Genomic DNA, 56,951 nt, shown 5'->3' on the forward strand with positions numbered 1-56,951 from the left:
GCTGCGCCGTCGTCTACCTGTCCGTCGGCCTCGCCGCCCGCGCCGTCCTCGGCACCCGTCCGGCGGCGGCCCGCGCGGTCGTGCGCACGTCGGGGGCGGCGATGCTCGGGATCGGCGCGTTCCTCCTGGTCCAGCGGCTGGCGGTGCTCTAGCCGGACGGATCGTGCGCGCCCTCGGGCGGGATGTTCCGGCCTCAACGACCCGGGACACGGGAGAGGTTGCCGCCGCAGCACCCGGACGGGGGGAAGACCGGGGCGGGCGGCCGTCGTTGTGCTCGGTGGAAACCGACCGACCGTACGCGCGGCACGACCGCCCCGTACGTCCGCGACGCCCGAGCCGCAGGAGGAACCCGCAATGGCCCTGACCCGCGAAGAGCGCGAACAGTTCCTGGCCGAACCCCACGTCGCCGCGCTCGCGGTCGACGCGGGACCGGGACGCGCCCCGCTCACCGTGCCGATCTGGTACCAGTACGCGCCCGGCGGCGACGTGTGGATCATGACCGGCCTCGACTCCCGCAAGAACAAGCTGATCGGCGCGGCCGGGCGGTTCTCGCTCATGGTCGACCGGACCGAGCCCACCATCCGGTACGTGTCGGTGGAGGGACCGGTCCTGGAGACCGTCCCCGCCACGATCGAGCTGCTCCGGGAGATCTCCGCCCGCTACCTCCCGGCCGACAAGGTCGAGGGGTACGTCGACTTCGCGTGGAAGAACCACGGCGAGCAGGTCGTCGTCCGCATGCGGCCCGAGCACTGGGTGTCGTCCGACCTCGGGTCGGTGTGAGCCCGGCCGTCCCGCGCACGAGAATCGGGACATGGGAACCGATCTCCACGAGCTGCTGAGGTCACTTCGGGTCTGGGACCCGGAGGTCACCGAACTGCCGGCGCTGGATCCGGCCGCCGCGCCCGCCGAGCCGCTGCCGCTGTTCACGCGGTGGCTGGCCGAGGTCGCGGCGGCCGGGCAGCGCGAGCCGCACACCATGTCCCTGGCCACGGCGGACGCGGACGGGCTGCCGGACGTACGGATCGTGATGCTGCACGGCGCGGACGCCGACGGCTGGTCCTTCGCGACCCACGCGCACAGCCGCAAGGGCGGCCACCTCGCCGTCCGCCCGTATGCCGCGCTGGCCTTCCACTGGCCGGCGCTGGGCCGCCAGGTGCGCCTGCGCGGGCCCGTCGCCACCGCTCCGGCCGAGGAGGCGCAGGCCGATCTGCACGCCCGCTCCACCGGGGCGCTGGCCGCCGCGCTGACCGGCCGGCAGAGCGATCTCCTCGGCTCGGTGGAGGAGCTGGCCCGGGCCTCGGACGAGGCCTGGGAGCGGGCGCGGCGGGAGCCGGACGCCCCGGCGCCGTCCTGGACCCTGTACCGGCTCCGGCCGGACGAGGTGGAGTTCTTCCAGGGCGACGCCCGGCGCCGGCACGTACGGCTGCGCTACCGGCGGACCGGGGAGGGGTGGGCCCGGGAGCTGCTCTGGCCGTGACGCGGAGTGCCGCCGGGGCCCGCGGCGTGCCCCCGCGTCACACCGGTGGGACCGGCGCGGGCGGCTCCGGGTCCGTCGCGAGGCGGGCGTGCAGGTGGGCGTCGCGGAAGGCGTCGTGGCGGCCGGCCTCGAAGATCGCCCCGCGCATGATCCCCTCGTACGCGAACCCGCACCGCTCGGCGACCCGGCAGGACGCCCCGTGACCCAGCGCGTGGCTCAGCTCCAGCCGGTGCAGGCCCCGTTCGCTCAGCGCCCAGCGCGCGACGAGCAGCAGCGCCCGGGTGGCCACCCCCCGGCCGCGCGCCTCCGGGAGCACCCAGTAGCCGACCCGGCCCAGGCGCATCACCGGGTGGATGTCGTTGACGCCGAGGTGCCCCAGCGCCGCGCCGCTGCCGGCGTCGGCTATCCGGAAGGACGCCCCCGTGCCCTCCAGGTCGTGCCGGGTGCCCCGGCGCAGCGACTCCCGGGCGGTGGCCAGGTCCGTGATCGGCCGGAGCGGGGTGTTCCAGCGCTGGAACTCCGGGTCCGTGATGCCGCGCAGCCACGTCTCCACGTCGTCCCGGGACGACGGGTCCCAGGGGCGCAGGTGCAGGCCGAGGCCGTGGAGTTCGGGAAGGGGCCGGGTGCGTCTGCGGGGGTGGGCCATGGGGACATTCAAACCCGCGGGGCCGCCCGGGACACGGGGATTCCCCCATCGGTCCACCGCCGCGCGAACGGGCGGACCTCGCCCCGCCCGCGCCCGCGCCCCGCCAGGTGTGATCAATCCGCAACCAATTCCGGTCTTGACCGAGACCCATCAAGCAGGTGCGTGATTACGCTCGCGCTCATGACCGACTCCACCACGTCCGCGCGCCCCACCGCGCCCCACCCGGCGGACCGCCCCGTCTACGTCGTCGGCGGCGGCCCGGGCGGGCTCTCCGTCGCGTACGCGTTACGCGCCCGGGGGATACGGGCCGTCGTCCTGGAACGGTCCGACCGGGTGGGCGCGTCCTGGCGGCGCCACTACGACCGGCTGCGGCTGCACACCACCCGGCGGCTGTCCGCCCTGCCCGGCCTGCCGATGCCGCGCCGGTTCGGGCGGTGGGTGTCCCGGGACGACGTGGTCCGGTACCTGGAGAAGTACGCCGAACACCACCGCCTGGAGATCGTCACCGGTGTCGAGGTGTCGCGCGTGGAGCGCACCGCCGACGGCACCGGCTGGCTGCTGCACGCCACCGGCGGCCGTGAACTGACCGGCGCCGCGGTCGTCGTGGCCACCGGGTACAACCACACGCCCCGCGTCCCCGACTGGCCCGGCCTGGACACGTACACCGGCGAGTTCCTGCACGCCTGCGCGTACCGCAACGCGCGGCCGTTCGCCGGGCGGGACGTGCTCGTCGTGGGGGTCGGCAACACGGGGGCCGAGATCGCCGTCGACCTGGTGGAGGGCGGGGCCTCCCGGGTGCGGCTGGCGGTGCGCACCCCTCCGCACATCGTGCGCCGCTCGACCGCGGGTTGGCCCGCGCAGTACTCGGGCGTCCTGATGCGCCGGCTGCCGGTCGGCCTCGTCGACCGGCTGTCCCGGGTCCAGGCGAAGGTGGCCCTGCCCGACCTGTCGGACCGGGGCCTCCCCCGCCCCGGCCCCGGCCTGTACAGCCGGGTGCTGGAGGGCGCCATCCCCGTGCAGGACGTCGGCCTGGTCGACGCCGTGCGCACGGGGGCGGTGGAGGTCGTGGGCGCCGTGGAGCGGTTCGAGGACGGCGAGGTCGTGCTCGCCGGCGGGGACCGGATCGCCCCGGAGGCGGTCGTCGCGGCCACGGGGTACGTCCGCGCGCTGGAGGGCCTGGTCGGCCACCTCGGCGTCCTCGACCACCGCGGCAGACCGGTCGTCCACGGCGCCCGCACCCCGGACGGCGCTCCCGGCCTGCACTTCACCGGCTTCACCAACCCCATCAGCGGCACCCTGCGCGAACTGGCCCTCGACGCACGGCGGATCGCCGGTGCGGTGGCCCGCGACGGAGCGCCGGGCGTCTCCCGCCTCCCCCGCTGAGACCCCGCCGCCCACCGGTCCGGGACGGTCGTCTACACCGCCGCCGCCGGCCCCGGGGCGGCCGGCCGCCGCCGGATCACCAGGGCCATCAGCGCCGCCGCCGCGCACAGCGCCCCCGAGGCGTACCAGACCACGTCGTAGGAGCCGAACGCGTCCCGCGCGACGCCGCCGAGGAAGGCGACGAGGGCGGCGCCGACCTGGTGGGAGGCGAGCACCCAGCCGAAGACGATCGGGCTGTCGTCGCCGTAGTGCTCGCGGCACAGGGCGAGGGTGGGCGGGACGGTGGCGACCCAGTCGAGGCCGTAGAAGACGATGAACAGGACCATCGGGGGGTGCACGCCGGGGGCCAGGAGGAGCGGCAGGAAGAGCAGGGAGACACCGCGCAGGGCGTAGTAGACGGCGAGCAGGCGGCGCGCGTCGAAGCGGTCGGTGAACCAGCCGGAGGCCACCGTGCCGACGACGTCGAACACCCCGATGACGGCCAGCAGCGAGGCGGCGGCCGTGATCGGCATGCCGTGGTCGTGGGCCGCGGGCACGAAGTGGGTCTGGATCAGGCCGTTGGTCGAGGCGCCGCAGATCGCGAAGGTGCCGGCGAGCAGCCAGAACGGCCCGGTGCGCACCGCCGAGAACAGCACCGTGAGCGCGCGCCGGGCGGCGCCGGGCACGGGCGCGGGCTTCGGCACGAACTCCTTCGCCCCGTACGGCTCGACCCCCACGTCGGCCGGGTGGTCGTGCAGCAGCAGCCAGACGAACGGGACGACCGCGAGGGCGGCCAGGGACACGGTGACGGCGGCCGGACGCCAGTGGTGCGTGGCGACGATCCAGGACAGCAGCGGCAGGAAGATCAGCTGCCCGGAGGCGGACGCGGCGGTGAGGACGCCGCTGACCAGCCCGCGCCGCTCGGTGAACCAGCGGTTGGTGACGGTGGCGGCGAAGGCGAGCGCCATGGAGCCGGAGCCCAGGCCCACCAGCAGGCCCCAGCACAGCAGGAGCTGCCAGGCCGCCGTCATCCACACCGTCAGGCCCGAGCCGAGCGCGATCACGGTCAGGGCGAGAGCGACGACCCGCCGGATGCCGTAGCGGTCCATCAGCGCCGCCGCGAAGGGGGCGGTGAGGCCGTACAGGGCGAGGTTCACGGAGACCGCGGCCCCGACGGTGCCCCGCGACCAGCCGAATTCCTGGTGCAGCGGGTCGATGAACAGACCCGGTACGGAGCGGAAGGCGGCCGCGCCGATGATCGTCACGAAGGTGACGGCGGCGACGAACCAGGCGCGGTGCACACGGGTGCGCTTCTGCCGGCGGCCGCTCGCGGGCGGCTCCACGGCGGTGGCTGTCTCGGTTGTTCGGGTCACGCCGTAGATCGTGTGGGCTGCCGGACCTCCTCATCGAGTGGCCCGGCGGACAGCCTTCGCTAGGATCGGGCCATGGATCCGGCCTCCCGCACGTCCCGTGCCGGCACGTTCCGGCCCCACCGCGTCGTCGTCCTCGCCCTCGACGGGCTGCTCCCCTTCGAGCTGGGCATTCCGCACCGCATCTTCGGCCGCCCCAGGGACGGGCACGGGCGGCGGCTGTACGAGGTCGTCACCTGCTCGGTCCGGCCGCCCGGACCGGTCGAGACGGACGCCGACTTCGCCGTCCACGTCGGCAACGGCCCGGAGGCGCTCGCCACCGCCGACACGGTGATCGTCCCCGCCTTCTACGAACGGGGCCCGGTGTACGAGCGGGGCGAGCTGACCGACGAGCTGGCCGCCGCCCTCGCGCACATCCGGCCCGGCACCCGGCTCGCCTCCATCTGCACCGGCGTGTACGTCCTCGCCGCCGCCGGCCGCCTCGACGGCCGGCCCGCCACCACCCACTGGGCCGACGCCGAGCGCTTCCAGCGGCTCTTCCCCCGGATCGAGGTCGACCCGGACGTGCTGTTCGTCGACGACGGCGACGTCCTGACCTCCGCGGGCGTCGCGGCCGGCATCGACCTGTGCCTGCACCTGGTCCGGCGCGACCACGGCACCGCCGTCGCCAACGACGTGGCCCGCCGCACGGTCGTGCCGCCGCACCGCGACGGCGGCCAGGCGCAGTACATCCGGCGGCCGGTGCCCGATCCGCAGCAGGCGTCCACGACCGGCGCCCGCGCGTGGGCGCTGGGCCGGCTGCACGAGCCGATCCAGCTGCGCGACATGGCCGCGCGGGAGTCGATGTCGGTCCGCACCTTCACGCGCCGCTTCCGCGAGGAGGTGGGCGTCAGTCCGGGGCAGTGGCTGGCCCGGCAGCGGGTGGAGCGGGCCCGGCACCTGCTGGAGTCCACCGACCTGTCCGTGGACCGGGTGGCCCGCGACGCGGGGTTCGGTTCGGCCCAGTCGATGCGGCAGCACCTCCAGGCGGCGCTGGGGGTGACGCCGACGGCGTACCGGCGGACCTTCCGGGCCGGCGGGGGCGGGCACGGCGCGCCCGTGTCCGCCGGGGCCTGAGCACCGCGCGGGGCCGTGTCCGGGACCCTCGAAAAGTTGTCCACAGCCTGTGGAGGGGCGGGCCGTCGCGCGTCTTCCGCGGAGGCGGCGCGGCGCCGTCCGCCCCGAGCACGGCGGCGCCGCACCGCCTTCCGACTCCGGCGCTCCCGCCCCGGGCTCCCCCGCCCCCCGGGGGGAACCGACGCCGAGTCACGACCCGCACTCGCCGAGGGCCCCCGTCGTCGGAGCCCTCGCCGTCCCCTCGCGACGGACCGCTGACGACCAGGGTGATCAATCGGTCACCGCGCGTCAACGCCGGTTCGGGTGACTATGGGGCGATTCCGGCATATGACCGGTTCATCTGCACCGCGCACGGGAGCACACCCGGCGCACCGATTGACGTCCCGGTCCGCACGGCCGACCGGCCGTGCACCCGTGCACCGCCGCCGACGACGTCCCGGCCCGGCCTCACACCGCTTCGTAGGCCAGACCGCCGTACGCCGACGTGCCGCCGCAGGGTGCCGCGGCCTCGCGCGCCTGTGCGCAGCGGTCCAGTTCGCACCAGATGCGCTTGCCGGCCCCCTCGGCGCTCCAGCCCCAGCGGTCGGCCAGGCCGTCCACCAGGGCGAGCCCGCGCCCGCCGGTGGCCTCCCCGTCCACACAGCGCGGCACCGGCGCCCGGCCGCTGCGGTCGGCCACCTCCAGGCGGACGGTGGCCTCCCCGTCCTCCGCGCCCGGCAGGGACAGCCGCAGCACGGCCGGACGGCCGGTGTGCACCACGGCGTTGGTGACGAGCTCCGAGACGAGCAGGATCAGCGTCTCGGCGAGCGGTTCGTCGGCCCTTATGCCGGACCCGGCCAGACGCGAGCGGGCCCACCGCCGGGCCCGTCCCACCTCAGCGGGGTCGGGCCGGATCTCCAGCTGCACTTGAAGCACCTGCACCGCTCACACCATCCGAACCGGCGGACACTTGGACTCGCGCCTCACGAGGGCCACGATCGTAGCCATTTTCTGCATGACCAGAACAACGGCCGAAAAAGGGATCACGGAACGTGAATCCCTTATAGGCCAGCATGGTTGACGTACAGTCACGCCAACAAGCGCTTCGGGCATATTCCAGCGCGAAGGAGTAGGCGTGCGGCATACTGTGCGACGCCCGCCCCGAGAAGTCGAACAGGCGGCGCCGCGGGGCCGAACCCCCGGGCGAGCAGCGGCAGGCACCGGTGGATCCGGGGTCGCCTCGGGGGCGACTCCGGCGCGGTGCGTGCTCACGACCACTCGCATCCCACACAAGGTACCGGAGCGGACCTCCGACTCCGGGTCGTGACGGGTCGCACACCGGGCACAACCCGGCAACAACGCTCCGTGACCACCGGCGTGCCACATTCCGTGACATTCGCGCGGGGGCGGCCCGTGGCGTCGCGGACGGCGACCGCCCGGGGAGCGGATCGGCGGCGCACGCTCCTCACCCTCCGCGCACGGGTGCGCACGGCGCGTCCCCGCCCGTGCGCAGGCGGGCTCCGGGTCCCGGACAGGGCCGGGTCCGCCCGGGAGGGCCCCGGCCGGGCTCGCGAACCGGGCGCGGGGCCGGGCGTGTTGCCCGCCCGGTCGCGCACGCGCGGGGCCCCGCCCGGCCGTACGGACCGGGGCGGGGCCCCGCGAAGGCGGTGCGCGGTGAGCGGGCCGGGCGCGGAGCGCTACTCGGGGACGGTGAAGTGGCGCGCGAAGGCCTGCACGACCTCCTCCTCGCCGATCCTGCCGTCGCCGTCCGCGTCCAGCGCGGCGGCCGCCGTACGGGCCGGCTCCTCGGGAACGCCGAGCATCCGGAGGGCGCGTGCCACGCCCTCGACGGCGGCCGTGCCGTCGTCGTCGGTGCCGGCGACGGCGAGGGCCGCGTGCAGGAAGGGACGGGCGATCTCCGCGAACCGGTCCGGGTTGTCCCGCAGCCGCTTGACCGCGCCGTTCACGAACTCCTCGCGCGTGATGCGCTGGTCGCCGTCCCGGTCCGCGATCCCCGCCATGCCCTGCCAGAACGCCTCGGCGCCGCCGTACAGGGCCTGGCCCCGGTCGGAACGGGCCGCGACGCCGAACTCGGTGAGCAGCGCCTTGGCCGCCGCGTTGAAGTCCTCTCGGTCGATGTAGCCGTTGCCGTCCTGGTCGAAGGTGGCGAACCGGGCCGCGATCCTGCGCTCGTACTCGCTGGTGACCATGTCTTTCTCAGGCCGCCTTAGGTCGGTGGGGTCGTCTCGCTGGGAGCGTACGACGTGCGGGGCCGTCCGGGAGACCGAAAGCGGCTCCTGTGCCAAGTCCGGGGGAATTCCGGGACAACCGTGTGGCACGGGCGGGTGACCTCGCACGGCCCCGCGGCCGGGGGCGGATGCGCCGGCGCGGTTGCCGCCGGACCGGCGCCGGACGGGCTTCCGCGGCCGGGCGGCGGGCCGCCGACGGGGGCGCGGCTCACGCCGACAGGGGGCGCGGGTCCTCGCCGACCGCGGACCGGACGTCCGGGTGGACGTCGAAGAGACGGCGGACGCCGAGGGCGCCGAGCACCTTGTTGACGTGGCTGCCGTCGGCGGCCCCCCGGTCGGGCAGGATCAGCCGCAGCGTGCCCTGGCACGAACGCAGCAGCCGCCGTGCGGCTATGAGCACGCCGACTCCGCTGGAGTCGCAGAACCACACGTCGGAGAGGTCCAGGACGAGGCTGTGCCTGCCGTCGGCCACCGCGTCGTGCACCCGCTGGCGCAGCACCGGGGAGGTCAGCAGGTCCAGTTCGCCCGACACCCGGAGCACGGCCCATCCGCCCTGCTCCCCGTCGGTCACTTTGAAGGTCACCACCACGCCCTTCGCTCTCCAAACGGAAGCAGCGCCTACGCTTCCTCGCAGCGCAGCTGCCCACCGGCCGTTCCCGGAAACGCGGCCCGAGAAACGGTTACCGAAAAGAAAGGTCCTGTTCCAATCGGCTTCTATCCGATTCGATCGTTTCCGATCAGGGCGACCCTGGGTACACACGCCCCCGAGGGCATCCGGCGTGCACGGTTCGGCCCCTTACCACCTGCGGCTCCACCGGGGGCGCACATTGCCACAAAGGGGCGTGCGTTGCGGGGCGTGCCGACTACATTTCGTGGAGACGGTGGGCGCACGCTGGACCCGGGAACCGACCGGCCCGGGACGTCGGGGGAGGACAGGGGGTGAGGGCCCGCATGACCAAAAGGGACGTACCGCCCCGCTGGGACCGCAAGATGCAGCAACGGCTCGCGCGCGGGGAGGCGGCCGCGCTCGGCGAGCTCTACGACCGGTTCGCCTCCCTCGTGCACGGCCTGGCCCATCGCGTCCTGGGCGAGGAGCGCGCCGCCGACGCGGTCACCCGGGACGTCTTCGCCCACGTCTGGCAGCACCCGGACACCTACGACCCCGGGCAGGGCCCGCTGCGCACCTGGCTCGCCGCGCTGACCAACCGGCTGGCCGTGCAGCGGCTGCGCACCACCGGGACCGCGGCACTCGCCCGCGGCGGCCCCGGCACCACGGAGGACCTGGAGCGCACGGTGCACCACGCCTCGGTGGCCGCCCGCGCCGACTACATCGTCCAGTCCATGCCGGCACCGCTGCGGGCGGCGCTGGAGCTGGCCTACTTCCAGCGCCGCGACTACCACCAGACCGCCGTCGACCTGGGCGTCACCGACGACGAGGCCCGCCGCCGCCTCCGCCTGGGACTGCAACTGCTGTCCACCGCCCACGACACCGAGGCCCCGGACTCCCCGCCGGGGATCGGGGGTGCCGCGTGAGCGAGGTGCGTTCCGAGCCGTACGACGCTCGGGCGGGGGAAGCGGGAGAAACAGGAGAAGGGGGAGGAGCAGGAGGAGCGGGCGAAGCGGGAGAAGCCGGAGAAGCCGCAGAAAGGGGACATCCCGGGAACGGGGCGGGCGGGCCGGACGGGCCGCTCGTGCTGGAGCACCGCGTGCTGAAGTCGCTGCTCGGCGCCTGGGCGCTGGCCGCCTGCTCGCCGGCGGAGGCGGAGGCCGTCGAGGAGCACCTCGGCGGCTGCGGGCCCTGCGCGGACGAGGCGCTGCGGCTGCGCGAGGCGGTCGGCCTGCTCCAGCGCCCCGAGAGCCTCGACCTGGACCCGGGTCTGCGCACCCGTGTCCTGGAGTCCTGCCTGGAGCGTCGGCCGCCGCGCATCCCCGTGCCGGAGTGGGCCGCCGCCTACGACGCCGAGACCGCGCGCCTGGACGCGCTGCTCCAGGACTTCGGGGACGCCGAGTGGCACGCGCCGGTGCGGCTGCGCTGGTACGAGGCCGACGAGGCGAGCACGCGCCGCACCACCGTCGCCGGGGTCATCGCCCACCTGCTGACGGTGGACGGGCTGGTCGCGGTCGCCCTCGGCCTGGAGGACCCGCTCGGGGACGTCCGGGCCGAGCGCCCCACCCCGGCGGCCCGCACCGAGGCCTACTGGCGTGCCGCCCACTTCCCGCCCACCCGCTCCGTACGGGCGCCCTGGCGGGAGCAGAGCCACCACCTCGTGCGGACCGCGTCCTTCACCGGCGGCGCCGGGCGGATGACGGTGTCGTACGGCGACTTCGAACTGCCCCTGCACGACGCGATGCTGGACCGGGCCTTCGAGTGCTGGGTGCACGCGGAGGACATCGCCGAGGCGGTGGACTACCCCTACGACCCGCCCTCCGGACGGCACCTGCACGGCATGGTCGACCTGGCCGCGCGGATGCTCCCGGTGGTGCTGGAGGCGCGTCGCCGGTCCGGGCTGGCCTCCCCCGTCGAGCGGCGCCTGGTCGCCGCCGGCGAACCGGGGCGCAGCCTGCGGCTGGAGATCGAGGGGTCCGGCGGCGGTGAGTGGCTGATCCCGCTGGACTCCCCCGCCGCCAAGGGCTCCGTCGAGCACGAGGTGGCCCATGTGGCGCTGGACGGGGCGGAGTTCTGCCGCCTGGCCGCGGGCCACGTGCCCCCGCAGGAGGCGGCCGTCGGTCAGGAGGGCGACCGCGAGGCGATCAGGGACGTCCTGCTCGCGGCGGCCTCCCTGAGCCGGATGTAGCGGGCCGGGGCCCCGGAGGGCGGGGTCCGCCGTTACGCGAACACCACCGTGCGCCGGCCGTTCAGCAGGATGCGGTGTTCCGCGTGCCACTTCACCGCGCGGGCGAGCGCCTGGCACTCCACGTCCCGGCCGACGGCGACGAGCTGGTCGGGGGTGGCGTCGTGGCCCACCCGCTCGACCTCCTGCTCGATGATCGGGCCCTCGTCGAGGTCGGCGGTGACGTAGTGCGCGGTGGCGCCGATGAGCTTCACGCCCCGGGCGTGCGCCTGGTGGTACGGCTTCGCGCCCTTGAAGCTCGGCAGGAAGGAGTGGTGGATGTTGATGATCCGCCCGGAGAGCTGCTTGCACAGGTCGTCCGAGAGGACCTGCATGTAGCGGGCGAGGACGACGAGTTCCACCTGCTCCTCGCGCACGATCTCCAGCAGCCGCGCCTCGGCCTCCGGCTTGGTCTCCTTCGTCACCGGGATGTGGTGGAAGGGGATGTCGTACGAGGAGACCAGCTCGGCGAAGTCGGTGTGGTTGGACACCACTGCGGCGATCTCCACGGGCAGCGCGCCGGTCCGCGCGCGGAACAGCAGGTCGTTCAGGCAGTGCCCGAACCTGCTGACCATCAGCAGGATGCGCATCTTCTGGTCGCCCCGGTCGATCCGCCAGTCCATCTGGAAGGAGTCGCCGATCGCCGCGAAGCTGGCCCGCAGCTTCTCCACGGTCACCGGGGCGTCCGCCGAGAAGTGGACGCGCATGAAGAACAGTCCCGTGTCGTGGTCGCCGAACTGCTGGCTGTCCTCGATGTTGCAACCGGTCATGAACAGGTAGCTGGACACGGCGTGCACGATGCCCTGCTTGTCGGGGCAGGACAGGGTGAGGACGTACTGGTCGGCCGGGGCCGCGGTTGGGATGGACTGCTCGCTCATGCAGGAAAGGGTCCCACACGGGGGGAAGCGCCCGACCGGCCGTTCCGCTACGCGGACCGCGTCAGGATCCGCAGCACCTCGAGGGTGCGCGGCGGGGCGTCGGGGTCCTCGCCGTCGCTCGCCGCCATCCGCACGTGCGCGTCCCGCGCGGCCCGTACCGCCTCCGGCCACCCGTGGTGCTCGAGGTAGGCGGTGACCGGCGCGTCCGGCCCGACCTGGTGCATGATCCGCAGCACCCGCAGCACCGCGGTGTCCACGAGCGCCGCCTCCTGGGAGTCGCGGAAGATCGTGCCGACGTACTTCTCGGCGGACCAGTTGTCCAGCCAGGTGTCCTCCACCAGCCGGTAGACCGCGTCGGTGACGTCACCGTAGCCGTCCACCCCGGCCAGCCATACGTCCCGCTGGAACACGGGGTCGGAGAGCATGTGCAGCGCGGAGCGCACATTGCTGCGCCAGCGCCACCACGGCATGTCGTTGAGTGGCATGCCGCCCATGGTGGAGGAGCGACGGCCGCGACGGGAAGAGTTCTCCGAACCTTGCACGGTGCTCGATCGTACGTTTCCGCGCGGCGCGGGTCGTACCGGGCCCCGTAATTCACCTCCGCGTCACCGCCCCTTGACCAAGAGTCACTCCGGGGTTGGCCGTGTGACGGAATGGTGCGCATCATGACCGGCAGGCGACGCACCCAGGGCACGCTCCTCTCCCGTCTCCTTCCCCGACGGACCCGACGGACCAGAGCCGGCGCCCCGACCGCGGTCGCGGTGGCGGCGTGCGCGACGCTCGTCGTCGGCTGCGGGATCGTCCCCGGCACCGCGGAGGGCTCCGGGGACGGCCCGATCACCGTGATGACCTGGGCGCCCGAGGGAACCAACTCCACCAACAAGGCCGGAATGCCCGCGTTCGCCCAGGCCTATGCCCGTTGGGTCAACGCCCAGGGCGGCATCAACGGCCGCCGGCTGTCCGTCCTGACCTGCAACGAGAAGAACGACACCGTGGGCGTCGCCCGGTGCGCCCGGCGCGCGGTCGAGGAGGACGCCGTCGCGGTCGTCGGCTCCTACAGCGTGCACGCCGACTCCTTCCTGCCCACCCTCGAGGGCGCCGGCATCCCGTACATCGGCGGCTACGGCATCACCAACGACGAGTTCACCAGCCCCCTGTCCTACCCCGTCAACGGCGGTCAGCCGGTGCTGCTGGCGGGCCTCGGCCGCACCCTCGCCGACACCTGCGGCCCGGTCGCCCTGGTCCGGCCCGACACCATCGCGGGCGACCAGTTGCCCCCGCTGCTCGACTCGGGCCTCGCGGCGGGCGGGCACGCGCCGACCGGGGACCTGCGGGCACCGGAGGACGCCACCGCGTACGGCGGCGAGGCGCGGCAGGCGCTGCAGCGCACCGCCACCGGCGCGGCGGAGCCCGGCTGCGTCGTGCCCGCGCTCGGCGACCGCACGAGCACCTTCATGGACTCCTTCCGGCGGGCCCGCAGCGACTTCCCCGAGGTGCGCACCGCGACCGTGCTGGGCAGCGTCGACCAGTCGGTGCTCGACACGTCCGGCGGGGCGTCGGGGCCGTACGAGGGGGCGTACGTCACCGGCTGGTACCCGGCGGCGGGCGACGCCCGCTGGAAGCCGATGAAGAAGGTGATCGAGGAGGAGGCGTTCGGCGACAACCGGATCGACGCCGCGGACGCCGGGGTGCAGACCACCTGGATCGCCTACACCGTCTTCCGGCAGGTCGTCGAATCGCTCGGCGACGGCGAGGTGACCGCCGACACCGTGAGCGGGGCCCTGGACGGCGGGCTGAAGGTCACCACGGGCGGGCTCACCCCCACCCTGCGGTGGAAGTTCCAGGACAGGCTCGCCGCCGTCGGCTTCCCCCGCCTGGTCAACGCCAACGCCACCCTGCAGGTGGTCCGGGACGGCCGGCTGGTGTCGGCCCGCGACGGCTTCACCGACGTCACCGGGACCCTGCTCGAGGCGGACCTGGCGTAACACGACCTGGCGCAACGCCTCGAGCGGGCGCGGCGCAGAGCGCCGTCCGTCAGGGGCCCGTCACAGCTGGGTCGGGTCCGTCACAGCTGGGTCGGCTGGCGCTGGGGCAGGCCGTGCTGCTGGGCGATGGTGTTCCACAGCTTGGACGCCTTGGTCTTCTCGGCGGTCGCGGTGCCGCTGGCCTGGTTGCCGGCCCGGGTCCGGCCGGTCGTGCGGGCCTCGCCCTTCTTGCAGCCCTTCTTGCCGGCGACCTGGTCGGCCCAGGCGGCGTAGTGGTCGTCGGCCGCCGCCGACGCCTGCCACGCCTTGGTGAGCGCGGTGGTCAGCGCCTCGTGTTCGGGCAGCTTGTCCACGGAGAGGCGGGAGAGGTCGGTGACCAGCTGGTTGCGCTGCCGGGCCGCGTCCCGCAGGTTCGCGGCCGCCTGGTCGAGGTTCCGGCAGGCCTTCACGTCGGCCACCGCGTTGATCACGGCGGTCCGGCTGTCGCCGCTGTGGGCCAGCAGCTTGTCCAGCTCGACGGCCTGCTGGCGGACCGGGTCGACGGACGGCGAGGCGGAGGGCGGGGCGGAGGGCTGCTCGCTCGTGGGGGCGGTGGCGGAGACCGTCTGCTTCTTGCCGTCCTCGTCGCCCCCGCTGTTGCCGAGCAGCGCGCCCGCGCCGATGCCGACGACCGCGATGCCGACGCCGACCGCCGCGAGCAGCGGTGCCCGCGAGCCGGTGCGGCCGCGGCCGGTACCCCGTCCGCCGCCCCGCCCGCCGTCGTGGGCGGCCCGCCGGCCGCCGGACGGGGGCGGGGGCGGAGGGGCCTGTGCGGGCGCGCCGTACTCGACGCGCGGGAGCTGCTGGGTGGAGCCGGCCCGGTCGTCGCCGTCGGCGCGGAAGAGGTTGTCGAACTCGGCGGGCGGCTGCCGGTCGCCGTCGCCGGGCGGGGCGCCGTGGGCCGGGCCGGCCGCCTGGTCGGTCACGGGGGCGATGTACTGGGTGGCCTCGGTGTCGGGGTGGCCCGGGAACCGGTTCGCCGCGGGGCCGTGTCCGGCGGGCACCTCGGGCGGCAGCGCGCCCGGGTCCACCGGGGGTATGTACTGCGTCGCCGCCTCGTCGCCGCCGGCGGGCACCGGCGGCAGGAACTGGGTGGCCCCCTCCGACCCGTCGGGCGCCGCGCCCGGGACGGGCGGCAGGTACTGGGTGGCGCCCTCGGGCGACACCGGCGGCAGCGGGGCGCCGTACGCGTCCGCGGCGGGGGCGCCGTAGGCGGCGCCGTTCTGCGGCGGCAGCGGGGCTCCCGGGCCGCCGTAGAGGCCGGCGCCGTGCCCGCCGGGGTGGCCGCCGTACCCGGCGTCCGGCTGCGGCGCCGGCGCGCCGCCGTACGGGGCGGGGCCGCCGTTCGCCGGGGGCGGGGCGCCCTCGGGCGGCAGCGGGCCGGGGCCCTGTCCGGCCCAGGCGGCCTGCTGCGCCCGGGCGTCCCACTGCGGGTCGGGCGGGGACGGCCAGCCCTGGCCGGGCGGCGGGGCGGGCGACTGCGGCTCGGAACCCCACGCCCCGCCCCAGCCCTGGCCGCCGGAGGGAGCCGAGGAGGAGTCGGCGGGGTGCCGGCCGTCCGCGCCGCCGGGGCCGACCGGTCCGGCCGTCATGCCCGGCAGCAGGGGTTCACCGCCGTCGGAGGGCAGCACGATGCCTTCGCGCGCGGGGCGCGCCGAGGGCTCCTCGCCCTGTCCACTCTGCGTCACCGGGACTCCTACCAATGGGGGACCTTGTGAATCGTCGGCTCACGCTACCGGGTCCTCCGAGGCCGGTGCCACGCAGCACCTAACCCGACCTCCTTCCCTGTGAGCGCGGTAACAAAACCGGCTCGCCGTACGCTGATGACGTCACCCGCTCCGCTCCGGCCGCGCGTTCCCCGCGCGTTCACCCCCCGGGCTCCCCGGTGTTCACGCGGCCACCGGGCCACCGCGCCGCGCGGCGGCCCGTGTTCACGCGGCCGCCCGGAACTCCATGCGCGCCCCGAACTCCCGGACCGCCGACTCCTCCCGGTACGGCTCCAGGCGCTGCTGGAGGTCCTCCAGGTAGACGGCGCCCCGGTCGGACCTCAGCCCGTCGAGCAGTTCCACCGCCTTCAGGCCCGTACCGCAGGCCTGTTCGACCTCCCGCTGCTGGACCTGGGCGGTGGCCAGCAGCACGTAGCCGATCGCCCGCCGCCGTGCCCGCGACTCGGGGTGGCCGGCCAGGGCCTCCCGGGCGTACCGGGCGGCGGCCTCGGCCTGTCCGAGGTCGCGGTGGCAGTGTGCCAACTCGTCGGCCAGGTAGGCCTCGTCGAAGTGCGCGATCCACGCCGGGTCGTCCCCCGAGGCCGCGTCGGCCGCCTCCATGGCACTCACCGCGCGCCCGACCGCCTCGTACGCGGCGTGCACGTCGCCCATCAGCGCGTGCCCGCGCGCCTCCGCCGCGTGGAACATCGCCTCCGCGCGGGGGGTCACGCGCCCCCGCGCGCCCTCCTGCGCCGCCCGCGCCAACTGGGCGATCTCACGCGGGTTCCCGAGCTGTGCGGCCAGGTGGCTCATGGAGGCGGCGAGCACGTACCCGCCGTACCCGCGGTCCCCGGCCGCCTGCGCCAGCCGCAGCGCCTGGATGTAGTAGCGCTGGGCCAGGCCCGGTTGCCCGGTGTCGACGGCCATGTACCCGGCGAGCTCGGTCAACCGCGCGACGGCGGCGAACAGTTCGCGCCCGACGGCCTCCCGGTACGACCCCGCCAGCAGGCCCGAGACCACGCTGTTGAGGTAGTGCACGACGACCGGGCGCACGTGCCCGCTGCCGTACTGGTGGTCCAGGTCCACCAGCGCCTGCGTCATGGACCGCACGGCCGCCACGTCGGACCGGCCCACGCGCGGCCCGGCCGAGCGCGCCACCTGCGCGTCGGGCGTGGAGATCAGCCAGTCACGGCTCGGCTCCACCAGCGCGGAGGCGGCGACGGAGGAGCCGGACAGGAAGTCCCGCCGGCCCACGTCGCTGCGCCACAGCTCGCAGACCTGCTCGATGGCCCCCAGTACCGTCGGCGAGAACTGGAGGCCGACGCCCGCCGCGAGGTTCTTGCCGTTGGCCATGCCGATCTCGTCGATCGTGACCGTACGGCCCAGTTTGCGGCCCAGCGCCTCCGCGATGATCGCCGGCGCCCGGCCCCTCGGCTGCTGTCCGCGCAGCCACCGGGCCACCGACGTCTTGTCGTAGCGCAGGTCGAGGCCGTGCTCGGCGCCGCACATGTTGACCCTGCGGGCCAGTCCGGCGTTGGAGCAGCCGGCTTCCTGGATGAGCGCCTGCAGCCGTTCGTTCGGCTGCCGCGCGACGAGAGGCCTTGCGGCCATGGCGTACCCCCTGAGGCTGCGGTGCCTGCTCACGCACCGAGTTGACGTGTCTTCCGCGGCCGTGTCTCCCGCGTCCCGGCGGGAAGTCCGGCCGTGAAGATCGATGCCCCGCCGATGTGCCGGTAATGCGAGGTGTGCGAAGATTGCCGGGGTAACGGCTGATCCCGGCCCTCCTCGTGGTTACCCACCCGCCGACGCCGATCCTCACGCGCGCCCCCGCACATGCACCCATGCGCCCCGGCCCCGGGGCCGGTGCCCCTCCCCCGCGCACGCCCGGGGGCGTAACCCCCGGTGACGGCCGTAGTTGTGTTCATCGTGGAAGAGACGATCCCGGGCACCGAGGCCGCACAGATCCCGACGCAGCGCGGGGCATCGCTGCTGGACACCGCAGTTCGCTGCACCGAGGAGCGGCACTGGGACGTGTTCCCGGGCACCTGGCTGGAGACCGTCGGCGGGGCGCACCGCTGCTCGTGCGGTGACGCCGTGTGCCCCGCGCCCGGCGCACATCCGGCCGGGCCCGACTGGGCGGCCCGGGCGACCGGCAGCGCCACCGTCGCCCGCCGCCTGTGGCAGGAGCAGCCGACCGCCTCGGTGCTGCTGCCCACGGGCCGTGCGTTCGACGCGGTCTCGGTGCCCGAGACGGCCGGGTTCCTGGCGCTGGCCCGGATGCAGCGGATGGGGCTGCCGCTCGGGCCGGTGACCCTGACGCCCCGGCGGCGCATGGAGTTCTTCGTGCTGCCGGGCGCGGCGGCGAAGGTGCCGGGCCTGGTGCGGGGGCTGGGCTGGGCGCCGTCCTCACTCGATCTGGCGGTGCTGGGCGAGGGGGCGTACGTCGCCGCACCGCCCACGCGGTTCGGGTCCCGGGGGGCCGTGCAGTGGGTCTGCCGGCCGACACCGGCGAACCGGTGGCTGCCGGACGCGGAGGAGCTGATCCCGCCCCTGGCCTACGCGTGCGGGAGGGACCGGTAGGGCGCCGCCCGGGCGCACCGCGCCCCTCCGGGGCACCGCGTCCCCCTTTAGGGTTCGGGGTGACGGAGGGAGACGTGGTGGGTGCTGACACGGTGGGCGCCGGCGCGGCGGGTACGGCCGCCGTACGGGTGCGGGGGCTCTGGAAGCGGTTCGGGCAGCAGGTCGCGGTGGCCGGGATCGATCTGGAGCTGCCCGCGGGCAGGTTCATCGGGCTCGTCGGGCCGAACGGGGCCGGGAAGACCACCACGCTGTCGATGGTGACCGGGCTGCTGCGGCCCGACCAGGGCACCGTCGAGGTGGTCGGGCACGACGTGTGGCGCGACCCGGTCGAGGTCAAGGCCCGGATCGGGGTACTGCCGGAGGGGCTGCGGCTGTTCGAGCGGCTGTCGGGACGTGAACTGCTCGCCTACTCGGGCCGGTTGCGCGGGATGCCCGGCGCCGAGGTCGACAAGCGCGCCACCCAGCTCCTCGACGTCCTCGACCTGGCCGGGGCCCAGCACAAGCTCGTCGTCGACTACTCGACCGGCATGCGCAAGAAGATCGGCCTCGCCGCCGCCCTGCTGCACAACCCCGAAGTGCTCTTCCTGGACGAGCCGTTCGAGGGCGTCGACCCGGTCTCCGCGCAGACCATCCGCGGCGTCCTGGAGCGGTACACGGCGTCCGGCGCCACGGTCGTGTTCTCCTCCCACGTCATGGAGCTGGTGGAGTCGCTGTGCGACTGGGTGGCGGTGATGGCCGCGGGCCGGATCCGCGCCCACGGCCCGCTCGCCGAGGTGCGCGGCGAGGCGCCCTCGCTGCAGCGGGCGTTCCTGGAACTCGTCGGCGCGGACGGCCGCGACGCCGGCCTCGACCTCGACTGGCTGGGCGGGGGCGCCCGGTGAGCGCCCCCGCGATCACCCCCGTCGTCGTCCGGCTGAAGCTGTCCCTGCTGCGCAACGGCCTGCGGCAGTCGGGCGGACGCAGGGCGGCGTACATCGCCTCCGCCGTGATCGCCCTGCTGTTCGCCGCGCTCCAGCTCCTCGGCCTGATCGCGCTGCGGGGTTTCGACCACGCCGAGTCGCTGGTGGTGCTCCTGGTGGCGGTGCTGGGGCTGGGCTGGGCGGTGATGCCGCTGTTCTTCCCCGGCGGCGACGAGACCCTGGACCCGACCCGGCTGGTGATGCTGCCGCTGCGGCCCCGTCCGCTGGTGCGGGCCCTGCTCGTGGCCTCGCTGGTGGGCATCGGGCCGCTGTTCACGCTCTGCCTGCTCGTCGGTTCGGTGATCGCCGTCGCGCACGGCGGTGCCGCCTTCGCCGCCGGTGTCCTCGCCGTACCGCTGGCGCTGCTGGTGTGCGTGGCGCTCGCGCGGGCCGTCGCCGCCGCCAACGTGCGGCTGCTGACCAGCCGCAGGGGCCGGGACCTCGCGGTGCTCAGCGGACTGGTGATCGCGGTCGGGGCCCAGCTGGTCAACTTCGGGGCGCAGCGGCTGGGTTCCTCCGGTCTCGAACAGCTCGGCCCGGCGGCGGACGTGGTGCGGTGGATCCCCCCGGCGTCGGCGGTCGGCGCGGTGCACTCGGCGGGCGAGGGCGCGTACGGTGCCGCCGCCGTCCAACTGCTGCTGAGCGCGGCGGCCCTGGCGGGGCTGCTGGTGCTCTGGGCGCGGTCCCTGACCCGGCTGATGACCGCGCCCGACGGCTCCACCCTCCAGACCTCCCGGGCGGCCGCCCGCGACCGCACGTCGACCGGGCTCGCCCGGCTGCTGCCCCCGGGCCGCACCGGTACGGTCATGGAACGCAGCCTGCGCTACGTCTGGCGCGACCCCAAGACCAAGGCCGCGTGGGTGACCTCGCTGGCGATCGGCCTGATCGTGCCGGTGTTCAACGCCTGGCAGGGCACCGGCTCGGTGTACCTCGCCTGCTTCGCCGCCGGGATGCTCGGCATCCAGATGTACAACCAGTTCGGGCAGGACACCTCCGCGTTCTGGATGGTCGCGATGACCGTCTCCTCCACCCGGGACGCCTACGTCGAACTGCGCGCCCGCGCGCTGGCCCTGCTGCTGATCACCCTGCCGTACGCCACGCTCGTCACCGTCCTGACGGCCGCGATGCTCGGCGACTGGCCGCTGCTGCCGGAGGCGCTGGGCCTGTCCTTCGCCCTGCTCGGGGCGATGCTGGCGACGGGCGCGTGGACCTCGGCGCGCTTCCCCTACTCCATTCCGCAGGAGGGGTACAAGAACGTCGCCCCCGGGCAGGTCGGGCTCGCCTGGGTCTCCATCGTCGGCGGCATGGTCGCGGCGGCCGTGCTGTGCGCACCGGTCATCGCCCTCACCGTCTGGCTGCACGCCGGCGCGGACGGCGACGCCGGGCGGTGGCTGCTGCTGCCGGTGGGCACGCTGTACGGAGCGGCCCTGACGCTGCTGGGTCTGCGCCTCGCCGCCCCGCAGGCGGCCCGCCGCCTGCCGGAGATCCTCGCGGCGGTCAGCAAGGGGTGACCCGGGCGCCGGGAGGGCGCGCCGGGTCCCGCCGGGAACGGCCGGGAGCAGGGGAACGGCCGGGAGTGGCCGGGAAGGGACCCGGACGCCGCCCCGCTCCGGCGCGTCAGGGCCGGCTGAGCGCGTCCAGGAACGGCTCGATCGCCGCCCGCCAGGCCTCCGGCTGGTCGTAGTGGACCAGGTGGCCCGCGTCGGCCACCTCCGCGTACCGGCCGTGCGGCAGGACCCGCACCATCTCCTGCGCCTCCGCACGGCCCAGCTCGCCGTCGAGGCCGCGGACCACCAGGGCGGGGCAGCGGACCTGGGCCAGCTCGTCCCAGTGGGCGTCGGACACCCAGGTCTCGCGGGAGCGGAGCATCTGCTCCGGGTCGAACACCGGACGCCAGCCGTCCGGGGACTCGGCCATCACCTCGGCGTAGAACTCGCCGCGGGCCGGGTTGGGCCGCTCCACCCACGGGTCGTCCTCGCCGAACCACTTGCGCACGTCGGCGAGCGTGGCGAACGGGACCGGCCAGGCCTTGAACCACTCGGCCCACTCGTGCTGCGAGGCACCGCCGAGGGCGGAGGCCCGCATGTCGCAGATGATCAGCCCGCGGACCAGGTCGGGCCGCTTGGCGGCCAGCTGCCACGCCGTCAGCGCGCCCATGGCGTGGCCGATGAGGACGGCCGGACCGAGACCGAGCTGTTCGAGGGCGGCCTCGGCATCGTCGACGTAGGCGTCGCGGGTGAAGGCGGCCTGGGAGGGCTTGTCGCTGCGGCCGTGGCCGCGCTGGTCGAGGGCGACGGCGCGGTGGCGCTCGGAGAGCCAGCGGGCGGTGGGCGCCCAGTGCGAGGCGCGGCCCATCAGTCCGTGCAGTAACAGCACGCCCGGGGCGCCCTGCGCGGCGCCCTCCGCCGGGTCGGTGCCGGTCTTGGCCGGATCGCCGAACTCCCAGGCGGCGAGTCGTACGCCGTCCGCCCCGGTCACGTCGATGCGTCGCGCCATGGTCGTGGCACCCCCAAGCTCCCTGACTGCCCGCTGCCTGCCGTGCTCGTCCTGCCCGTTGCGACTGTGCCCGCAGATTATCGAATGTGCATTCGAAAACGCCGTTCCGGCCGTCAACACCCCTCGTTCGAGTGACACCCTCCAAGGATTGATCGCCGCGACCCAGGGGAGATCTTCAACGGGGGGCGGACCGCTCGGGGAAACCGGTCCGCGGGAAATGACCCTGGGAGCTCGGGGCTCCGGGTCAGCACAGGGGAGGACAGGCCCCGGCGCCGTACGGCGCCGGGGCTCCTCACGTGGTCACGGCACATCCTCCCGCCCCTCCCCGGCCGGGGTGACATCGCTGTCGGGCCCGGCCAAGAACCCCTCAGGTCATATGCCTCGCGCAACAGCCTCGCACGCGAACCCGGTGAGCGCTGCCCTTCGGCGTACCGGATCGCGGATTCGACGCGATCACGTCGGCGCGCCGTCCGCTCCCCGGACCGGCACCGCAGCCGCTCCCCGGATCCACGCGGCAGCCACCCCGCGGACCGACGCGGCAGGCACGCCGCCTGCCGCGTCGGCGCGGTCGCGCACCGGGCGCGCGGTTCCGGTCAGGGCTTGGCGACGAACACGTGGGAGGCGACGTCCGACTGCAGCTCGGCCGCCTCGCCGCCGCTGCCGACCAGCACCCCGCCCGCCGACTCCGTCACGCTCACCACCGAACCGGGCTGCACACCCGCCCGGCGCAGCGTGTACATCAGCTGCGCGTCCGTCTGGATCGGCTCGCCGATCCGGCGCACCACGACCGTCTTGCCCTCGGAGCCCGGGTCGAGGTCGGCCAGCGAGACCATGCCCTCGTGCAGGAACGGGTCGGCGCCGTCCTTCTCACCGAGCTCCTCCAGCCCCGGGATCGGGTTGCCGTAGGGCGACTCGGTCGGGTGCCGCAGCAGCTCCAGCACGCGGCGCTCCACGGCCTCGCTCATCACGTGCTCCCAGCGGCAGGCCTCGGCGTGCACCTGCTCCCACTCCAGACCGATCACATCGACGAGCAGGCACTCGGCGAGACGGTGCTTGCGCATCACGCGCGTGGCCAGCCGGCGACCCTCCTCCGTGAGCTCCAGATGGCGGTCGCTGGCGACGGACACCAGGCCGTCGCGCTCCATCCGCGCCACCGTCTGGCTGACCGTCGGCCCGCTCTGGTCGAGCCGCTCGGCGATCCGGGCGCGCATGGGGACCACACCTTCCTCCTCCAGCTCGAGGATGGTGCGGAGATACATCTCCGTGGTGTCGATCAGTCCGGACATACGTGCCCCTCACGAGATCTGCGATTAGCCCTGCCGGAGGCTGGACGGCTCACCGGCGCGTGCGCTGGCCCAGGAATCAATTCTGACGCATACGGCTGACAAGCGTGCCGCGCCGTGGAGACGGGGGCTCCCCGGGGTGCCGCGGCTCCGGCGGACGACCGCACCGGCCCCGGGGCCCGCGCCCCGTCCGCCGTATTGACACGGCACTGGTCCGGACCGCACGGTGATCCGCAGCAGAGCCACCCGAAGGGATGCCGCATGAGCGACCGCACGCCGGCCGACCGGTTCCTCGACGCCGCGATCGACCTGCTGCAGCGGGTGCGCGACGAGGAGGCCGACTCCCTCGCGGCCGCGGGCACGCTGCTCGCCGACACCGTCGCGGACGGCGGCCGGCTCTTCGCCTTCGGCGCCGGCCACTCCTCCCTCGCCGCACAGGACCTCGTCTACCGCGCGGGCGGCCTGGCCCTGATGAACCTGCTCGCCGTCCCGGGCGTCGTCGGCGTCGACGTGATGCCGGCCACGCTGGGCTCCGCCCTGGAGCGGGTCGACGGGCTCGCGGGCGCGGTGCTCGACTCCTCGCCGGTCCGCGCGGGCGACGCCCTGGTGATCGTCTCCCTGTCCGGCCGCAACGCCCTCCCCGTGGAGATGGCCATGAACGCCCGCGCCCTGGGCGCGCGGGTCATCGGCGTGACCTCGGTGGCGTACGCGGACCGGACGACGTCCCGGCACTCCTCCGGGACGTTCCTGAAGGACCACTGCGATCTCGTCCTGGACTCCAAGATCGAGGTGGGCGACGCGGAGCTCACCCACGACGACGTCCCGGCCCCCTTCGCCCCCGCGTCCACGGTCGTCACCACGGCCCTCCTGCAGGCCGTCGTGGCCACCGCCGCCGCCACCCTGGCCGACCGCGGCATCGAGCCCCCGCTCCTGCGCTCCGGCAACGTGGACGGCGGCCACGAGTGGAACAACCGCGTCCTGGAGCAGTACGGGGACCGGATCTTCTACCGGCGCTGAACCCGGCGTCCGACGCCGGCGGACCGCCGCCGCGCGTCCCCCCGCCCGCGTCGTCCGCGTTCACCCGTGCCATGTGCAGCCGCAGCGTGTACGGGCTGCGGCGCAGCAGGAGGGTCGTGTTGCCGTCCATGACGGGTCCGGTGGTGTCGCGGTACCAGCGCAGTTGGTCGATGAGGTCCTGCCGGCCCGACGCGACGCCCGCGACGATGTGGCCGTGTCCGCTGAGGTACTTGGTCGCGCTGAACAGGACCAGGTCCACGCCCCACTGGAGGGCGTGGAAGTTCGGGGGCGGCGCGGGCGGTCACGGCCCGTCCGAGCCCGCCCCGGCCTCCCCGGTCAGCTCCGCCAGGTCCAGGGCCGCGGCGATGTGCACCGCCACGTCCTCCGCGTACACCGCGTCGGAGCGCTCGAACGCGTTCCGGCCCGCGCCGCGCAGAAACGTCACGGCACCCAGGGTCCGGCCCCGGCTGCGCAGCACCGTGCACAGGGCGTGCACCGCGTCCGCCGGCCACTGCCGCGCCAGCGCCCACGCCCGCGCCTCCTCGGCGGTCACGGACCCCGCGGCGGCCCGCACCGACCCGATCCGCGCCACGCACTGCACCGCCGGGTGCTCCTCGCCGTAGCGCACCGGAAGGCCCGCCCGGCCGACGAGCCTGCTCGGGCCCGGCGCCCGGGACGGCGTGGCCGCGATCCGCACCAGCCGGACCCGCCCGGCGGCCTCCGCGTCGTCCGCCCTGCCGTCGGCGACCCGGTCGATCAGCGCGTGGTCGGCGAAGCCGGCGAGCGCGAAGTCGAGGTGGACCGTCGCCGCCTCCGCCGGGTCCTCGCACTCCGCGGCGGCCCGCGCCGCCCGGTGCAGCTGCTGCGCGCGGAACCGCAGCAGCGAGGCCTCCTGCTCCCCCTGCCGGGCCTCGGTCACGTCCTGGAACATCCAGCCGACACCGAGCGGAACCGGTTCCTCCGACAGCGGTGACGCCAGCCGCACGAACCCGCTCCGCCAGCACCGCCGCCGCTCGCCCTCCGGCGTCCGCACGCTCACCCACATCTCGGCGGGCGCGGGCGGCGCACCCTCCGCCAGCACATGGGTGAGCGCGCTCTCCAGCTCCTCCACCCCCTGCGACAGCAGCTCACCGAGCGGCCGCCCCAGCACGGACGTCCGCCCCGCGCCCAGCGCCCGCGCCGCGTGCGCGTTCACCACCGCGGGGCGCAGATCGGCGTCGACCAGCACCACGCCCCAGCTCGCGTCCTCCAGCAGCGCCTCGCTCAGGGCGATCGAGCGCTCCAGGTCGATCTGCGCGTGCACCTCGCTGAACGCGCAGTACACCCCCGCCGGCTTCCCGTCCGGCCCGCGCACCGCCGCGGACTGCGTCCGCACCAGCACCCGGCCGCCGTCCTTGGTCAGCAGCGCGAACTCGTGCACCTGCCGGCCCGGGGCGTCCATGGCCGACATCAGCCGTGCCTCGACCTCCGCGGCGTCCGCGCTGCGCACGGCCCACCCGGCGAACCCGCGCCGACCCACCGCCTCGGCCGCGGTCCACCCGAGGATCCGCTCCGCCTCGCGGTTCCAGTGCGTCACGACCCCGTCCGCGGCGAAGGCGCACAGGGCGGCGTCCATGCCGTCCAGCAGCGCGGCGAGCAGATCGGACCCGTCCGAACCCTCCCGCCCGGGCTCGGGCTCGTCCGGCCCCAGCTCGTCGGTGGCCCCACTACGCCGGGAAGCACTCACCTGGACCCCCTGCAGGCTGCGTCCGCACGCACGGCACGCCGGTTCGCTCACTTGCAATCATTGAACTTGAACGTGATGCAGCGCACATTCGGTTCCCACAAGATTGAGGGAATCGTTGCACAGTACCGCCCTGATCCGGCCCCCGGCGGTCCCCCGGAACGATCTCCGGGAGGCCGGGCCCGCCGCCCGGCCGGCGGGAACGGCGGCACCGCGCGGTGCGGTGCCGCGGGCTCGGCGGCACCGACGCCCGGCCGACGGGGCCCGGCGTCCGGAGCACGACCGCCCGGCCGCGGATCGACCCGTGCGGCGGGGCGGCACGCTCACGTCGTGGCCGTGCCGCCCCGCTCCGGCACGGCCTCGCCGTCCGCGGTCCCACCGTCCGCGGCCTCGACGCGGAGAACGGCCGCCGGCCGGTCCGCCGCCTTCCGGCCGGGGGCCCCGGCCCCGCTGCCCCGCCGCGCGTCCACCTCGATCTCGATCCTCATCCGGGGGTCCGCGAGACCGCACTCCAGCATCGTCGCGGCCGGGCGCACCTCACCGAAGTACCGCTTCAGCACCGGCCAGCACGGCTCGAAGTCCTCCCGCGCGGGCAGCAGGTACCGCACCCGCACGACGTCGGCGAAGCCGCACCCGGCCTCCTCCAGCGCGGCCCCGATGTTCCGCAGGCACTGCTCGGCCTGCTCCACGACGTCGTCGGAGATCGTCATCGTCGCGTAGTCGAACCCGGTCGTCCCCGACACGTACACGCGGTCACCGTCGACGACGGCCCGTGCGTACCCGATCCGCTCCTCGAACACCGACCCGCTGAGAACCGCCCGCCGCATCCCGTTCATGCGCGGCACGCTAGGTGATCACCGCGCGGCCGTCACCGGAATCTCGGAAAAAGAGGTTGATGCCGGGCCCGGTGGTTTCCTAGGGTTTCAGGTACATGAGAAGGGAGGTGGTTCGGCAGATGTATGAATACCGGACGCATGAGGTGGCTGCGGGCTAGCGGCCCGTCACCACGTTCCGTGCGGTGCCGGACCAGCGTGTGAGGAACACGCAGCCGGCCAATCCCACGCAGTCACCCGACCCGCGAGTCGCCGGTACGTCCGGCCGGCTCCTCCAGCCGGAGGAACCAGACTCGCGGGTCGTCTGCGTGTCCGGGGGCTTTCCCGGCGGTCAGCGGGGCCCGCGGGATCAGCGGGCGAGGTCCGCGTAGCCCTTGACCTCGCGCGGGTCACGGGTGCCCGGGCCGATGTAGCGGGCCGAGGGGCGGACCAGGCGGCCGGTGCGCTTCTGCTCGAGGATGTGGGCCGACCAGCCCGCCGTGCGGGCGCAGGTGAACATCGAGGTGAACATGTGGGCCGGGACCTCGGCGAAGTCCAGGACGATGGCGGCCCAGAACTCGACGTTGGTGGCGAGGACCCGGTCGGGGCGGCGGGCGTGGAGTTCGGCCAGGGCGGCCTTCTCCAGGGCCTCGGCGACCTCGTAGCGCGGGGCGCCGAGCTCGCGGGCGGTGCGGCGCAGGACGCGGGCGCGGGGGTCCTCCGCGCGGTAGACGCGGTGGCCGAAGCCCATGAGGCGCTCGCCCTTGTCGAGGGTCTGCTTGACGTACGCCTCGGCGTCCCCGGTGCGCTCGATCTCCTCGATCATGTGCAGCACCCGGGAGGGCGCCCCGCCGTGCAGCGGGCCCGACATGGCGCCGACGGCGCCCGAGAGGGCCGCCGCCACGTCCGCGCCCGTCGACGCGATGACGCGGGCGGTGAAGGTGGAGGCGTTCATGCCGTGCTCGGCGGCCGACGTCCAGTACGCGTCGACGGCGGCGACGTGCTTGGGGTCGGGCTCGCCGCGCCAGCGGATCATGAAGCGCTCGACGACGGAGTGCGCCTTGTCTATCTCGCGCTGCGGGACCATGGGCAGGCCCTGGCCGCGGGCGGACTGGGCGACGTAGGAGAGGGCCATCACCGCGGCGCGGGCGAGGTCCTCGCGGGCCTGCGCGGCATCGATGTCGAGCAGGGGTTTCAGGCCCCAGACGGGTGCCAGCATGGCGAGCGCGGACTGGACGTCGACGCGGATGTCGCCGGAGTGCACGGGGATGGGGAACGGCTCGGCGGGCGGCAGGCCGGGGTCGAAGGCCCCGTCCACGAGCAGCCCCCAGACGTTGCCGAAGGAGACGTGCCCGACCAGGTCCTCGATGTCGACGCCCCGGTACCGCAGGGCACCACCCTCCTTGTCCGGTTCGGCGATCTCCGTTTCGAACGCGACGACCCCTTCGAGCCCGGGTACGAAGTCGGACATCAGGCGGCTCCTCGTCAAGTGGGGGACAGATGGTGTTGTGTAGGGGGCGGCCACGTGCCGGCCTGCGGAAGCGGGTGCGTCCGGGGGATCCGCGGTCGGCTCACGAGGACTCGCGGTCCGGGACGTCACCCCTGTGATGCCCGGCTGGAGGTCACCCAACCGGATCAGTGCCAGCACGATATCCCCGAGTGCCCTTTTTGGGGAGGGCTCGCGGCACTGAGTGCCATTCGCATCCCGCTCGCGTCCCTCCCGTCGTCCCACTCACCTCCCTTTCGCGCCCCTGTCGTCTCCTTCTCGGCCACCGGGGACACCTCCTCCCCCGGGGGTCCGCGCATGCGGCAGGATGACGGCGTGACCGACCGAGACGCCGTCCCCTTCGATCTCGCCGCGATGCGCAAGCACTACCGGACCGAGGGGCTCTCCGAGACCGACCTGGCCGCCTCCCCCGTCGAGCAGTTCGCGCGCTGGTTCAAACAGGCCGCGACGGAGGGCGGGCTGTTCGAGCCGAACGCCATGATCGTCTCCACCGCGGACGCGGACGGCCGGCCCAGCTCCCGCACGGTGCTGCTGAAGCACTTCGACGAGCAGGGGTTCGTGTTCTACACCAACTACGACTCCCGCAAGGGGCGGGAGCTGGACGCGAACCCGCACGTCTCGCTGCTGTTCCCCTGGCATCCGATGGCCCGGCAGGTCATCGTCACCGGCACCGCGCGGCGCACCGGCCGGGACGAGACGGCCGCCTACTTCCGCACTCGCCCGCACGGCTCCCAGCTGGGCGCGTGGGCCAGCGGCCAGTCGTCGGTGATCGCCGGCCGTGCGGAGCTCGACGCCGCCTACGCCGAGCTGGCCGCCCGGTACCCGGAGGGCGAGCAGGTGCCGGTGCCGCCGCACTGGGGCGGCTTCCGGGTGGTCCCGCGGGCGGTGGAGTTCTGGCAGGGGCGCGAGAACCGGCTGCACGACCGGCTGCGGTACACGGCGCGGCCGGACGGGGGCTGGCGGGTGGAGCGGCTCGCTCCCTGAGCGGGCGGCTCACGGCCTGCCCCACGGGTATGCGGCCCGCCCCACAGGTATGCGGTGCGGGTGCGGACGGTCACCCGCGGGTCAGCCCAGTTCCGCGTCCAGCAGGGCCGCCCACTGCGCCACCACCCGTTCGCGGCGGGCCGCGTCGTCGGTGAGGAGGTTGGCCAGGCCCAGGCCGCGGGCCATGTCGAGCAGGCCCTGGACGGTCTCGCGGACGCCGGGGCGGGTCTCGTCGGCGCCGAGGAGTTCCACGGCGATGCGGTGGGACTCGCGGCCGACGCGCGACTCCAGCTCGGTCACGCGCGGGCGCAGCTGCTCCTCGTTGGAGGCGGCGACCCACAGGTGGAGGGCGGCGCGGAACAGGGGGCCGGTGTAGAGGTCGACCAGCGCCGCGACCACCGCGCGGCGGTCACCGGCCGCCGCGCCCTCGGGGAACAGCGCGCGCAGGGCGGTGGAGCGTTCCTCGGCGACGTACTCGACGGCGGCGGTGAAGAGGTCCTCGCGGGTCGGGAAGTGGTGCTGGGCGGCGCCCCGGGAGACCCCGGCGCGTTCGGCGACGACGGACACCGTGGAGCCCGCCCAGCCGTGTGCGGCGAGGCAGGCCACGGCGGCTTCCAGCAGCCGCTGCCGGGTGGCCCGGCTGCGGTCCTGCTTGGGGACTCGTTCCGCACGGTCGGTCGTGCTCACACCACCCACTCCGGATCCCGTCGTTCGAGGAAGGCCGTCATCCCCTCGTGCGCGGCGGCGGAGGAGAAGAGCCGGGCCGAGAGCGCGGTCAGGTCGGCCGCGTCCTGGTCGAAGGTCTCCAGCACCCTAGCCGTGAGCAGCCGTTTCGTCTCGGCCAGGGCCTCGGGGGCGGCTCTGCGCAGGCCGTCGAGGACGGGGGCGAGGGTCTCGTCCACGTCGTCGCCGGCGGCGGTGAGCAGGCCGACGCGGACGGCTTCGGCGGCGTCGAGGCGTTCCCCGGTGAGGTAGTAGCGGGCGAGTGCGCGCGGGTCGGTGCGGGGCACCACGGGCAGGGAGATGACGGCGGGGGCGACGCCGATGCGGACCTCGGTGAAGGCGAAGGTGGCGGCGTGGGAGGCGACGGCGATGTCGCAGGCGGTCAGCAGGCCGAGGCCGCCCGCGCGGACGTGTCCGGTGACCCGGGCGACGACCGGTTTGGGCAGCTCGACGATCTGCCGCAGCAGGCCGACCAGGGCCTCGGGCGCGGGCGGGTCGCGCAGGTCGGCGCCGGCGCTGAAGGTGGTGCCGGTGTGGGTGAGGACGACCGCGCGGACGGCGGCGTCCCCGCCCGCGTCGGCCAGCGCGCCGGCCAGTTCGGCGACGAGGGCGGCGGAGAGGGCGTTGCGGCGGTGCGGGGCGTCGAGGCCGAGCGTCTCGACGCCCCGTTCGCGGGTGCGGCCGATCAGGGTCACGAGGGCTCCTCGTCCGCCGCCCGGTCCCTGAGCTCGCGGCGCAGGATCTTGCCCGAGGCGGCGCGGGGGACGCCGTCGACGAAGGTGACGCGCCGGACGCGCTTGTAGGGGGCGACGCGTTCGGCGACGTACCTCATGACCTCGCCCTCGGTCAGCTCCGGGGCGGACGGCCGGCGGACGACGTGGGCGTGCGGGACCTCGTTGCCGTCGTCGTCGTGGGCGCCGACGACGGCGGCGTCGAGGATGTCGGGGTGGGTGAGCAGCAGTGCCTCGAGTTCGGCGGGGGCGACCTGGAAGCCCTTGTACTTGATCAGCTCCTTGACCCGGTCGACGACGAACAACCAGCCGTCCGTGTCGACGTGTCCGACGTCCCCGGTGTGCAGCCAGCCGTCCGCGTCGATCATCGCGGCGGTGGCGTCGGGGCGCCCGAGGTAGCCCTTCATCACCTGCGGGCCGCGGATGAGGATCTCGCCGGAGGCGCCGGGGCCGAGGTCCTCCCCGGGGTCGTCGAGGGAGACGATGCGCATCTCGGTGCCGGCGAGCAGCTTGCCGACGGTGCCGGGCGGCGCGTCGTGCAGGGCGGCCGGCGGGACGACGTGCGTGCCGGGCGACAGTTCCGTCATGCCGTAGGCCTGGCCGACGGGCGGCAGTCCGAGCCGCTGCGAGCAGGCGGCGGCGAGGCGCGCGTCCAGCGGGGCGGCGGCGCTGATGACGTGCCGCAGCGAGGACAGGTCGTACCGGTCGACCAGCGGGTGCTTGGCGAGGGCCAGGACGATCGGCGGGGCCACGTACAGGCTCGTGATGCGGTGGTTCTGGATGGCGGCGAGGAACGTCTCGAGGTCGAAGCGGGGCAGCACGACGACGGTGGCGCCCTGCCGCAGGGGGGCGTTCATCAGCGCCGTCAACCCGTAGATGTGAAAGAACGGCAGGACGGCGAGGATGCGGTCGCCGGGGCCCGTCGTGATCAGCGGCTGGAGCTGGGCCAGGTTGGTGGCGATCTGGCGGTGGGTGAGCATCACGCCCTTGGGGACGCCGGTGGTGCCGGAGGAGTAGGGCAGGGCGGCGACGTCCTCGACGGGGTCGATGTCGACCACGGGCTCGGGCGCGGTGGAGGCGAGCAGGTCGATCAGGGACCGGTGGCCGGGCGCGCTGTCGCAGACGAGGATCTCCTCGACGCCGCCGGCGCGTTCCGCGGCGGCGCGCGCGGTGTCCAGCAGCGGCGAGACGGTGACGATCCAGCGGGCCGCGGCGTCCTTCAGCTGCTTGGCGAACTCCTCGGCGGTGGCGAGCGGGTGGACGGTGGTGACCGAGGCCCCCGCGCGGGTGGCCGCGTAGAAGGCGGTGGGGAAGGCGATGGTGTTGGGGCTGTGCAGGGCGAGCACGTCGCCCTTGCGCACGCCGGCCTCGGCGAGCCCGGCGGCGACGCGCCGGTGGAAGCGGTCCACCTGCTCGTAGGTGAGGGTGGTGCCGTCGGTGCCGTCGATGAGCGCGGGGGTGCTCCCGAACTCGGCGGCCCGGCCCAGGACGGCCTCGTGGATGGGGAGTTCGACGGGCGGGACGTCTGCGTACTCGCTGCGGAACACGGTTCCTCCAAAGCGGCTCAGTACGACTTGGGGAGCCCCAGGGTCTGGTGGGAGACGTAGTTGAGGATCATCTCCCGGCTCACCGGGGCGATACGGGACACGCGGGCTGCGGTGATCAGCGAGGCGAGCCCGAACTCACGGGTGAGGCCGTTCCCGCCGAGGGTGTGCACGGCCTGGTCGACGGCCTTCACGCAGGCCTCGGCCGCCGCGTACTTGGCCATGTTGGCGGCCTCGCCGGCGCCGATGTCGTCGCCGGCGTCGTAGAGGTGGGCGGCCTTCTGCATCATCAGGCGGGAGAGTTCCAGCTCGATGTGCGCCTGGGCGAGGGGGTGGGCGATGCCCTGGTGGGCGCCGATGGGGGTCTTCCAGACGGTGCGCTCGCGGGCGTAGGCGACGGCCTTGGCGAGGGCGTACCGGCCCATGCCGATCGCGAAGGCGGCCGACATGATGCGTTCGGGGTTGAGGCCGGCGAAGAGCTGGAGCAGCCCGGCGTCCTCGTCGCCGACCAGCGCGTCGGCGGGCAGCCGCACGTCGTCGAGCACCAGCTCGAACTGTTTCTCGGAGGCGTTGAGTTCCATGTCGATGGCCCGCCGCTGGAAGCCCTCGGCGTCGCGCGGGACGATGAACAGGCAGGGCTTGAGGTTCCCGGTGCGGGCGTCCTCGGTGCGGCCGACGACGAGGGTCGCGGCGGCGTTGTCCACGCCGGAGACGAACACCTTGCGGCCGGTGAGCAGCCAGTCGCCGCTGTCGGGGTCGCGCCGCGCGGTGGTGGTGATGCGGTGGGAGTTGGAGCCGGCGTCGGGTTCGGTGATGCCGAAGGCCATGGTGCGGGTGCCGTCGGCGAGGGCGGGCAGCCACTCCCGCTTCTGCTGCTCGGTGCCGAAGCGGGCGATGACGGTGCCGCAGATCGCCGGGGAGACCACCAGCATGAGGAGGGGGCAGCCGGCCGCGCCCAGTTCCTCCAGGACGATGGAGAGTTCGGTGATGCCGCCGCCTCCGCCCCCGTACTCCTCCGGCAGGTTGACGCCCAGGTAGCCGAGCTCGGCGGCCTCCGCCCAGAGTTCCTTGGGGTGGTGGCCGGATCCGACGGTGCTGGTGAGGTAGTCGCGGCCGTAGTTCCTGCCGAGGGCGGCGACCGCCGCGCGGAAGGCCTTGTGCTCCTCGGATTCGATGACGGGCATGAGCGCTCCTAGGGGAGAGGGGCTTCAGGTCGTCGGGAGGGTGCGGGTCGTGTGCGGCCGGCCGCGCATCGGGCACGGTCCGACCCCCTAGGGGGTGGGGTGTGCCTCCACGACAGCCAGGAGGGCGCCGACCTCCACCTGCTGTCCCGGTGCCACGTGCAGGGCGTCCAGGGTGCCCGTGACCGGAGCCGTGATCCTGTGCTGCATCTTCATCGCCTCCAGCCACAGCAGGGGCTCGCCCGCCCGGACGGCGGCTCCCTCGGCCAGTCCGTCGGCGACGCGGACGACCGTGCCCGGCATGGGGGCCAGCAGGGAGCCCGGGGCGTGCTGGGCGGCGGGTTCGGGGAAGCGGGGCAGGGCGGTGAGGGCGGTGGTGCCCGCGTACACCCGGTCCCCGTAGCGGCCGATCTCGTAGCGGCGCCGGACGCCGTCGACCTCGAGGACGACGAGGCCGGCGTCGGCGTGCACCACCCGGACCCCGTCCGCCGCGAGCCCGTCCCGGGTGTGCCGGTAGCGGACCTCGTGTTCCTCGCCCGCCAGGGCGTACCGCTTGACCTGCGGCCCGGAGGGCAGGTTGCGCCAGCCGCCGAAGCGGGAGCGGCCGTGGGCGTCGGCGAGGGCGGCGGCCAGCGGGGCGTACGGGTCCGGGGCCGGCTCGGTCAGCGCGGTCAGGTGGCGGTCGTAGAAGGCGGTGTCCATCCGGCCTTCCGTGAACTCCCGGTGCCGCAGGGAGCGGACGAGGAGGTCCCGGTTGGTGACGGGGCCGTGGACCACCGCCCGCTCCAGCGCGGAGGCGAGGGTGCGGACCGCCTCCGCACGGGTGGGGGCGTGCGCGACGACCTTGGCGAGCAGGGGGTCGTAGTGCACGCCGATGTCGTCGCCGTCGGTGTACCCGGTGTCCAGGCGGACGGCGCCGGGGACGCAGAGGCGGTGCAGGCGGCCGGTCTGCGGGGCCCAGTCGCGGGCGGGGTCCTCGGCGTACAGGCGGGCCTCGACGGCGTGGCCGTGCGCGGGGGGCGGGTCGGCCGCGAGGGCGTGCCCCTCGGCGACGCGGATCTGCTCGGCGACGAGGTCGATCCCGAACACGGCCTCGGTGACCGGGTGTTCCACCTGGAGGCGGGTGTTCATCTCCAGGAAGTGCGCCCGGTCGCCGGCGACCAGGAACTCGACGGTGCCGGCGCCGACGTATCCGACGGCGCGGGCCGCGCGCACGGCGAGCGCGTGGAGTTCGTCGGTGAGGGCCGGTGCCAGCCCGGGGGCCGGGGCCTCCTCGATCACCTTCTGGTGGCGGCGCTGGAGGGAGCAGTCCCGGGTGCCGAGCGTCCACACCGTGCCGTGGGTGTCGGCGAGGACCTGCACCTCGACGTGGCGTCCGTCCTGCACGTAGGGCTCGACGAACACCTCGCCGTCGCCGAAGGCGCTCGCCGCCTCCGCGCGGGCGGCGGCCCGTGCGGCGTCGAGGTCGGCCAGGCGCCGTACGACGCGCATCCCGCGCCCGCCGCCGCCCGCCGCCGCCTTCACCAGCACCGGCAGGTCCGCCTCGGTGACCTCGCGCAGGGGCTCGATGCCCATCAGCTCCTTGGCGCGGGTCTTGGACGCCATCGCCTCGATCGCCTCCGGGGGCGGCCCGATCCACACCAGGCCCGCGTCCCGCACGGCCCGCGCGAAGCCGGCGTTCTCGGAGAGGAAGCCGTAGCCGGGGTGCACGGCGTCCGCGCCGGCCGCGAGGGCCGCCTTCACGATCAGGTCGCCGCGCAGGTAGGTGTCGGCGGGCGCCGTCCCCGGCAGCCGCACCGCCGTGTCGGCCACGCGTACGTGGAGGGCGTTCCCGTCCGCGTCCGAGTGCACCGCAACCGTGCGGATGCCCAGGTCACGGCAGGTACGCACGACACGGCAGGCGATCTCGCCGCGGTTCGCCACAAGAACGGAAGCAATCATGGGCCTCACATCCGGAAGACGCCGAAGCCACCGCGCACGCCCTCGTAGGGCGCGGTGTGGATGGCCGACAGGCACAGGCCGAGGACGGTGCGGGTGTCGCGCGGGTCGATGACGCCGTCGTCGTACAGCCGCCCGGACAGGAACATCGGCAGCGACTCGGACTCGATCTGCTGCTCCACCAGGGCGCGCAGCGCCGCGTCCGCCTCGTCGTCGTACGGCCGTCCCTTCGCCGCCGCCGACTGCCGGGCGACGATGGACAGCACGCCTGCGAGCTGCTGCGGGCCCATGACGGCGGACTTGGCGCTGGGCCAGGCGAATAGGAACCGCGGGTCGTAGGCCCGCCCGCACATGCCGTAGTGGCCGGCGCCGTAGGAGGCGCCCATGAGCACCGAGAGGTGGGGGACCCTCGAGTTGCTGACCGCGTTGATCATCATCGCGCCGTGCTTGACGATGCCGCCCTGCTCGTACTCCCGGCCGACCATGTAGCCGGTGGTGTTGTGCAGGAACAGCAGCGGGATGTCGCGCTGGTTGGCGAGCTGGATGAACTGGGCGGCCTTCTGCGACTCCTCGCTGAAGAGGACGCCCCGGGCGTTGGCGAGGATGCCGACGGGATAGCCGTGCAGGGTGGCCCAGCCGGTGGTCAGGCTGGTCCCGTACAGCGGCTTGAACGCGTCGAAGTCGGAGGCGTCGACGATGCGCGCGATCACCTCGCGCGGGTCGAAGGGGATCTTCAGGTCGCCGGGGACGACGCCGAGGAGTTCGTCCTCGGCGTACTTGGGCGGCGCGGCCGGTCCCGGGTCGGGGTACGCCTTGCGGTGGTTGAGGCGGGCGACGATCCGCCGGGCCTGGCGGAGCGCGTCCGGTTCGTCGACGGCGAAGTGGTCGGCGAGGCCCGAGACCCGCGCGTGCATCCCGGCGCCGCCCAGGGACTCGTCGTCGCTCTCCTCCCCGGTGGCCATCTTCACCAGTGGCGGGCCGCCGAGGAACACCTTCGCCCGCTCCTTGACCATGATCACGTGGTCGGACATGCCGGGGACGTACGCGCCCCCGGCCGTGGAGTTGCCGAAGACGACGGCGACGGTCGGGATGCCGGCCGCCGACAGCCGGGTCAGGTCCCGGAAAATGGCACCGCCCGGGATGAAGATCTCCTTCTGGGAGGGCAGGTCGGCGCCGCCGGACTCCACCAGGCTGATCACGGGCAGCCGGTTGGCGAGCGCGATGTCGTTGGCGCGCAGGGCCTTCTTCAGGCTCCAGGGGTTGCTGGCGCCGCCGCGCACGGTCGGGTCGTTGGCGGTGATCAGGCACTCCACGCCCTCGACGACGCCGATGCCGGTGACCAGGGAGGCGCCGACCGCGTACTCGCTGCCCCACGCGGCCAGCGGGGACAGTTCCAGGAAGGGCGTGTCGGGGTCGAGGAGCAGCTCGACGCGTTCGCGGGCGAGCAGCTTGCCGCGCCCCCGGTGCCGCTCGACGTACTTCTCGCCGCCGCCCGCGAGGGCCTTGGCGTGCTCGGCGTCGAGGTCGGCGAGCTTGGCGAGCATGGCCTCGCGGGCGGCCCGGTACTCGGGGCCGGCCGTGTCCAGGGCGGAGTCGAGGACGGTCACAGGAGGACCTCCGGGATGTCCAGGTGGCGGGAGCGCAGCCATTCGCCGAGCGCCTTGGCCTGCGGGTCGAAACGGGCCTGTGCGGCGACGCCCTCGCCGAGGATGCCCTCGACGACGAAGTTCACGGCGCGCAGGTTCGGCAGGAGGTGCCGGGTGACGGGCAGGTCGCGGGTCTCGGGGAGCAGCTCCCGCAGCCGTTCGGCGGTCAGCTCGTGCGCGAGCCACCGCCAGGCGTCGTCGCCGCGGACCCAGACCCCGATGTTGGCGTTCCCGCCCTTGTCCCCGCTGCGGGCGCCGGCGAGCAGCCCGAGCGGGGCCCTGCGCACGGGTCCCGCGGGCAGGGGCTCGGGGAGCGCGGGTCCGGGCACGTCCTCGAGGGCGCGGGTGCGGTGGGGCGGCCGCACGGCGACCCGGCGCCCGTCGGGGAGGACGGCCACGTGGTCGACGGCGTCCTGGGGGACGTACGCGTCCTCGAAGACCCCGTACGGGGAGCCCTTCCCCGGGGGCGCCAGGACGTGGAAGCCGGGGTAGCTCGCCAGCGCCAGTTCGACGGCGGCCCCGCTCAGCGCCCGCCCGACCGCCTCCTGGCCGGGGTCGCGCACGACGAGGCGCAGCAGCGCGCTCGCGGTCTCCTCGGTGCCGGCGTCGGGCCGGTCGGTGCGCGCCAGCTCCCAGCGCACCTCGGCGGGCGGCGCCTTGGCGAGCGCGTCGCCCATCTGCTCCTTCACCAGCTCCGCCTTGGCCTCGACGTCGAGTCCGGTGAGGACGAACACCACCTCGTTGCGGAAGCCGCCGAGCCGGTTGATCCCGGTCTTGAGCACGGGCGGCGGCGCCTCCCCCCGCACCCCCTCGACGCGCACCCGGTCGGGCCCGTCCTGGCCGAGCCGCACGCTGTCCAGCCGGGCGGTGACGTCGGGGCCGGCGTACCGGGCGCCGCCCGTCTCGTACAGCAGCTGGGCGGTGACCGTGCCGACGTCGACGAAGCCGCCGGTGCCGGGGTGCTTGGTGATGACGCTGCTGCCGTCGGCGTGGATCTCGGCGAGCGGGAAGCCGGGCCGCCGGACGTCCGCGGGGCGTTCGCCGAAGAAGGCGTAGTTCCCCCCGGTGGCCTGCGTCCCGCACTCCAGCACGTGCCCGGCGACGACGGCCCCCGCGAGCCGGTCGTACTCCGTCGGCGCCCAGTCGAAGTGCGCGGCGGCGGGTCCGGTGACCAGGGCGGCGTCGGTGACCCGCCCGGTGACCACGACGTCGGCGCCCCCGCGCAGGCAGGCCGCGATGCCGAAGCCGCCGAGGTAGGCGTGCGCGGCGAGGCTGCCGGGGTGCCGCGCGGTGAGGTCGTCGCCCTCGACGTGGGCGACCCGCACCGGGAGTCCGAGCCGGTCGGCGAGCCGGCGCACGGCGTCGGCGAGCCCGGCCGGGTGGAGCCCGCCGGCGTTGGTGACGATCCGCACGCCCCGCTCGTGGGCGAGGCCGAGGGTCTCCTCCAGTTGCCGCAGGAAGGTGCGGGCGTATCCGGCGGCGGGGTCCTTCAGCCGGTCGCGGGCCAGGATGAGCATGGTCAGTTCGGCGAGGTAGTCGCCGGTGAGGACGTCGACCTCGCCGCCGGTGAGCATCTCGCGCAGGGCGTCGGCGCGGTCGCCGTAGAAGCCGGAGAAGTTGCCGACGCGCAGGGGCGCGGCCGTCACGCGGCGCCCCCCTTCGGCGTCCGCCCGGCGCCGGGCGGTCCGGCGAAGGCCTGGGCGATGTCCAGCCAGCGGTCGGCGTCGGGGCCGTCGGCGGTGAGGGCGAGGTCGGCGCGGTGGGCGCGCTGGGTGACCAGGAGGCAGAAGTCGAGTGCGGGGCCGGTGACGCGCTGGGGGGCGTCCTCGGGGCCGTGGGTCCACAGCTCACCGCTCGGGGCGACGAGCTCGACGCGGAAGGGGTCGGCGGGCGGGGTGAGCCCGTGCGCCCCGTAGGCGAAGTCGCGGGTGCGCACCCCGAGCCGCACCACGTGCCGGAGCCGGTCGGTGGGCGGCCGCACCGCACCGAGCGCGTCGGCCACGTCCAGGCCGTGGGCCCAGGTCTCCATGAGCCGGGCCGTCGCCATGGAGGCGGCCGACATGGGGGGCCCGTACCAGGGGAAGCGCGCCCCGGGCGGTGCCGACCGCAGCGCCCTCTCCAGTGCCGCGCGCCCCTCGCGCCACCGCGCGAGCAGCGCGTCGGGCGCGGACCGGGCGTACTCCTCGGCTCCGTCGTCGACGAAGCTCTGCGGGGCGGCGAGGGCGCCCTCGACCAGCTCGCGGAAGCCGTCCGCGTCCGTGACGGCGAGCAGCGCCGAGTGGTCGGTCCAGGCGAGGTGGGCGATCTGGTGGGCCACGGTCCAGCCCGGGGCGGGCGTCCTGCGCGCCCACTGCTCCGGGCCCAGCCCGGCCACCAGCCGGTCGAGCTCCTCGCTCTCCTCACGCAGATCGTCGATCACGGGCGTCGGATCGGACACGGGGCGCTCCCCTCGGGGGACGGCGGTGTGCGGCGCGGTCGCGTGGAGCATGGCAGCCCGTCACGAAACAAGCAAGCATGCTTGCATGTATTTTTCCGCCGCCCAGCCCGGTCGACGGCGGCACAGGGCGCGGCGGGAAGGGGTGGGGCGGGAAGCGGCGAGGCGGGAAGGGGCGGGGCGGGGCGGGAAGCGGCGGGGCGGGGCGGGAAGCGGCGGGGCGGGGTGCTCCGCGGTACACCGATCCGCCGCCCCTGGATCAGGAATGGTCCGCACGTCCCGCTCGCATGCGCTCCGCACGATGCGCTGCATCCGAGCGGCCCCTGCGTCCGGGGGCCTCTACGTCCGGGGTCCCCTACGTCCGGGGCCCCTGCGTCCGGGGGCCGCTCGGGCGAGGTGGGCGATCCGGTTCCGGACGTGCCCGAGGGCTCAGCCGGACTCCGCCCGCCAGACCGTCATGTCCGCGGTCAGGAAGCCGATGTCCGGCAGGGCGGTCGACTTCACCTGGACGACGAGCAGCGCGATGTCCCCCTGGCGGTTCTTGACGCAGATCTCGCTCCCGGCCGCCACCGCGGCCAGCGGGAGGCGGTGGCCGTCGTCCTCGGAGGTCAGCAGACGGCACGTCTCGTACGTGGCGCCCGGATCCCCGGGCACCAGGGTGAACACGCTGGTGTCGCTCTCCAGCGCGCAACTGCCCTGCGAGCAGTCGAAGCGGATGTCCCCTTCGCGGTCCTCGCGCTGGTTCCCGCTCCTGGTGCTGGCCGAGTTCTCGCCGTTGAGCATCAGGGGTGGGTAGGCGTGGGCCCGCGGCGTCGCGGACGCGCCCGCGGCGCCGTCGGCCCCGGTGCCCGGCGCGGCGGACCCCGGGCCCTCCGACGCCCCGGCCTCCCCCTTCGACGCCGCCTCCCCGGACGCCGCCGACCGCTCCGCCGGGCCGGGCGTCCCGGACGCGGTCGCGGCCGTGTCCCGGTCGCGGTCGCCGTTCCGGTCCGTCGCGTCCATGAGCGTCCACGCCGCCGCGAGCAGCAGCCCGCCCGCGGCCAGGGCGGCGACCGCGCCCAGGGCGAAGCGTCTCCTGCGGGTCCGCCGCTCCTCGGGCCCCCGCGGCACGCTCGGCCCCTGCGGGCCGGCCGGCCCCGGGGCGGCGGGCCCTCGCGGGGCGAGCAACGGCCGCGTGCGCACCGCGGTGGGATCCGGGGACGGCTCCGGGACCGGCGGCGGAACCGCCACTTCCGGCCCCGCGACCTCCCGCCAGACGGCCGGGCCCGCGCCCGCGTCGGCGTCCCGGCCCAACTCCCGCCGGCACCACTCGACGACCTCCGCCGGGGTGACCCGCTCCTCCGGTTCGGCGGCGAGGCACCGGGCGATCAGCGGACGGAGCTGCTCGGGCAGGCGGGACAGGTCGGGTCGGGAGTGCACGATCCGGTACAGCACGCCGGCCGAGGAGCCCTCCCCGTACAGCGGCTCGCCCAGCACCGCGAACGCCGCGGTCTGGCCGAGCGCGAAGACGTCGGTCGCCGCCGTGACCTCGTCCCCGGTCGCCTGCTCGGGGGCCATGAACTGCGGCGTGCCGATGACGGCGCCCGTGGCGGTGTGCGCGGTGGCGTCGGCGGCCAGCGCGATGCCGAAGTCGATCACCCGCGGCCCGTCGGCGGCCAGCAGCACGTTCGACGGCTTCAGGTCCCGGTGCACGATCCCCGCGCCGTGGATGACCTGCAGCGCCTCGGCGACCCCCGCCGTCAGCCACAGCACCGCCGGCACCGGCAGCGGTCCGCGCCGGGCGACGGCCTCCGTCAGGGAGGGGCCGGGCACGTACACCGTGGCCAGCCAGGGCGGTGTGCCGTCCGGGTCGGCGTCGATCAGTTCGGCGGTGTACGCGCCCTTCACCGTCCGGGCCGCCCTGATCTCCCGGCCGAAACGTCGCCGGAAGGCCGGGTCGTCGGCCAGTTCCGACCGTACGACCTTGAGGGCCACCGGCCGGCCTCCCGGGGTGTGCGACAGGTAGACCCGGCCCATGCCGCCCGCGCCGAGCCGGGCGGCGAGGCGGTAACCGGCCACCGTGCGCGGGTCGTCGTCCTGCAAGGGCTGGAAGACCTCGGCCGGGTGAGTCATCGGTTCCCTCCCCTTGATCCCGATGAGTTGACCAGGTCCGCAGCCTATGCGGTGCGGATCACCTCTTGCCCGGTCGGGGACGCCGCGGGCCCGGGGGCAGGCCCGGGAGCGCCTTGGTCCGGCGTCGTCCCGCCTGCGTCCGCACCGCGCCCATGCTGGCCGCGATGACCAGCGCGATGGCGGCGGACTGGAGCGCGGACAGGGCCTGGTCGAGGATGACGAAACCGGCCGCCGCGGCGATGGCGGGCTCCAGGCTCATGAGGATGGCGAAGGTGGGCGCGGGCAGGCGGCGCAGGGCGAGGAGTTCGAGGGTGTAGGGCAGGACGGAGGAGAGGAGGGCCACTCCGGCGCCGAGCGCGAGCGTCACCGGGTCCAGCAGCTTCGTCCCCGACTCGGCGATGCCCAGCGGAAGGAACAGCACCGCGCCGACCGCCATGGCGAGGGCGAGCCCGTCGGCCTGCGGGAAACGGCGGCCGGTACGGGAGCTGAAGACGATGTAGGCCGCCCACATGGCGCCGGCGCCCAGCGCGAACACGACACCCAGGGGATCGAGGCTGTCGAAGCCCCCGCCGCCGAGGAGGAACACGCCGGCGAGGGCCAGCGCGGCCCAGACGAGGTTGACGGCGCGTCGGGAGGCCAGGACGGACAGGGCCAGCGGACCGAGCACCTCCAGCGTGACCGCCGGACCCAGCGGGATGCGCGCGACCGACTGGTAGAAGAGCCCGTTCATCGCGGCCATGGCGACACCGAAGACGATCACCGTGCCCCAGTCGGCGCGCGAGTGCCCGCGCAGCCGGGGCCGGCACACCACCAGCAGCACGATCGCGGCCACCAGCAGGCGCAGCGTCACCACCCCGAGCGCACCGGCCCGGGGGATCAGCATCACCGCGAGGGCCCCGCCGAACTGCACGGAGATCCCTCCGGCGAGGACCAGCCCCACCGGCCCCAGGGGACCTCGCCCGCGCGGGGCGCCGTCCGGCGCGGGCGCGGGGCCGGGGCCCGTCGCGGAGGCGGCGGCCGGGGTGGACGGGGTGGCGGCGCTGGGGGTGGTCACGGGGCCTTCCAGGGAATCGATGCCGGGGGGTGGCAGCTCGCCGCGGGGTGCGGGGAACTCTCTTCCGTTCTGTACATCACCATGCACTGTTCGGTCCAGGTCAATGAACCAAGTCAGGAGTGTGCAGCTTTTACATACCTGACAATGAGCTTCTCGCCCCGTCCAGTCAAAATCGTCCATCACGTGGACCGGCCCACGGGTCCGTCCACGGGTCCGTCCACGGGGACCGCGGCCGGTGAACCGCGCCGCCCGGGGAAGACGACGGGACGGGTACCGTTCCCACCGGGGAAGTCCCCGTCCGTTCCCGCTCCACCCCCGAGGTCCCGTGCGACGACTCCTTGCCCGTCTCTGGCGACTCCTGCGCCCTGTTCAGAGCCGTCTCATGTGGCTCCTGAACGCCAAGTTCGTGGTCGGTGTGACCGGCGTCGTGCGCGACGACGAAGGCCGGGTCCTGCTGCTCCGGCACCGGATGTGGCCGCCGGGCCGGCAGTGGGGCCTGCCGAGCGGCTTCGCGCACAAGGGCGAGGACTTCCGGCAGACCGTGGTGCGCGAGGTCAAGGAGGAGACCGGCCTCGACGTGGAGGCGGGCCGCCTCGTCATGCTGAACAGCGGCTTCCGCACCCGTCTGGAAATAGCCTACGAGGCCCGCCTGCTCGGCGGCGAGCTGCGCCTGGACCCCTTCGAGATCCTGGAGGCCCGCTGGTGCCGCCCGGACGACCTCCCCGAGGACGTCCAGCCGGTGTGCCACCCGCTGGTGCGGGGCGAGACCGTGCCGTGACGGCGACCGTCACCCGTCCTCCGTCCCGGTTCCGTCCAGGGCCGCCGCCAGCACCTCCGCCAGGTGCCGCCCCCGCACCCCCGCCAGCTGCTCGAGCTGCGTCCGGCAGGAGAAGCCGTCGGCCAGGACCACCGCGTCCTCGGGTGCTTCCCGCACCGACGGCAGGAGGTGCTCCTCCGCGCAGGCCGTGGAGACCTCGTGGTGGCCCCGCTCGAAGCCGAAGTTGCCCGCCAGGCCGCAGCAGCCGCCGCTCAGCTCGCCGGTGAGGCCGGCGGCCGCGCGCAGCCGGCGGTCGGCCGCGCTGCCGAGGACCGCGTGCTGGTGGCAGTGGGTCTGGCCGACGACGGGGCGGTCCAGCGAAGGCGGGGTCCAGTCGGGCGCGTGCCGCTCCAGGGCCTCCGCGAAGGTCAGGACCCGTGCGGCCAGCCGGGCCGCACGCGGGTCGTCGTGCAGCAGCTCCGGGGCGTCCGTGCGCAGGGCCGCCGCGCAGCTCGGCTCCAGGACGACCACCGGGGCGTCCGCGGCCAGCACCGGTTCCATCAGGTCGAGCGTGCGGCGCAGCACCACGCGGGCGCGGTCGAGCTGGCCCGTGGAGAGGTACGTCAGCCCGCAGCAGACCCGGCCCCGGCGCGCCGTCAGCAGCCGTGCCGCCGACCGCGAGCGCCCGTCGCCCACCGGACGTCCCCGCATCCGCAGCGTCGGGGGCAGCGCCACCCGCAGCCCGGCCGCCTCCAGGACCCGTACGGCCGCCCGGCCCACGGAGGGCGACAGGTGCTCGGTGAAGGTGTCCGGCCAGAGGACCACCAGCGGGCCGTCCCCCGGGGGCGCGGCGGGCCGCCGCCCCCGCCACCACCGGGTGAACGTCTCCCCGGCCACCCGCGGGATCTCCCGCTCCGGCGCGATCCCGCCCAGCCGTTTCGCCGCCCGCGCGAGCGGCCCCACCGAGGCCCCCGCGTTGACCAGGGCCGCCGACCCGGTCCGCGCCACCCAGGCCAGCCACACCGGCAGCCACCCCATCGCGTAGTGGGCGGCCGGGCGGCGGCGACCCGCGTAGTGGTGGTGCAGGAACTCCGCCTTGTACGTGGCCATGTCGACCCCGACCGGGCAGTCCGAACGGCAGCCCTTGCAGGACAGGCACAGGTCCAGCGCGTCCCGCACCTCCGTGGACCGCCAGCCGTCGGTCACCAGCTCACCGGCGAGCATCTCGTGCAGCAGACGGGCGCGCCCGCGCGTGGAGTGCTCCTCCTCGCCCGTCGCCCGGAACGACGGGCACATCACCGCCGGCCCCGACGCGGACGCCGTACGGCACTTGGCGACCCCCACGCAGCGGCGCACCGCCGCCGAGAAGTCGCCGCCGTCAGCCGGGTAGCCGAAGGCCACGTCCACCGGACCGCGCGGCAGGGCGGAGAAGCGGAGGTTCGCGTCCAGGGGCGCGGGGCGGACCAGCACGCCCGGGTTGAGCAGGTCGTCCGGGTCCCAGACGCCCTTCACCCGCGCGAAGAGGGCGACCGTCCCGGCGCCGTACATGCGCGGCAGCAGTTCGGCCCGCGCCTGCCCGTCCCCGTGCTCCCCGGACAGGGAGCCGCCGTGCGCCACGACCAGGTCGGCGAGGTCCTCCGAGAAGCGCCGGAAGCGGGCGACGCCCGGCCCGGTCAGCAGGTCGAAGTCGATCCGGACGTGGACGCAGCCGTCCCCGAAGTGCCCGTACGGGGTGCCGCGCAGCCCGTGGTCGGCCAGCAGGCGCCGGAAGTCCCGCAGGTAGGCGCCGAGCCGGGCGGGCGGCACCGCGCAGTCCTCCCAGCCGGGCCAGGCCTCCGTGCCGTCCGGCATCCGGGTCGCCGTACCGCTCGCGTCCTCCCTGATCCGCCACAGGGCCCGCTGCCGGGCCGGGTCGGTGACCACCAGGGCGTCCAGGACGTCCGCCGTGCGGACGACCGCCTCCGCCCGCGCGCGGGCCTCCGCCTCCGTCTCCCCGCCGGTCTCCACGAACAGCCAGGCCCCGCCGCGCGGGAGGTCCGCGGCGGAGGGCACCAGGTCCGCCGCCATGCCCTCCACCGTCAGCGGTCGCTGCTCCAGCAGTCCGGCCGCCGCCTCGGCGGCCCCGCTCTCGTCGGCGTACGCCAGCACGGCGAGCGCCCGCGCGCGCGGCGCCCGCACGAGGTCCACGACCGCCTCCGTCAGCACGCCCAGCGTGCCCTCCGAGCCGCAGAAGGAGCGGGCGACGTCGGCGCCCCGCTCGGGCAGCAGGGCGTCCACCGCGTAGCCGGAGATCCGGCGGGGCAGCTCCGGGAAGCCGGTGCGCAGGCGGGCCAGTTCGCCGTCGACCAGCTCCCGCAGTCCCGCCGGGGCGCCGGCCCACCCCGGCCCGGGCCGCAGCCGCTCCCCGCGCGGGGTGAGCACCGACAGTTCCCGCACGTTGTCCGCGGTCGTCCCCCAGGCGACGGAGTGGGACCCGCAGGAGTTGTTGCCGATCATGCCGCCGAGGGTGCAGCGGCTGTGCGTGGAGGGGTCCGGCCCGAAGCGCAGGCCGTACGGGGCGGCGGCCTCCTGGAGCCGGTCGAGGACAAGCCCGGGCTGGACGACGGCCGTGCGGGCCTCGGGGTCGAGGGAGAGCAGGCGGTTCATGTGCCGGGTGAAGTCGAGCACCACTCCGGTGCCGGTCGCCTGGCCCGCGATCGACGTGCCGCCGCCGCGCGCCACCACCGGGACGCCGTGCGTCCGGCACACCGACAGGGCCGCCGCCACGTCGTCGGCGTCCCGGGGGGAGACGACGCCCAGCGGCACCCGGCGGTAGTTGGAGGCGTCCATGGTGGTCAGCGCCCGCGCGGTCGTGCCGAAGTCCACCTCACCGCGTACGGCCGCCGCCAGCCCGGCCCGCAGTTCCCGGAGATCCGTCCTGCCCGTCATGCCCTCAGGATGCCCCCGCGCCGGTGTCCCGCGCCGCCGGCGCCCTCCGCCGGCGGCGCGGCGGAGCGGGTCCGGCGGGACGGCGGTGCGGTTCCTCCTCCCTCGTGCTCCCCCGTGCTCCCCCGTGCTCCCTCGTGCGCGGCACCGGCACCGTCTCCGCGGCCCCGGGGGCAGTGGGGCGGACGGACGGTGTCGGGACGGGGCAAAAAGGCGGAATGAACACGCCGTTCGGCGGTCCGCCCGACCGAGGTCGGGTCAAAACCCGGGAACGGAACCGGAATCTTCCCAAACTGATCAGGAACTCCCTTATAGTGACCGCGGGTTGCTCACCCATGACGGCTCCTGTTCACAGAGTGACGTTCACACAGGAACCGGGCAATCGAGCACGTGGACGGCGGATCGCGTACGGCCGTGCACGTGGGCGAGGGGTGCACGGCAACCCAGGTATCCGAGCACCGGACAGCCATGGGCCGCCGGAGCCGCTGAACCGCCCCCAGGCCGCGCTGACCGAACGGTGCACGACAGCGAAACGGAACGCGGACCGACCGAGGACCCGACCGAGGACCCGATTGATGACCTCCCCCCTGCTCCCCGGCGACCGCCCCACCCCCCGCAGGCTCCTGCCCGTCCCCCTGCTCACCCTGGCGCTCTCCGCACCGGCGGTCGCCGCGGCCGTCCTCCTCGGGCCGAAGTCCGCGCGGGGCGCCGTCGGGACGACCGGGGTGATCGCCGCCCTGCTGCTGTGCGCGGCCGTCACCGCGGCCACCTACGCCGTGCTGACGGCCCGGGCGGCCCGCGGGCGCCTGGAGTCCGTCACCCAGGACGTCGGCCGGCTGCTCCAGGAGCGGGCGCGCCTGGCCGAGGATTCGCGCCGCCAGCACGAGCGGCTGACCGGTGAACTCAACCGTGAGCGCGCCCGGCTGTCGGCCGAGCTGGACCGGGAGCGGAACCACCTCGCGGAGACCCTGGCGGCCGAGCGCGACCGGATCGCCGAACAGCACGCCCTCAGCACCGCCCGCCTGACGCAGGAGCACGGCGAGGAGCTGACCCGGCTCACGGACGCCCACAACGCCGAGCTGAAGCGGCTCGCCGAGGAGCACGCCGAGAAGCTGCGCCTCATCACCGAGGAACACACCGCCCACACCGACCGGTTGACCCGTGACCACGCGGAGAGGATCGAGCGGCTGACCGAGGAGCGGGACCGGCTGGCACAGGACCGGGACCGGCTCACCGACGGGAACGCGCGGCTGGCCGCCCGGCTGCGCGAGGCCACCGGCGCCCGTGCCGCCGCGCTGTCCGCGACCGCCAACGCGGCCGGCCGGATGCAGGCGCTGGCCACCGGCATGCTCGCGGACCTGCGCGCGATGGAGGAGAAGCACCACGACGAGGAGGTCCTCGCCGACCTGCTCCACCTCGACCACCGCACCGCGCAGGCCGGCCGGCTCGCCGACTCCGTCGCCGTCCTCACCGGCGCCCGCTCCGGCCGCCGCTGGGCCCGGCCCATCGCCATGGAGTCGATCCTGCGCGGCGCCATGGGCCGGATCAGCGGCTACCAGCGGGTCCGCGTCCACTCCGCCAGCGACGCCGCCGTCGCCGGGCACGCCGCCGAGGGCGTGATGCACGCGCTCGCCGAACTCCTCGACAACGCCGCCAACTTCTCGCCGCCGACCGCCGAGGTCCACGTCTACGTCGAGGAGGTCCCGGCCGGGGTCATCGTGTCCGTCGAGGACAGCGGGCTCGTCATGGGCGAGGCCCAGCTCCGCCGCGCCGAGCGCGCGGTCTCGGGCGAGTCCGCCGAACTCGGGGGCCTCACCGGCACCCGGCTCGGCCTCGCCGTGGTCGGCCGGCTGGCCCGGCGGTACGGGCTCAGGGTCTCCTACCGCCCCTCGGCCCGCGGCGGCACGGGGGTGCTGATGCTCATCCCGCAGGAGATCCTCGCCGCCTCGGCCGCCGACGCCACCGCGCCGGTTCCCCCGCCGGCCGACATGCCGGCCGTCCCCGCCACCCCGGCCGCGCTCACCGGGACCACCGCGTCCCGCGCCTCTTCCTCCGCATCCTCCGCCTCTTCGTCCGCACCCTCCGCGTCCTCCGCTCCGTCCGCGCGGAACCGGGCGGCCGGGTCGCCGGCGGGCACGGACCTCCCCCGCCGGGACGGCCGCGCACAGGCCGCACGGGCGGACGCCGCCGGGACGGAGCCGGAGACCAGCCACGCCACCGCGCACGAGACCGCTCCGGCGGAGCGCGCGACGACGGCCCGCGACACCTCGTCCCCCGCGACCGGGGCCGCCTCCTACGCGGCCTCCCGCGCCGGAGCCGACCTCGACCCCGACCCGGTGCCCACGCACGGGTCCGCGGACACCGGCGAGCACCCGCTGGTGCTGCCCCGCCGGCGCCGGGGCCGCACCCTCGCCGAGGCCGAGCGCACGCGGTCCGGCAGCCGTGCCGCCGCCCCGCGGCCGGCGCCGACCGCCGAGGAGACGAAGGCCCGTACGGCCCGCTTCAGCAGCTTCCGCCAGGCCGTGCGCGCCACCGGCCCGGACGACACCGACCCGACCACCACCGCCGACGCCACCCCCGGCAGCGGCACCGGCACGACCACCCCGGCCGGCACCGCCCCCGACCCGACCCCCGAAGCACAGAACACCCCCGCGACCCCGGAAGGCGACACCACCTCATGACCGGCACGACGACCGCCGACGAGAAGCTCACCTGGCTGATAGAAGGTCTGCTGGAGCGCACGCCGGGCGCGCGGCACGCGCTCGTGCTCTCCCGTGACGGCCTGAAACTGTGCCGCACCCCGGAGCTCTCCGCCGACCAGGCCGACCAGCTCGCCGCGATCGCCGCCGGCATCCAGTCCCTGTCGCACGGCGCCTCGGTCGAGTTCGGCGACGGCAGCGGCGGCGTGCGCTCGGCGATGACCGAGTTCTACGGCGGGGTGCTGTTCATCGTGGAGGCGGGCGAGGGCGCGCACCTGGCCGTCGTCACCACGGAGGACGCGGACGCCGGGCTCGTCGGGCACAACATGAGCGAGCTCGTGGAGCAGCTCGGCGAGCACCTGACCGCCCGCCCGCGCACCTCATGAGCAGGCCCGGCAGGGACGACGCCCCGGACCGGCTCTACACCCTCACCGGAGGGCGCAGCCGTTCGGGGTCCGACAACCCCTTCGACCTGGTGACCCTGGTCGTCGCCGAGTGCGATCCGGTGCCCGGCATGCAGTCCGAGCACGTGGCGATCCTGCGCATGACCGAACGTCCCACGGCGGTCGTGGAGATCGCGGCCGAGCTGAAGCTCCCCGTGAGCATCACCCGGATCCTGCTGGCCGACCTCCTCGCGGCGGGACGGGTCAGCGCCCGTCACCCCCGCAGGGCCGCCGTTCCCGACCCCGACATCCTGGAGCAGGTGCTCGTTGGACTCCGCAACCTCTGAGACGCGTACGCCACTGGGCGCGTCGGCCGACAACGGCCTCAAGATCGTGGTCGTGGGCGGCTTCGGCGCCGGCAAGACGACGATGGTCCGCTCGGTCAGCGAGATCCGTCCCCTCAACACCGAGGAGACGATGACCCAGGCCGGAGAGGCCGTCGACGACATCACCGGCGTGCGCGGCAAGACCGCGACCACCGTCGCCTTCGACTTCGGCCGCATCACGCTCGACGCGCGCAACGTGCTGTACCTGTTCGGCGCGCCCGGCCAGGAGCGCTTCTGGTTCCTGTGGGACCGGCTGTTCTCCGGGACGCTGGGCGCGGTGGTCCTGGTGGACACCCGGCGCATCGACGACTCCTGGTACGCCATCGACCGGCTGGAGAAGCACGGCACGCCGTTCATCGTGGCCTGCAACGACTTCGGCGGCCCCGCCTTCGCCCCGGAGCAGATCCGCGAGGCCCTCGACCTCGACCCGCACGTCCCGCTGGTCAGGTGCGACGCGCGGTCCCGGGAGTCCAGCAAGCTGGTGCTGATCACACTGGTGGAGCACATCCAGGCCCTGTACGCCGACCCCGCCCGAGCCCCCCGTCAGGAGCTGGTGTGAGCCCCGCTTCCGCCCCCGACCCCGTCCGCTTCAGCGGGCCCCTGCTCCAGGACGACCCGGCCCGGGTGTACCGGGAGATACGGCGCGAGCACGGCAGCGTGGCCCCGGTGCTGCTGGACGGCGACGTACCGGCCTGGCTGGTGCTCGGCTACCGCGAGCTGCACCAGATCACCGGGGACCCGGTGCTGTTCAGCCGCGACTCCGACCTGTGGAGCCAGTGGGAGAACATCCCCGACGACTGGCCGCTGCTGCCGATGATCGGCCGCAAGCAGCCGTCGATCCTGTACACGGTCGGCGAGCGGCACCGCGAGCGGGCCGGGATGATGGTGCACGCGCTGGAGGCGGTGGACCCGTTCGAACTGCGCGCGCACGCCGAGAAGTTCGCGGACGAGCTGATCGACGGCATCTGCCCCAAGGGCAGCGCCGACATCATCGCCGAGTTCGCCGCGCTGCTGCCCGTGCGGGTCCTCGCCCGGCTCTACGGCTTCACCGACGAGGAGAGCCCGGCGCTGGTCACCGCCCTCAACGACATGATCGACGGGCGGGAGCGGGCGCTGGCGGGCCAGGCCCACCTGTTCACGTCGATGACGGAGCTGGTGGCGAGCCGCCACAAGGAGCCCGCCGACGACGTCGCGTCCCGGATGCTCGCCGACACCTCGGGCTTCACCGAGGAGGAGATCGTCCAGGACCTCATGGTGATGCTGGCCGCCGGGCACCAGCCGACCGCCGACTGGATCGGCAACTCCCTGCACCTGATGCTCACCGACAGCCGGTTCGCCGCCTCCCTCTTCGGCGGCCGCAACAGCATCGCCGAGGCCATGAACGAGGTGCTGTGGGAGGACACCCCCACCCAGAACGTGGCCGGCCGCTGGGCGTCCCGCGACACCCAGCTCGGCGGCCGCCGCATCCGCGCGGGGGACATGCTGCTGCTCGGCCTCCAGGGCGCCAACTCCGACCCCCAGGTGCGCACCGACGGCTCGGCCCTGACCGGCGGCAACAGCGCGCACTTCTCCTTCGGCCACGGGGAGCACCGCTGCCCGTTCCCGGCGCAGGAGATCGCCGAGGTGATCGCCCGGACCGGCATCGAGGTCGTCCTGGACCGGCTGCCCGACATCGACCTCGCGACGCCGGCCTCGTCCCTGACCCGCCGCCCGTCGCCGTGGCTGCGGGGGCTGTCCGAGCTTCCGGTCACCTTCACACCCACCCCCGCCCTTGGAGGCACGCGCTCATGACGGCTGGTACGGACTCTCCGACGATCACGCCCGGCACCGAGCAGACCCCCATCCACCTCGACCCGTTCGTCGGCGACCTGGACGGGGAGAGCGAGGCGCTGCGGGCCGCGGGGCCCCTGGCCGCCGTGGTCCTGCCGGGCGGCGTCCCGGTGTGGGCGGTCACGCACCACGCGGAGGCGAAGAGGCTCCTCACCGACCCCCGGGTGGTGAAGGACATCAACGTCTGGGGTGCCTGGCAGCGCGGCGAGATCGCCCCCGACTGGCCGCTGATCGGTCTGGCCAACCCGCCCCGCTCCATGCTCACCGTGGACGGCGCCGACCACCGCCGGCTGCGCGCCCTGGTCGCCCAGGCGCTCACGCCGCGCCGGGTGGAGCGGATGCGGGAGCGGATCACCGAGCTGACCGAGGGCCTGCTGGACCGGATGGCCGACCGCCGCGGTGACACGCTCGACCTGAAGGCGGCGTTCGCCTACCCGCTGCCGATGTACGTCGTCGCCGACCTGATGGGGCTGGCGGAGGAGCGGCTGCCGCGCCTGAAGGAACTCTTCGAGAAGTTCTTCTCCACCCAGACCCCGCCGGAGGAGGTCGTCTCGACCCTGACCGAGCTGGCCGGGATCATGGCCGAGACGGTCGCGCACAAGCGGGAGAACCCGGGCGACGACCTGACCTCCGCGCTGGTGCAGGCGTCGGAGAACGGCGACCACCTCACCGACGAGGAGATCGTCTCCACGCTCCAGCTGATGGTCGCGGCCGGCCACGAGACGACGATCTCCCTCATCGTCAACGCGGTGGTCAACCTCTCCACCCACCCCGAGCAGCGCGAGCTGGTGCTGTCCGGCAAGGCGGACTGGTCGGCGGTGATCGAGGAGACCCTGCGCTGGTCCACGCCCACGTCCCACGTGCTGATCCGGTTCGCCACCGAGGACGTACCGGTCGGCGACAAGGTCCTGCCCGCCGGGGAGGCGCTGATCGTGTCGTACGCCGCGATCGGCCGCGACGAGCAGGCCCACGGCCCCACGGCCGGCGCCTTCGACATCACCCGCGAGACCGCCAGCCGCCACATCTCCTTCGGCCACGGCCCGCACGTCTGCCCCGGCGCGGCCCTGTCCCGCCTGGAGGCGGGCGTGGCGCTGCCCGCCCTGTACGCGCGCTTCCCCGAGCTGGACCTGGCGGTCCCGGCGGACGAGCTGCGCAACAAGCCGGTGGTCACCCAGAACGACCTCTACGAGCTGCCGGTGCGGCTCGGGAGCTGAGCCGCACGGGGGCGGGGCGACGGGCCCCGCCCCCTTCCCGCCGTGCTCCGCCGTGCGGTCCACCGCCCGTCCCACGCCCGTCTCAGCCGACGGACGACGTTTCGCCCGGGTTTCGCTGAGCCGCTAGGCTCCGTTCGTGGCTGAGATCCAGATTCCCGCTGACATCAAGCCCGCCGACGGTCGATTCGGCGCGGGCCCCTCCAAGGTGCGGACGGAAGCGCTGGACGCGCTGGCCGCGACCGGCACCTCCCTGCTGGGCACCTCCCACCGCCAGGCCCCGGTGAAGAACCTGGTCGGCAAGGTGCGCGAAGGCATCCGCGACCTGTTCCGGCTGCCCGACGGCTACGAGGTGATCCTCGGCAACGGCGGCTCCACCGCGTTCTGGGACATCGCGACCCACGGCCTGATCGAGCACAAGTCGCAGCACCTCAGCTTCGGCGAGTTCAGCTCCAAGTTCGCCAAGGCCGCGAAGCTCGCCCCCTGGCTCGCCGAGCCGGACGTGATCTCCGCCGACCCGGGCACGCACCCCGAGCCGGTCGCCGCGGCCGGCGTGGACGTCTACGCCTTCACCCACAACGAGACCTCCACCGGCGTCGCCATGCCCATCCAGCGCGTGCCCGGCGCCGACGAGGGCGCCCTGGTCCTGGTGGACGCCACCTCCGGCGCGGGCGGCCTGCCGGTCGACATCGCCGAGACCGACGTCTACTACTTCGCCCCGCAGAAGTCCTTCGCCGCCGACGGCGGCCTGTGGATCGCCGTGTTCTCCCCGGCCGCGATCGAGCGCGCCGAGCGGATCCACGCGAGCGGCCGCCACGTCCCGGAGTTCTTCTCGCTGCCCACCGCGATCGACAACTCCCGCAAGAACCAGACGTACAACACCCCCGCCCTGGCCACCCTCTTCCTCCTCAACGAGCAGCTGGAGTGGCTCAACGGCCAGGGCGGCCTCGACTTCGCGGTCCGCCGCACGGCCACCTCCGCACGCACGCTGTACGGCTGGGCGGAGGGCGTGAAGTTCGCCGACCCGTTCGTCACCGACCCGGCCCAGCGCTCCCAGGTCATCGGCACCATCGACTTCACGGACGAGGTCGACGCCGCCGCCGTCGCCCAGGTGCTGCGCGCCAACGGCATCGTCGACACCGAGCCCTACCGCAAGCTCGGCCGCAACCAGCTTCGCGTGGCGATGTTCCCGGCGATCGACCCGGCGGACGTCGAGGCGCTGACCCAGTGCGTCGACTACGTGATCGACAAGCTCTGAGCAGGAGGTGAGGGAGGGGTGCCCGGCGGTCCGCCGGGCACCCCTCCCTCACGCGTGCCGGCTCACCGGCTGAGCCGCTGGAACCTCCGCACCGCGAGCGGCAGGAAGACCGCCGTCAGCACCAGGGGCCACACCCCCGCCATCAGCAGCGCGTGCCGCTCGACCCAGGTGTCCCCGCCGCCGACCGGCGTGCCGAACAGGTCACGGGTGGCCGCCGCGGTCGAGGAGATCGGGTTCCAGGCCGCGACCCCGCCCAGCCAGTCCGGCATGAGCCGCGGCGCCACGAAGACGCTGGAGATCATCGTCAGCGGGAAGGCGACCGCGAACAGCCCGCCCGCCGCCTCCGGGTTGGGCACCAGCAGTCCCAGCCAGATCCCGATCCAGATCAGCGCGAACCGCAGCCACAGCAGCAGCCCGAACGCCGCTGGGAAGCCCCAACCGCCGTCCGGCCGCCAGCCCATGGCCAGCGCGGTCAGCATCATGATCGCCAACTCCGCGCAGGCGACGAGCAGATCGGTCACCCCGCGTCCGGCCACCACCGCGGACGAGGCCATCGGCATCGAGCGGAACCGGTCGATCACGCCCTTGGTGGAGTCGTGGACCACGAGGGTCGCCGTGTTGACGAACCCGAACGCCATCGTCATCACGAACATCCCCGGCATCAGGAAGTCCTTGTAGTCCCCGCCGCCGGGCACCTTCATCGCGCTGCCGAAGACATAGCCGTAGAGCAGCACCGACAGGATCGGGAAGCCGAGCTGCCAGGCGATGTTGACGGGCTGGCGCCGGTAGTGGGTCAGACCGCGCCGGACGACGTTCCAGCAGTCGGCGAGCACCCAGTACACCCGGCCGTGCGCGGCCGGTCCGGTCAGGTCGACGGCGCTCACGCGGCGGCCTCCTTCGTCCGCGCGGTGTCCGTGCGGTGCCCGGTCAGCCGCAGGAACACGTCGTCGAGGCTGGGCCGGCGCAGCCCGAGGTCCTCGACCCGCACGTCCTCGTCCTGCAGGATGCGCGCCACGTCGGTGAGCGCGGCCACCCGGTCGGTCACGGGGGCGTGCACCCGCAGCTCGGTCTCGTCCGCGTCGGGCTCGCCGTCGGCGACCCTCGCCACGACCTTCACCACCCGCGGGATGTCGGCGCGGTCGGCGACGACGACCTCGATGCGGTCGCCGCCGACCAGGCTCTTCAGTCCGTCCGGGGTGTCGTCAGCGATGGCCCGCCCCTGGTCGATGACGGTGATCCGGGAGGCCAGCCGGTCGGCCTCCTCCAGGTACTGCGTGGTCAGCAGCACGGTCGTGCCGCCGGCCACCAGGTCCCGCACCGATTCCCACACCTCGCCCCGGCTGCGGGGGTCGAGTCCCGTCGTCGGCTCGTCCAGGAAGAGCACGGCGGGCGCGAGGATCATCGAGGCGGCGAGGTCGAGGCGCCGCCGCATGCCGCCGCTGTAGCCGCCGACGCCCTGGTCGGCGGCGTCGGTGAGGTCGAACCGCTCCAGCAGCTCGGCGGCCCGCAGCCGGGCCCGCCTGCCGCCCAGGTGGAACAGCCGCCCGAACATCTCCAGGTTCTGCCGCCCGGTGAGCACCTCGTCCACCGCCGCGTACTGCCCGGTGAGCCCGATCCGCGCCCGCACCTCGCGCGCCTGCCGGGCGACGTCGAGCCCGGCCACCGTGGCCCGCCCGCCGTCCAACCGGATCAGCGTCGACAGGACGCGCACGGCGGTGGTCTTGCCGGCGCCGTTCGGTCCGAGCAGTCCATGCACGGTGCCCTCGCGGACGGCGAGATCGAAGCCGTCGAGGGCGCGTTTCTCGCCGTAGCGCTTCTCCAGGGCCTCGGCCCGGACCGCGCAACCGTCGTTCATGGGTCCCCCCTTCCAACAATTGGGTACACCGTACCCGATTGCGCGTACGGCGTACCCAGTTTTTTCGCGCGGTTCTAGACTGCCCTCATGACGAGCGGTAGGGGCGGCACGGAGAGCAGTGGCAGCGGCGACATCGCCCGCACCCTCGACCTGCTGTGGGACACGGGCCGGCGGCCCAGCCGGGGGCCGAAACCCGGCCTGACGCTGGAGCGCGTCGTCGAGGCCGCCATCGAGGTCGCGGACCGGGACGGGCTCGGCGCCGTCTCGATGCGCCGGATCGCCGCGGAGCTCGGCACCGGCACGATGTCCCTGTACCGCTACGTCCCCGGCAAGGGCGAACTGCTCGACCTGATGCTGGACCGCGTGCAGCGCCCCTCGGACGACCCCGCCGACCTCGGCGACGGCGGCTGGCGCGCGGCCCTGGAGGCCCTGGGGCACGCCACCCTCGCCCTGTACCGCCGCCACCCCTGGCTGCTGGAGGTCAACCAGTCGCGCCCGATCCTCGGCCCGAGCGCGCTCGACGGCATGGAGAAGGTGCTCGCCCGGATCAAGCCGATGGGCCTGTCCGACCCCGAGCTGGTGTCGGTGATCATCCTGATCGACGGGTACGTCGTCGGGGCCGCCCGCACCCAGCTGTACGAACAGGAGGCGGAACGCAGCTCCGGGCTGACGGACGCGCAGTTCTGGGAGGCCCAGCGCCCGGCGCTGGAGAAGGCCATGACCAGCGGGCGCTACCCCGTCCTGGCCGGCCTCTCCGAGGACACCTTCGGCCCCGACTTCGACCACTTCGCGTTCGGACTGCAGCGCATCCTGGACGGACTGGAGGTGCTCGTGGCCCGGCGGGCCGGAACGTGACGGCCGCCTGCCGCCTCAGCGCCGGCGCCGCAGCCGGCCCAGCCCGAGGAGGGCCGCGACGACGACGGCCGCGGCGACGAGCGTCCCCGTCCCGATCCGGCCCTCGCCCCCGTCACCGTCGGCGCTCTTCCCGTTCTCCGCGCCCCCACCGGACGAGGACGCCTTCCCGTCGTCCCCGCCGGGTGCCTCCCGGGACTCGACGGCGCTCCGGGCGCCCTCGCTCCCGTACAGGAGGCGGGACCCGTCGGCGGAGTAGCTGACGGACTCCCCCTGCCGCTGCAGCGGCACGCTCAGCCGTCCCTTCCGCTGCAGCTTGCCCCCGTTCCAGGCGTAGTGGATCCCGCCGAAGTACCCGCGCACGGCGAGCTGCCGCCCGTCCGGGGAGAACGCGGCGTCGGTCGCCCACAGCTCGACGGGGGCGATCGGCCGG

General features: G+C 74.6%; 50 protein-coding genes and 1 pseudogene (2 of these 51 only partly in view). 22 read left to right on the plus strand and 29 right to left on the minus strand.

Annotation, left to right across the window (positions count from 1 at the left end):
- The 3 genes from CP969_RS17580 to CP969_RS17590 all read left to right on the plus strand — a co-directional run.
- Positions 1–152, plus strand: the 3' portion of a protein-coding gene (locus CP969_RS17580; RefSeq protein ID WP_004986725.1) for a LysE family translocator. Its footprint begins 475 nt before the window's first position; the window shows 152 of its 627 coding nt (coding positions 476–627); the start codon falls outside the window, past its left edge; the stop codon is at positions 150–152.
- A 202-nt stretch (positions 153–354) separates the two neighbouring features.
- Positions 355–780 (plus strand): pyridoxamine 5'-phosphate oxidase family protein, encoded by a 426-nt coding sequence (locus CP969_RS17585; protein ID WP_016825776.1) that lies wholly within the window; start codon positions 355–357, stop codon positions 778–780.
- A gap of 31 nt (positions 781–811) precedes the next feature.
- A complete protein-coding gene (locus CP969_RS17590) occupies positions 812–1,477 on the plus strand; it encodes a pyridoxine/pyridoxamine 5'-phosphate oxidase (RefSeq protein ID WP_016825775.1) in 666 nt (221 codons plus the stop codon).
- A gap of 37 nt (positions 1,478–1,514) precedes the next feature.
- Here the strand turns inward: CP969_RS17590 and CP969_RS17595 are convergent, their stop codons facing one another.
- Positions 1,515–2,123, minus strand: a complete 609-nt coding sequence (locus CP969_RS17595; protein ID WP_016825774.1) for a GNAT family N-acetyltransferase — start codon at positions 2,121–2,123, stop codon at positions 1,515–1,517.
- Positions 2,124–2,303: 180 nt separating this feature from the next.
- On the opposite strand from CP969_RS17595, the gene CP969_RS17600 reads away from it, so the two are divergent.
- Complete coding sequence (locus tag CP969_RS17600; protein WP_016825773.1) at positions 2,304–3,506, plus strand: flavin-containing monooxygenase; 1,203 nt, start codon at positions 2,304–2,306, stop codon at positions 3,504–3,506.
- Between the two features lie 32 nt (positions 3,507–3,538).
- On the opposite strand, the gene CP969_RS17605 is transcribed toward CP969_RS17600, so the two are convergent.
- Entirely contained in the window at positions 3,539–4,858 is a 1,320-nt protein-coding gene (locus tag CP969_RS17605) for an MFS transporter (protein ID WP_026085095.1), read from the minus strand.
- 72 nt (positions 4,859–4,930) lie between these two features.
- On the opposite strand from CP969_RS17605, the gene CP969_RS17610 reads away from it, so the two are divergent.
- A complete protein-coding gene (locus tag CP969_RS17610) occupies positions 4,931–5,971 on the plus strand; it encodes a GlxA family transcriptional regulator (RefSeq protein ID WP_004986718.1) in 1,041 nt (346 codons plus the stop codon).
- Between the two features lie 447 nt (positions 5,972–6,418).
- On the opposite strand, the gene CP969_RS17615 is transcribed toward CP969_RS17610, so the two are convergent.
- From CP969_RS17615 to CP969_RS17630, 3 genes are all read right to left on the minus strand, one after another.
- Positions 6,419–6,877 carry an ATP-binding protein gene (locus tag CP969_RS17615; RefSeq protein WP_004986717.1) on the minus strand — a complete coding sequence of 153 codons (459 nt, stop codon included), beginning with the start codon at positions 6,875–6,877 and terminating at the stop codon, positions 6,419–6,421.
- 770 nt (positions 6,878–7,647) lie between these two features.
- The gene (locus tag CP969_RS17625; RefSeq protein ID WP_004986715.1) at positions 7,648–8,160 is read right to left on the minus strand and encodes an EF-hand domain-containing protein; all 513 of its coding nucleotides are present in this window, start codon (positions 8,158–8,160) and stop codon (positions 7,648–7,650) included.
- A 247-nt stretch (positions 8,161–8,407) separates the two neighbouring features.
- Positions 8,408–8,788: an STAS domain-containing protein gene (locus CP969_RS17630; RefSeq protein WP_016825771.1), complete on the minus strand. Its 381-nt coding sequence runs from the start codon at positions 8,786–8,788 to the stop codon at positions 8,408–8,410.
- Between the two features lie 362 nt (positions 8,789–9,150).
- On the opposite strand from CP969_RS17630, the gene CP969_RS17635 reads away from it, so the two are divergent.
- Together CP969_RS17635 and CP969_RS17640 are read left to right on the plus strand one after the other, a co-directional pair.
- Positions 9,151–9,732, plus strand: a complete 582-nt coding sequence (locus CP969_RS17635) for a sigma factor (RefSeq protein WP_016825770.1) — start codon at positions 9,151–9,153, stop codon at positions 9,730–9,732.
- The gene (locus CP969_RS17640) at positions 9,729–10,994 is read left to right on the plus strand and encodes a zf-HC2 domain-containing protein (protein ID WP_063744520.1); all 1,266 of its coding nucleotides are present in this window, start codon (positions 9,729–9,731) and stop codon (positions 10,992–10,994) included. The genes CP969_RS17635 and CP969_RS17640 overlap by 4 nt, the downstream gene beginning before the upstream one ends.
- Positions 10,995–11,026: 32 nt before the next feature.
- Here the strand turns inward: CP969_RS17640 and purU are convergent, their stop codons facing one another.
- Positions 11,027–11,908, minus strand: coding sequence for a formyltetrahydrofolate deformylase (purU, locus tag CP969_RS17645; protein WP_004986703.1), 882 nt, complete (start codon positions 11,906–11,908; stop codon positions 11,027–11,029).
- Positions 11,909–11,955: 47 nt separating this feature from the next.
- Positions 11,956–12,402 (minus strand): SCO4402 family protein, encoded by a 447-nt coding sequence (locus tag CP969_RS17650; RefSeq protein ID WP_016825768.1) that lies wholly within the window; start codon positions 12,400–12,402, stop codon positions 11,956–11,958.
- 171 nt (positions 12,403–12,573) lie between these two features.
- On the opposite strand from CP969_RS17650, the gene CP969_RS17660 reads away from it, so the two are divergent.
- Positions 12,574–13,893 carry an ABC transporter substrate-binding protein gene (locus tag CP969_RS17660; protein WP_026085094.1) on the plus strand — a complete coding sequence of 440 codons (1,320 nt, stop codon included), beginning with the start codon at positions 12,574–12,576 and terminating at the stop codon, positions 13,891–13,893.
- An 80-nt stretch (positions 13,894–13,973) separates the two neighbouring features.
- On the opposite strand, the gene CP969_RS17665 is transcribed toward CP969_RS17660, so the two are convergent.
- The gene (locus CP969_RS17665; protein WP_150474944.1) at positions 13,974–15,620 is read right to left on the minus strand and encodes a hypothetical protein; all 1,647 of its coding nucleotides are present in this window, start codon (positions 15,618–15,620) and stop codon (positions 13,974–13,976) included.
- A gap of 243 nt (positions 15,621–15,863) precedes the next feature.
- Positions 15,864–17,249: a hypothetical protein gene (locus CP969_RS17670; protein WP_016825766.1), complete on the minus strand. Its 1,386-nt coding sequence runs from the start codon at positions 17,247–17,249 to the stop codon at positions 15,864–15,866.
- A gap of 315 nt (positions 17,250–17,564) precedes the next feature.
- Here CP969_RS17670 and CP969_RS17675 point away from each other — a divergent pair, with 315 nt between their 5' ends.
- Genes CP969_RS17675 through CP969_RS17685 form a run of 3 tightly spaced genes read left to right on the plus strand, consistent with a single transcriptional unit; the run spans position 17,565 to position 20,688 of the window.
- The gene (locus tag CP969_RS17675) at positions 17,565–18,218 is read left to right on the plus strand and encodes a bifunctional DNA primase/polymerase (RefSeq protein WP_026085093.1); all 654 of its coding nucleotides are present in this window, start codon (positions 17,565–17,567) and stop codon (positions 18,216–18,218) included.
- 59 nt (positions 18,219–18,277) lie between these two features.
- The gene (locus CP969_RS17680; RefSeq protein ID WP_063744519.1) at positions 18,278–19,099 is read left to right on the plus strand and encodes an ABC transporter ATP-binding protein; all 822 of its coding nucleotides are present in this window, start codon (positions 18,278–18,280) and stop codon (positions 19,097–19,099) included.
- Positions 19,096–20,688 carry a hypothetical protein gene (locus tag CP969_RS17685; protein WP_016825763.1) on the plus strand — a complete coding sequence of 531 codons (1,593 nt, stop codon included), beginning with the start codon at positions 19,096–19,098 and terminating at the stop codon, positions 20,686–20,688. Before CP969_RS17680 ends, CP969_RS17685 begins: the two co-directional genes overlap by 4 nt.
- A 106-nt stretch (positions 20,689–20,794) precedes the next feature.
- Here the strand turns inward: CP969_RS17685 and CP969_RS17690 are convergent, their stop codons facing one another.
- Together CP969_RS17690 and CP969_RS17695 are read right to left on the minus strand one after the other, a co-directional pair.
- Positions 20,795–21,673: an alpha/beta fold hydrolase gene (locus CP969_RS17690; protein ID WP_016825762.1), complete on the minus strand. Its 879-nt coding sequence runs from the start codon at positions 21,671–21,673 to the stop codon at positions 20,795–20,797.
- Positions 21,674–22,266: 593 nt separating this feature from the next.
- Positions 22,267–22,959, minus strand: a complete 693-nt coding sequence (locus CP969_RS17695; RefSeq protein WP_004986690.1) for a metal-dependent transcriptional regulator — start codon at positions 22,957–22,959, stop codon at positions 22,267–22,269.
- A 258-nt stretch (positions 22,960–23,217) separates the two neighbouring features.
- On the opposite strand from CP969_RS17695, the gene CP969_RS17700 reads away from it, so the two are divergent.
- Positions 23,218–23,973 carry an SIS domain-containing protein gene (locus CP969_RS17700; protein ID WP_004986688.1) on the plus strand — a complete coding sequence of 252 codons (756 nt, stop codon included), beginning with the start codon at positions 23,218–23,220 and terminating at the stop codon, positions 23,971–23,973.
- 70 nt (positions 23,974–24,043) lie between these two features.
- On the opposite strand, the pseudogene CP969_RS34625 reads toward CP969_RS17700, so the two are convergent.
- The 4 genes and pseudogenes from CP969_RS34625 to CP969_RS17720 all read right to left on the minus strand — a co-directional run.
- Positions 24,044–24,250 (minus strand): annotated as a pseudogene (locus CP969_RS34625) (PLP-dependent transferase); the annotation flags it as partial.
- A 24-nt stretch (positions 24,251–24,274) separates the two neighbouring features.
- Entirely contained in the window at positions 24,275–25,699 is a 1,425-nt protein-coding gene (locus tag CP969_RS17710) for a PAS domain-containing protein (protein ID WP_039831598.1), read from the minus strand.
- A 320-nt stretch (positions 25,700–26,019) separates the two neighbouring features.
- Positions 26,020–26,532 (minus strand): RidA family protein, encoded by a 513-nt coding sequence (locus tag CP969_RS17715; protein ID WP_106431061.1) that lies wholly within the window; start codon positions 26,530–26,532, stop codon positions 26,020–26,022.
- 346 nt (positions 26,533–26,878) lie between these two features.
- Positions 26,879–27,979: a citrate synthase 2 gene (locus CP969_RS17720; RefSeq protein ID WP_016825759.1), complete on the minus strand. Its 1,101-nt coding sequence runs from the start codon at positions 27,977–27,979 to the stop codon at positions 26,879–26,881.
- Positions 27,980–28,312: 333 nt separating this feature from the next.
- Here CP969_RS17720 and pdxH point away from each other — a divergent pair, with 333 nt between their 5' ends.
- A complete protein-coding gene (pdxH, locus tag CP969_RS17725; RefSeq protein WP_004986681.1) occupies positions 28,313–28,999 on the plus strand; it encodes a pyridoxamine 5'-phosphate oxidase in 687 nt (228 codons plus the stop codon).
- Positions 29,000–29,080: 81 nt separating this feature from the next.
- Here pdxH and CP969_RS17730 read toward each other — a convergent pair whose 3' ends face one another.
- The 10 genes from CP969_RS17730 to CP969_RS17780 form a co-directional block, all read right to left on the minus strand.
- On the minus strand, positions 29,081–29,695 hold the full coding sequence (locus tag CP969_RS17730) for a TetR/AcrR family transcriptional regulator (protein ID WP_026085090.1): 615 nt from the start codon (positions 29,693–29,695) through the stop codon (positions 29,081–29,083).
- On the minus strand, positions 29,683–30,417 hold the full coding sequence (locus CP969_RS17735; RefSeq protein WP_016825757.1) for an enoyl-CoA hydratase family protein: 735 nt from the start codon (positions 30,415–30,417) through the stop codon (positions 29,683–29,685). The genes CP969_RS17730 and CP969_RS17735 overlap by 13 nt, the downstream gene beginning before the upstream one ends.
- Complete coding sequence (locus CP969_RS17740) at positions 30,414–32,000, minus strand: 4-coumarate--CoA ligase family protein (RefSeq protein WP_004986676.1); 1,587 nt, start codon at positions 31,998–32,000, stop codon at positions 30,414–30,416. Before CP969_RS17740 ends, CP969_RS17735 begins: the two co-directional genes overlap by 4 nt.
- 17 nt (positions 32,001–32,017) lie before the next feature.
- Positions 32,018–33,181 (minus strand): acyl-CoA dehydrogenase family protein, encoded by a 1,164-nt coding sequence (locus CP969_RS17745; protein ID WP_016825756.1) that lies wholly within the window; start codon positions 33,179–33,181, stop codon positions 32,018–32,020.
- Between the two features lie 87 nt (positions 33,182–33,268).
- A complete protein-coding gene (locus CP969_RS17750) occupies positions 33,269–35,119 on the minus strand; it encodes an acetyl/propionyl/methylcrotonyl-CoA carboxylase subunit alpha (RefSeq protein WP_026085089.1) in 1,851 nt (616 codons plus the stop codon).
- A gap of 5 nt (positions 35,120–35,124) precedes the next feature.
- Positions 35,125–36,723 carry an acyl-CoA carboxylase subunit beta gene (locus CP969_RS17755; RefSeq protein ID WP_016825754.1) on the minus strand — a complete coding sequence of 533 codons (1,599 nt, stop codon included), beginning with the start codon at positions 36,721–36,723 and terminating at the stop codon, positions 35,125–35,127.
- Positions 36,720–38,408, minus strand: coding sequence for an acyclic terpene utilization AtuA family protein (locus CP969_RS17760; protein WP_016825753.1), 1,689 nt, complete (start codon positions 38,406–38,408; stop codon positions 36,720–36,722). Before CP969_RS17760 ends, CP969_RS17755 begins: the two co-directional genes overlap by 4 nt.
- On the minus strand, positions 38,405–39,199 hold the full coding sequence (locus CP969_RS17765; RefSeq protein ID WP_004986670.1) for a TIGR03084 family metal-binding protein: 795 nt from the start codon (positions 39,197–39,199) through the stop codon (positions 38,405–38,407). Before CP969_RS17765 ends, CP969_RS17760 begins: the two co-directional genes overlap by 4 nt.
- 426 nt (positions 39,200–39,625) lie before the next feature.
- Positions 39,626–41,308 (minus strand): serine/threonine-protein kinase, encoded by a 1,683-nt coding sequence (locus CP969_RS17775; protein WP_016825752.1) that lies wholly within the window; start codon positions 41,306–41,308, stop codon positions 39,626–39,628.
- Positions 41,309–41,366: 58 nt separating this feature from the next.
- Positions 41,367–42,362, minus strand: coding sequence for an EamA family transporter (locus tag CP969_RS17780; protein ID WP_016825751.1), 996 nt, complete (start codon positions 42,360–42,362; stop codon positions 41,367–41,369).
- 325 nt (positions 42,363–42,687) lie between these two features.
- Between CP969_RS17780 and CP969_RS17785 the strand changes: the two genes are divergently transcribed.
- Positions 42,688–43,140, plus strand: a complete 453-nt coding sequence (locus CP969_RS17785; protein WP_026085088.1) for an NUDIX hydrolase — start codon at positions 42,688–42,690, stop codon at positions 43,138–43,140.
- Positions 43,141–43,149: 9 nt separating this feature from the next.
- On the opposite strand, the gene CP969_RS17790 is transcribed toward CP969_RS17785, so the two are convergent.
- Positions 43,150–46,047 (minus strand): FAD-binding and (Fe-S)-binding domain-containing protein, encoded by a 2,898-nt coding sequence (locus CP969_RS17790; RefSeq protein WP_016825749.1) that lies wholly within the window; start codon positions 46,045–46,047, stop codon positions 43,150–43,152.
- A gap of 572 nt (positions 46,048–46,619) precedes the next feature.
- On the opposite strand from CP969_RS17790, the gene CP969_RS17795 reads away from it, so the two are divergent.
- The 7 genes from CP969_RS17795 (at position 46,620) to serC (ending at position 53,811) form a co-directional block, all read left to right on the plus strand.
- Positions 46,620–48,725, plus strand: coding sequence for an ATP-binding protein (locus CP969_RS17795; protein ID WP_016825748.1), 2,106 nt, complete (start codon positions 46,620–46,622; stop codon positions 48,723–48,725).
- The gene (locus tag CP969_RS17800; RefSeq protein WP_004986664.1) at positions 48,722–49,129 is read left to right on the plus strand and encodes a roadblock/LC7 domain-containing protein; all 408 of its coding nucleotides are present in this window, start codon (positions 48,722–48,724) and stop codon (positions 49,127–49,129) included. The genes CP969_RS17795 and CP969_RS17800 overlap by 4 nt, the downstream gene beginning before the upstream one ends.
- Entirely contained in the window at positions 49,126–49,473 is a 348-nt protein-coding gene (locus CP969_RS17805; protein ID WP_004986663.1) for a DUF742 domain-containing protein, read from the plus strand. The genes CP969_RS17800 and CP969_RS17805 overlap by 4 nt, the downstream gene beginning before the upstream one ends.
- Positions 49,454–50,071: a GTP-binding protein gene (locus CP969_RS17810; RefSeq protein ID WP_016825747.1), complete on the plus strand. Its 618-nt coding sequence runs from the start codon at positions 49,454–49,456 to the stop codon at positions 50,069–50,071. The genes CP969_RS17805 and CP969_RS17810 overlap by 20 nt, the downstream gene beginning before the upstream one ends.
- Entirely contained in the window at positions 50,068–51,303 is a 1,236-nt protein-coding gene (locus CP969_RS17815; RefSeq protein ID WP_004986661.1) for a cytochrome P450, read from the plus strand. Before CP969_RS17810 ends, CP969_RS17815 begins: the two co-directional genes overlap by 4 nt.
- Entirely contained in the window at positions 51,300–52,556 is a 1,257-nt protein-coding gene (locus CP969_RS17820) for a cytochrome P450 family protein (RefSeq protein WP_016825746.1), read from the plus strand. Before CP969_RS17815 ends, CP969_RS17820 begins: the two co-directional genes overlap by 4 nt.
- Before the next feature lie 136 nt (positions 52,557–52,692).
- Positions 52,693–53,811: a phosphoserine transaminase gene (gene serC, locus CP969_RS17825; RefSeq protein ID WP_016825745.1), complete on the plus strand. Its 1,119-nt coding sequence runs from the start codon at positions 52,693–52,695 to the stop codon at positions 53,809–53,811.
- 62 nt (positions 53,812–53,873) lie between these two features.
- Here the strand turns inward: serC and CP969_RS17830 are convergent, their stop codons facing one another.
- Both CP969_RS17830 and CP969_RS17835 read right to left on the minus strand, forming a co-directional pair.
- On the minus strand, positions 53,874–54,695 hold the full coding sequence (locus tag CP969_RS17830) for an ABC transporter permease (protein WP_016825744.1): 822 nt from the start codon (positions 54,693–54,695) through the stop codon (positions 53,874–53,876).
- On the minus strand, positions 54,692–55,666 hold the full coding sequence (locus CP969_RS17835; protein WP_016825743.1) for a daunorubicin resistance protein DrrA family ABC transporter ATP-binding protein: 975 nt from the start codon (positions 55,664–55,666) through the stop codon (positions 54,692–54,694). The genes CP969_RS17830 and CP969_RS17835 overlap by 4 nt, the downstream gene beginning before the upstream one ends.
- A gap of 87 nt (positions 55,667–55,753) precedes the next feature.
- On the opposite strand from CP969_RS17835, the gene CP969_RS17840 reads away from it, so the two are divergent.
- A complete protein-coding gene (locus CP969_RS17840; RefSeq protein WP_004986656.1) occupies positions 55,754–56,521 on the plus strand; it encodes a TetR/AcrR family transcriptional regulator in 768 nt (255 codons plus the stop codon).
- Between the two features lie 15 nt (positions 56,522–56,536).
- Here the strand turns inward: CP969_RS17840 and CP969_RS17845 are convergent, their stop codons facing one another.
- Positions 56,537–56,951, minus strand: the 3' portion of a protein-coding gene (locus tag CP969_RS17845) for a hypothetical protein (RefSeq protein ID WP_016825742.1). The gene runs 572 nt beyond the window's last position; only the last 415 of its 987 coding nucleotides appear in the window; its start codon lies off the right edge, out of view; the stop codon is at positions 56,537–56,539.

This window comes from Streptomyces viridosporus T7A (assembly GCF_008704515.1).
Classification (GTDB): domain Bacteria; phylum Actinomycetota; class Actinomycetes; order Streptomycetales; family Streptomycetaceae; genus Streptomyces; species Streptomyces viridosporus.

Excerpts from the sequence above, each read along its gene's own strand:
- CP969_RS17585 (WP_016825776.1), top strand. The coding sequence starts at position 355 with ATGGCCCTGACCCGCGAAGAGCGCGAACAGTTCCTGGCCGAACCCCAC.
- CP969_RS17590 (WP_016825775.1), top strand. The coding sequence starts at position 812 with ATGGGAACCGATCTCCACGAGCTGCTGAGGTCACTTCGGGTCTGGGAC.
- CP969_RS17595 (WP_016825774.1), bottom strand. The coding sequence starts at position 2,123 with ATGGCCCACCCCCGCAGACGCACCCGGCCCCTTCCCGAACTCCACGGC.
- CP969_RS17600 (WP_016825773.1), top strand. The coding sequence starts at position 2,304 with ATGACCGACTCCACCACGTCCGCGCGCCCCACCGCGCCCCACCCGGCG.
- CP969_RS17610 (WP_004986718.1), top strand. The coding sequence starts at position 4,931 with ATGGATCCGGCCTCCCGCACGTCCCGTGCCGGCACGTTCCGGCCCCAC.
- CP969_RS17625 (WP_004986715.1), bottom strand. The coding sequence starts at position 8,160 with ATGGTCACCAGCGAGTACGAGCGCAGGATCGCGGCCCGGTTCGCCACC.
- CP969_RS17635 (WP_016825770.1), top strand. The coding sequence starts at position 9,151 with ATGACCAAAAGGGACGTACCGCCCCGCTGGGACCGCAAGATGCAGCAA.
- purU (WP_004986703.1), bottom strand. The coding sequence starts at position 11,908 with ATGAGCGAGCAGTCCATCCCAACCGCGGCCCCGGCCGACCAGTACGTC.
- CP969_RS17650 (WP_016825768.1), bottom strand. The coding sequence starts at position 12,402 with ATGGGCGGCATGCCACTCAACGACATGCCGTGGTGGCGCTGGCGCAGC.
- CP969_RS17660 (WP_026085094.1), top strand. The coding sequence starts at position 12,574 with ATGACCGGCAGGCGACGCACCCAGGGCACGCTCCTCTCCCGTCTCCTT.
- CP969_RS17670 (WP_016825766.1), bottom strand. The coding sequence starts at position 17,249 with ATGGCCGCAAGGCCTCTCGTCGCGCGGCAGCCGAACGAACGGCTGCAG.
- CP969_RS17690 (WP_016825762.1), bottom strand. The coding sequence starts at position 21,673 with ATGGCGCGACGCATCGACGTGACCGGGGCGGACGGCGTACGACTCGCC.
- CP969_RS17695 (WP_004986690.1), bottom strand. The coding sequence starts at position 22,959 with ATGTCCGGACTGATCGACACCACGGAGATGTATCTCCGCACCATCCTC.
- CP969_RS17700 (WP_004986688.1), top strand. The coding sequence starts at position 23,218 with ATGAGCGACCGCACGCCGGCCGACCGGTTCCTCGACGCCGCGATCGAC.
- CP969_RS17715 (WP_106431061.1), bottom strand. The coding sequence starts at position 26,532 with ATGAACGGGATGCGGCGGGCGGTTCTCAGCGGGTCGGTGTTCGAGGAG.
- CP969_RS17720 (WP_016825759.1), bottom strand. The coding sequence starts at position 27,979 with ATGTCCGACTTCGTACCCGGGCTCGAAGGGGTCGTCGCGTTCGAAACG.
- pdxH (WP_004986681.1), top strand. The coding sequence starts at position 28,313 with ATGCGGCAGGATGACGGCGTGACCGACCGAGACGCCGTCCCCTTCGAT.
- CP969_RS17745 (WP_016825756.1), bottom strand. The coding sequence starts at position 33,181 with ATGCCCGTCATCGAATCCGAGGAGCACAAGGCCTTCCGCGCGGCGGTC.
- CP969_RS17750 (WP_026085089.1), bottom strand. The coding sequence starts at position 35,119 with ATGATTGCTTCCGTTCTTGTGGCGAACCGCGGCGAGATCGCCTGCCGT.
- CP969_RS17775 (WP_016825752.1), bottom strand. The coding sequence starts at position 41,308 with ATGACTCACCCGGCCGAGGTCTTCCAGCCCTTGCAGGACGACGACCCG.
- CP969_RS17790 (WP_016825749.1), bottom strand. The coding sequence starts at position 46,047 with ATGACGGGCAGGACGGATCTCCGGGAACTGCGGGCCGGGCTGGCGGCG.
- CP969_RS17795 (WP_016825748.1), top strand. The coding sequence starts at position 46,620 with ATGACCTCCCCCCTGCTCCCCGGCGACCGCCCCACCCCCCGCAGGCTC.
- CP969_RS17800 (WP_004986664.1), top strand. The coding sequence starts at position 48,722 with ATGACCGGCACGACGACCGCCGACGAGAAGCTCACCTGGCTGATAGAA.
- CP969_RS17805 (WP_004986663.1), top strand. The coding sequence starts at position 49,126 with ATGAGCAGGCCCGGCAGGGACGACGCCCCGGACCGGCTCTACACCCTC.
- CP969_RS17820 (WP_016825746.1), top strand. The coding sequence starts at position 51,300 with ATGACGGCTGGTACGGACTCTCCGACGATCACGCCCGGCACCGAGCAG.
- CP969_RS17835 (WP_016825743.1), bottom strand. The coding sequence starts at position 55,666 with ATGAACGACGGTTGCGCGGTCCGGGCCGAGGCCCTGGAGAAGCGCTAC.
- CP969_RS17840 (WP_004986656.1), top strand. The coding sequence starts at position 55,754 with ATGACGAGCGGTAGGGGCGGCACGGAGAGCAGTGGCAGCGGCGACATC.